Consider the following 42,561-nt stretch of genomic DNA (forward strand, 5'->3'; position numbering starts at 1 on the left):
TTTCGTCCTCGAAATCGCCTTCGCCGGCAAGCCGGCTCCTACAGAGATAGGTGTCTTAGAGAAGTTTGTGTTCCATCGCGTATTTCACCAGCTCCGCCAGTGAGGTGATGTTGAGTTTCTGCATCAACCGCGCCTTGTGGGTGCTGATGGTTTTGCTGCTCAATGCCAGTTGCTGGGCGATGTCGTTGACGTTGGCGCCCTGGGCCAGGCGTTCGAACACGGAAAACTCACGTTCCGAGAGCAATGAGTGCAACGGCCGCGAATCGGTCAGGCCGACTTCGAAGACCATCCGGTCGGCCAGGTCCGGGTCGATGTAGCGCCCTCCCGCGGCTACCCGGCGGATGGCTGTCAGCAACAGGGCCGGATCACTGTCCTTGGTGGCATAGCCCGCCGCACCAACCTTCAAGGCCCGCGCGGCCATCTGCGCCTCGTCGTGCATCGACAACACCAGGATCACCGGCGGATTGTTCAAGGCACGAATCCGCGGAATTGCCTCGAGGCCGTTGATCCCCGGCATGGAGATATCCAGCAGCACCACTTCGCAGGGCACGTGCCGCAAGGTCTCGAGCAACTGTTCGCCATTGCTCGCCTCCCCCACCACAAGCAAGTCCTTGGCCAGGCCGATCAATTGCTTGATGCCTTCACGCACGATGGTGTGGTCTTCGGCTACCAGTACACGGATCACTTACCTCTCCTCATCCAGGGGTACTCGCACGATCAGGGTCGTGCCCTCACCCGGCTCACTCTCAAGGGACAGCTGCCCGCCCATGATCAACACCCGCTCGCGCATGCCCACCACCCCAAAGGATGTCGGCCTGCCGCTCGAGGCGACAAATCCTACGCCATCATCGCTGACGGTCAGGCACAGGTCGTCACCCTCAATCGCCAAAGTCAGTTCGACAGTATGCGCCTGGGCGTGACGCATGACATTGGTCAAGGCCTCCTGAAGGATACGAAACAGGCCGATGGCCTTGGCATCACTGAGCACCGGCAAGTTTTCCGGCACCTGTACCAGACACGGAATCTGCGTACGCGCCTCGAAGCGACGTGCCTGCCACTCGATGGCCGAAGCAATCCCGGCGTCCAGAATCGGCGGTCGCAAAGCCGTCGCTACATCGCGTACCAGCTGGAACAGTTGGGCGATCAAACGCTTCATGCTGTTCAACCGCTCGTTCAACCCGGGATCGAGTTGTGCATAAGCCAGCTCGCACATGGACGTTTCCAGCTTGAGCACCGTCAACATCTGGCCCAGTTCATCGTGGACTTCCCGGGCAATACGGGCCTTTTCCTCTTCGCGCACGCTCTCCAGGTGCGCGGACAATTCCCGCAATTGCCCACGGGAGCTGGCCAGTTCCAGCTCGATGCGCTTGCTCTCGCTGATGTCCCAGACAATCCCATCCCAGACGTAGGCGCCATCCTCGAGTTGCCGGGTGATCGCCTTGATTTCAGCCCAACGCTGCTCGCCCTGTCGCGTCAGGATTCGCCCTTGCCAGGACCAGTCGCTGTCGGTGTCCAGCGCATGATCCTGGGTCTGGTGATAGCTCGCCTTGTCGTCCGGATGCACCAGGCTGCGCAGGCCTTTGTCACGATGGGCCAGGGTGGCCGGCGAGTAACCCACCAGGCTCTCGCTGCCTTCACTGATGTAGGCAAAGTCGATCTGGCCCGTCACCGGCGCCCGCTCCAGGCGAAAGACCAGGCCAGGCACATTCGCCGCGATCCCTTGCAAGCGCGCTTCACTTTCCTGCAGCGCCGCCAAGGCGCGACGCCTTTCGGTGACATCGGTCAGGTAGACCACCAGGTACTCGCCATCGCGAAAGCGCAGGAAGCTCAATGAGACATCCGCCGGCAGCACGCTGCCATCGGCCCTCAGGCAATGGGTTTCGAAACTTTGCGGCGCGTCGTCGCTGGCCCTGGCGCGCTTCCACAGGTTCAACCAGCGATCCATGTGCAGGCCGGGTTCGAACTCGATCAATGGCCGCTCGATGATCCCACCAGGCGGATAGCCCAGCATGGTTTCGGCGGCGCGGTTGGCGTAGCGCACGTGACTGTCCCAGTTCACCCACATAATGCCGACGGTACTCTGGTCGATGGAAAACTGCGTGAGGCGCAGGGCTTCTTCGCTGGCGGCGCGCAGGGCAATGTCAGCCTGCGCCGCCGCCAGGCGTTGCTCCAGGCTGTGCTGCTGGCGCCGTTGCCAGAACACGATGGCCATGGCGCTGAGCGCCACTACCAGCATCAGCAGGCAGAGGTTTTGCCAGAACCCCGGGGATTCGCTGAGCCGAGGATACTTGGGTTGCAGCCATTGGTTGTGCAGCGCCTCCAGATCCTTGGCCGGGATCGCCCGCAGCGCGCTTTCGACAATACCGGCCAACTCTGGCAGGTCGCGCCGCGTGGCCACCCGCAGCAGCTGTGGCAAGCCGATATCCCCGACCACCACCAACCCGGCGAACTCCGGCTCGACGGACAGGCGCCCCAATTGCGCCTCGTCGACCACCGCGTAGGCCGCTTGCTGGCTCAGCAACAGCTGCAACGCCTGGCGTTCGACCGGCACCCCCTGCAGGTTCAAATGCGGGTAGTTGCCGCGCAGGTAATCGGCGGTGGCACTGGGCATGCGTACGGCGACGCGGGTTTGGCTGTCGAGTTTCTCCAGTTCCACCGCACCGGTGCTTTTCTGGTCGCTGACCACCAGTTGCGGCACCCGCATGTACGGATCGGAAAACTGCCAGAGGCGCAGACCGCCCGGGGTCTGGGTCAACCCCGGGGCGATGTCGATTTCGCCTGCGCGGGCGGCCGCTTCCAGTTGCTCCAGGTCAGGAAAGTTGCGCCAGCTCAGTTCCACCTTGAGCGACTTGGCGAGCCACTTCATCAGCTCGACATTGACCCCGGACAAGCGCTGCAAGCGGCGGTCGTACTGGGCGTAGGGCGCTTGCAACACCAACCCCACCCGCAGATCGCCCTGCTGCGCCAGCCATTGCTGCTGGCCTGCCGACAACGGCGCGACATGCGCCGGTGGCGCGGCGGCCGCCCAGCCCATCAAGGGCAACCACAAACAGCCGATAACCCACAGGCAGCGAAAAAGCATCATCGATCTCTCACACACTGACAAATACTGACCAACCCATTAGGCTGCCGGGATAACTTCTGGCCTGGAATATCCGATGCTCCCTGTCTACCGCCTGGCACTGCCAGCATTGTGCCTGTCGCTGATCCTGCCATGGGCTTTTTCCGCGGCAGCTGCCGCAGAGGCAAAACCCGCCGAAGAAAAACCACTCGAACGCCAACCATTGCCTGAGCGTAGTCAGGAAGAAGCCGCTGCACTCGAGCGAAAAATTCCGCTTCAAGAACAGCAACAACTGCAAGCGGGCAGCGATACATTCCTGGCCCTGTGGAAGCCGGCCAACTCCGCTGACCCCAAAGGCGCGGTGATTATCATCCCTGGCGCAGGCGAAACCGTTGACTGGCCGCAAGCAATCGGTCCGCTGCGTCGCCAATTGCCGGATGCGCAATGGAGCAGCCTGAGTATCACCCTGCCAGATTTGCAAAGTGATGCCATTGCGCCACGCGTGATGGAAGCCGCTCCAGCCCCCAAGGCCCCGGACGTCGGCAGCAAAGACTCGACCACCGCGGCCCCGATTGAACAGGCGGCGGGCGGCGAAGCCGAGGTGGCGGACAAGGCCGTCGCCGAAACCGCCGACGAGCAAAGCAAGGCTGACGCCGAGCGAATCTTCGCCCGAATCGACGCGGCCATCGCTTTTGCCGAACAGCAAAGCGTCCGCAGCATCGTCTTGCTGGGGCATGGCACGGGTGCCTATTGGGCCGCGCGGTATCTGAGCGAGAAGCAGACGGCGCAAGTCGAGCGCTTCGCCATGGTCGCCGCGCAGACGCCGGTCAAAGTGACACCAGAACTGGACGAACTCGCGCCAACCCTAAAGCTGCCCACCGTCGACCTCTTCTACATGGACAAGCCGCTGGATCGCAACGCGGCGCTGGCTCGCTTGCAGGCTAGCAAGCGCGTGAAGACTTCGGCCTTCAGCCAGGTCTCGCTCAAGGCTTTGCCGGGCAATAACAAGGCACAACAGGAGCAATTGGTGCGTCGGGTGCGGGGCTGGTTGAATCCGCAAAATGCGGCGGACTGATTGACCGGGTCGCTGCTAGCGAAAATCCCGCCGCTGACGAATCAACGTATAGGCATTATGCAGCTCGCGCGTCTTGTCGGTGGCCTCGCGAACCTGCGACGCGGTTGCACCACTGCCGGCAATCTTGTCCGGGTGATGGCGACTGAGCAGGCGTCGATAGGCACGCTTGATCTGGGCGGGCTCACTGGTCGCGGACACCCCCAGCAACCGCAAGGCGTCCTGATAGCTTGTAATGACACTGCTGACCGGCGGTCGATGCTGCGGCTCGTAATCGGTTGCCAGCCCCTTGACCTGTGGCGCGCTCCACCCCAGCCAACTGCCCCACTGGAACAGCAGTTCACGCTCGCGGGTACCGGCATGACCATCGGCCCAAACCATCCGCCAGCAAGCGCGCAAGACCCCTTCTGCGGCAAAAGGCTGAGACCTCAGCCGGAGCAGATGACCCCGCAACCGGTCACTGCCCGCCTTGCCCCTATTGAACGCGGCAATCGCCCGTCGCTGTGCCGATTCGGACATTTCCAGGGCACGCATCTCCGCGCGGGCCTGCTGGATATGCCCCTCCACTACCCTTCCATCACACTTGGCCAGGCGCCCCAGTAATACAAACAGCAACTCGTCGTTGCGCAGGACCGGTCGCCCCCCGAGCTTTTCCCGCAGATGCGCCCAACTTTGCAGGGCCAGGTGCCTGTCCAGCACCTGCCCCATCAAGGCCCCAAGCATGGCCCCGGGAATACTGGCGATGGCAAAGCCCGCTCCGGCTCCGATCAGAGTCCCTGGCCACAGCATGTCAGCGGCTCGCTTCGATCAGGGATTCAGCTTCCGCCAGGCGCTCGTGGGTGCCGACATCGACCCAAAGACCTTTCAGACGTTCGCCGGTCACTTGCCCTTCAGCCATGGCCTTGCGCAACAATGGCGCAAGCTTGAACGCCCCTGCCGAGCAGCCATCGAACAGCTGTGGATGCAGCACGGCGATACCGCTGTAGGTCAGGGTGGCGGCGTCCGGCTGACCGTCCCGGACCTGGTCACCGGTCAGGCTGAAGTCGCCGGCGAGGTGATGGGGTGGGTTGTCGGCCAGCACCAGGTGCGCCAGCCCGGCGATGGGTTGATGCAGCACGCTGAAGTCATAGTCGGTCCAGATATCCCCGTTGACGACAAGGAAAGCCTCGTCACCCAACAACGGCAACGCGCGGAAGATTCCGCCACCGGTTTCCAGGGGTTCGCCTTCGGCGGAGTAGCGAATGCTGACACCGTAGCGCGATCCATCGCCGAGATAGTCTTCGATCTGCTGACCGAGCCAGGCATGATTGATCACAATCTCGGTAAACCCGGCAGCGGCCAACGCTCGCAGGTGGTACTCGATCAGCGGCACGCCACCGGCGCGGACCAGCGGCTTGGGCGTGGTCAGGGTCAAGGGACGCATGCGCTCGCCCTTGCCTGCCGCCAGAATCATTGCCTTCATGCCGGCACTCCAGCACGCAGGCTGGCCAGCAGAACATCCAGTTCAGCCAGCTCAGGACGCCGCGCGATCACTGCATCTATATAAGCAAAGAAGCGTGGCACATCAGCCAGGTAACGCGGCTTGCCATCCCGGTGGCAAATGCGCGCGAAGATACCGATCACTTTCAGGTGACGCTGCACCCCCATCAGGTCGCTGGCGCGCAAAAAGTCTTCAAAGTCAGGCTGCACCGGAATATCCAGCGCAGCCGCTTGCTGCCAGTAATTTTCCAGCCAGCCGCGCACGCGCTCCTCGGGCCAACTGAGGAAGGCATCCTTGAACAGGCAGGTCACGTCGTAGGTGACAGGACCGTAGACGGCGTCCTGAAAGTCCAGCACACCGGGATTGGGTTCGCTGAGCATCAGGTTGCGCGGCATGTAGTCGCGGTGCACCAGGACTTTCGGCTGGGCCAATGCACTGTCGATCAACAGATCGCTGACCTGCTGCCAGAGCACTTGCTGCGCCGCATCGAACTCGATGCCCAACTCATGCTTGACGTACCACTCGGGGAACAACTCCAGCTCGCGGCGCAACAACGCCACGTCGTAACTCGGCAATGGCGCAACCATCGGCAACTGCTGGAACGCCAGGAGCGCTTGCAGGGCATCCTTGAACAAATCGTCGGCGTTTTCGCTGTCGATCACATCCAGGTACGTCTTCGTGCCCAGGTCATTGAGCAAAAGAAATCCGCGTTCAAGGTCTTCGGCGTAGATTTTCGGCACATTTATTCCGGATTTCGCCAGCAGAAAAGCGATATCCACGAAAGGCTTGCAGTTTTCCTGGGGCGGTGGCGCATCCATCACGATCAGGCTTCTGCCTGCGCCTTCCCAACGGAAATAGCGCCGAAAACTCGCGTCGCTGCTGGCCGCAGTCAACGTGGCCGGGGGGACGGCACCCCATCCCTGTTGCGCAAAAAGGATTGCCAGCTGTTCATCGAGCCAAACTTTCAGGTGTTGCAAACGTAGATCTTGGTCAGGCATTGCAAGGGTCTCCGACGGCGCTAGCCGTCAAGCGGGTCATGCTTTATTATCCAGCATCTTTTTCAGACCATCGAGAGGCGTGCGGCCCACACCGCGGGCAGATGGCACGCAGGAAGCCCGGACTATTAAGATGGCATTGAAATCCCCCGCGTTTCGTAAAAAATTTCCGTTGTTGATGACCGGCAGTTTGCTGGCTCTGCAACCCTTGGCCACCCCTTTCGTGGTCGCCGCGGAACAGTATGACTGCTCGGCCTCCGCTTCGGGAGCCTGGAGTTGTGCGCCAAAATCGCCGGCGGCTGCATTGCCACCTCGTCCGGTCCACGACGGCAGCGCAGTCAGCGCCACCGGCGAGACACCCGCCGAAACGGGTACCAGCGAAGACACGGGGGCCAAACCTGCACTGGTCACCGAATCCAAAGGCCGTGGCCTGAAGTCGCGTAGCGCAGACTACAGCCACCTCGACTGGGTTCCGCGCGAGCAGCTCACTGCAGCACAATTGGCCGAAACCGGTCCTTATTGCTCTGGTTCCTATATCGAACCGACTCGTCCTGGCATGAATGACAAGACGAATAAAAGTGACGCCCCAACCTTTATCGGCGCCAAAGCCTCCCGCTACAAGCAGGATGAGCAAGTCGCCACCCTGGCCGGTGACGTGGTCATGCGCCAGGGCAGCATGCAGGTCGAGGCCGACGAAGCCAACCTTTACCAGGCTGAGAGCCGCGGTGAGCTGAGCGGCAACGTGCGCATTCGCGACAACGGCGCACTGATCGTGGGCGACCACGCGGATGTGCAACTCGATACCGGTGAAGCCAAGGTCGACAACGCCGAATACGTGATGCACAAGTCGCGTATCCGCGGTAACGCGCTGTACGCCAAGCGTGCCGAGAACGCGATCATCCGCCTCAAGGATGGTACGTACACCACGTGCGAGCCGAACAGCAACGCCTGGCAGCTCAAGGGCAACAACATCACCCTGAACCCGGCCACCGGCTTCGGTACCGCGACCAACGTGACACTGCGGGTCAAGGACATTCCGGTCCTGTACACGCCGTATATCTACTTCCCGATCGACGACCGTCGTCAATCCGGCTTCCTGCCGCCGACCATCGGCACAGGCACCGATACCGGCTTCCTGCTGGTCACGCCGTATTACTTCAACCTGGCACCGAACTACGATGCCACGTTGTACCCGCGCTACATGAGCGATCGCGGCCTGTTGATGGAAGGCGAATTCCGCTACCTGACCAAGTCCAGCGAAGGTCAGTTCGGCGCCGCATACCTCAATGACGAGAACGACGATCGCAAGCTGCAGACCGATTACGAAAAAACCCGCTACATGTACAACTGGCAGCACAAGGGTGGTCTTGATTCGCGTGTGCTGACAGAAGTCGACTACACCAAGATCAGCGATCCTTATTACTTCCAGGATCTGCAGACTGACCAGATCGGTGTGAAAAGCGCCGACTACGTGAACCAGCAAGGTGTCGTCAGCTACCGTGGCGACAGCTACACCGCTCGCGTGAATGCCCAGGCTTATCAACTGGCGACCGTGTCGAACATCACGCCGTACGACCGCTTGCCGCAGATCACCTTCAACGGTGCGCTGCCGGATCGTCCAGGCGGCCTGAATTTCACCTATGACACCGAGCTCGTACGGTTTGACCGGGACTTGAAGAACGGCAACTTCACCGATGAAGATGGCAACGTAGAGCCGCGCCTCGACACCAACGTTCAGGGTCTGGCCCGCGCCAATGGCGATCGCCTCAACCTTGCGCCAGCGGTCAGCTATCCGATGGAGGCAAGCTATGGCTTCCTCACGCCAAAACTCAAGTACCAGTACACGCAATACCAACTGGATCTCGACAGCATCGGCAAAAGCCAGGTTGCCGCGCAGACTGCAGAACAGGACCGCCTCAACGGCACGTTCGACAGCAACCAGAACCGTGGCGTGCCAATCGCCAGCATCGACAGCGGCCTGTATTTCGATCGCAAGACCAACTGGTTCGGCAAAGACTATAACCAGACCCTTGAGCCACGCCTGTTCTACCTCTACGTACCCGAGAAGGACCAGGAAGACATTCCGGTATTCGACACCAGCGAATACACCTTCAGCTATGGGTCGCTGTTTCGCGACAACCGCTTCTCTGGCTCTGACCGTGTCGGCGACGAGAACAAACTGTCCCTGGGCGTGACCAGTCGCTGGATCGAAGAAAACGGCTTCGAGCGCCAACGCATCAGCGTCGGCCAGGCTTTATACTTCAAGGATCGCGAAGTCCAATTGCCGGGTATCGATGCAAAAACCCGCGAAGACGCGCACTCTGACGTTTCTCCTTATGCGCTGGAGTACGAATACCGCTGGAACCGCGACTGGCGCACTACTGCCGATTACAACTGGGACCCGGACAGCCGCAGCCCTCGTTCGGGCAGCGCGATGTTCCACTACCAGCCTGAAGACAACCCGAACAAGGTCATCAACGCCGGCTATCGCTATCGCAATGACCAGGTTCGTTATGACCAGAACTCCGGTACGTGGCAGGTCGGCGGTGGTGACTATGGCACCCCGGGCACTCCTGGCTACGTGAAGGACTACTACAAGATCGAACAGCACGACTTCTCGGTGATCTGGCCGGTCGTGCCGCAATGGAACGTCATCAGCCGCTGGCAGTACGACTACAACCGCAACCGTACCCTGGAAGCCTTTGGTGGCTTCGAGTACGACAACTGCTGCTGGAAACTGCGCCTGATCAACCGTTACTGGGTCGATTATGACGAAACCAGTCAAGACGCTCCGGAAAACGAAAAAGGCGACCATGGCGTCTTCCTCCAAATTGTTCTGAAGGGACTCGGCGGCCTCACTGGCTCCAAAGTAGAGAGTTTCCTCGACAAAGGCATCCAAGGTTATCGTGAACGTGAAGACCAAGCTTTCTGATTGTCTGCGCCCGCTTTTGCTGGGCGCGCTGTTCCTGGGTACCGCGGCCAACGCCGCGGTACAGTCCATCGATAAAGTGGTGGCCATTGTCGACAACGACGTGGTCATGCAGAGCCAACTGGACCAACGGGTCCACGAAGTCCAGCAAACCATCGCCAAGCGCGGCTCCGCCGTGCCACCGGCCAGCGTACTGGAGCAACAGGTGCTTGAGCGCCTGATCGTCGAGAACCTGCAACTGCAGATCGGCGAACGTTCCGGCATCCGTATTACCGATGAAGAACTGAACCAGGCTGTCGGCACCATTGCCCAGCGCAATAACATGTCGATCGAGCAATTCCGCGCTGCCCTGACTCATGACGGTCTGTCCTACGATGACGCGCGTGACCAGATCCGACGTGAAATGGTCATCAGCCGTGTGCGCCAGCGCCGGGTGGCCGAGCGAATCCAGGTGTCCGAGCAGGAAGTGAAGAACTTCCTCGCTTCAGACCTGGGCAAAATGCAGCTGTCCCAAGAGTTCCGCCTGTCCAACATCATGATTGCCACGCCGGAAAGCGCCAATTCCGAGGCCATTCAGGCTGCAGCCAAACAGGCTGACGCGGTGTACCAGCAGCTCAAGCAAGGCGCTGACTTCGCTCAATTGGCCCTCGCCAAATCCGCCAGCGAAACCGCACTGGAAGGCGGCGACATGGGCTGGCGTAAAGCCGCACAGTTGCCACCTCCGTTCGATCAGCTGCTGAGCACCATGGCGGTTGGCGACATCACTCAGCCAATGCGCACGCCAGGTGGCTTCATCATCCTGAAGATCACCGGCAAACGTGGTGGTGAAGCCCAGGTACGCGACGAAGTGCATGTCCGCCACATCCTGGTCAAACCAAGCCCGATTCGTGACGAAGCTAAAACCAAGGCCTTGGCCGAGTCGCTCTACAGCCGCATCGAATCGGGTGAAGACTTCGGCGAACTGGCGAAAAGCTACTCGGAAGATCCGGGTTCCGCGCTCAATGGCGGCGACTTGAACTGGATCGACCCGAGCGTACTGGTTCCAGAGTTCCGCGAAGTGATGGCCAAGACCCCGCAAGGTCAGCTGTCCAAGCCGTTCCAGACTCAATACGGCTGGCACGTCCTGGAAGTCCTTGGCCGTCGCGCCACAGACAGCACCAACCAGGCTCGCGAGCAACAAGCGATGACCGTACTGCGTAACCGCAAATACGATGAAGAGCTGCAAACCTGGCTGCGTCAGATCCGTGACGAAGCGTACGTGGAAATCAAACTCCCTGGCGCCGACCAGGCAGCGCAGTGAAACCCCAACGTTTCGCGCTGACACCCGGCGAACCAGCCGGCATAGGTCCCGACCTGTGCCTGCTGCTCGCCTCGCACGCCCAGCCACACCCCCTGATTGCCATCACCAGCCGCGACCTGCTCCTTGAGCGGGCCGCGCAGCTGGGTGTGGCTGTCGATGTGCTGCCCGTCACGCCGAACAACTGGCCGGATGCTCCCGCTCCCGCCAACAGCCTGTATGTCTGGGATACACCGCTCAACGCCAAGGTCGTCGCCGGGCAACTGGACAAGGCCAACGCCGCTTTCGTCCTGGAAACCCTGACCCGAGCGGGCCAAGGCTGCCTGGATGGGCATTTTGCCGGCATGATCACCGCCCCGGTGCACAAAGGCGTGATCAATGAATCCGGTATCGCCTTTTCCGGGCACACGGAATTCCTCGCTGACCTGACCCATACCGCGCAAGTGGTGATGATGCTCGCCACTCGCGGGCTGCGCGTGGCGCTGGTCACTACTCACCTGCCTCTGCGCGAGATTGCCGATGCGATCACACCTGAGCGGCTGGAGCGGGTCACGCGAATCCTGCACACCGACCTGCAACAAAAATTCGGCATTGCCCGGCCACGAATCCTGGTGTGCGGGCTCAACCCCCATGCCGGTGAAGGCGGACATCTGGGCCATGAAGAAATCGATATCATCGAACCCACGTTAGAGCGCTTGCGCGGCGAAGGCATGGACCTGCGCGGCCCCTTGCCCGCCGACACTCTGTTTACCCCCAAATATCTGGAGCACTGCGATGCAGTGCTGGCGATGTACCACGACCAGGGCCTGCCTGTGCTGAAATACAAAGGCTTCGGCGCAGCAGTCAATGTGACCCTCGGCTTGCCGATCATCCGCACATCGGTCGACCACGGCACCGCCCTGGACCTGGCCGGCAGCGGCAAGATCGACACCGGCAGCCTGCAAGTCGCCCTGGAAACCGCCTACCAGATGGCCGAGACCCGTTTATGACCGAGCAATACCAACACAAGGCGCGCAAGCGCTTTGGCCAGAACTTCCTGCACGATGCTGGCGTTATCGACCGCATCCTGCGCTCCATTCATGCCAAGGCCGAAGACCGTCTCCTGGAAATCGGCCCTGGCCAGGGCGCATTGACCCAAGGCCTGCTCAGCAGCGGCGCCCAGCTCGACGTGGTGGAACTGGACAAGGACCTGATCCCGATCCTCAACCAGCAATTCGCCGGCAAGAGCAACTTCAACCTGCATCAGGGTGATGCGTTGAAGTTCGATTTCACCAGCCTGAATGCCGCACCTGGCAGCCTGCGCGTGGTCGGTAACCTGCCCTACAACATCTCCACGCCGCTGATTTTCCACCTGCTGCACAACGCGCACCTGATTCGCGACATGCACTTCATGCTGCAAAAGGAAGTGGTCGAGCGCCTGGCGGCAGGGCCTGGTGGCGGTGACTGGGGCCGGCTGTCGATCATGGTCCAGTACCACTGCCGGGTCGAACACCTGTTCAACGTAGGGCCTGGTGCGTTCAATCCGCCACCCAAAGTCGACTCGGCCATCGTGCGCCTGGTGCCCCACGCGGTGCTGCCGCACCCGGCCAAGGACCACCGTTTGCTGGAGCGTGTCGTGCGCGAGGCATTCAACCAGCGCCGCAAAACCCTGCGCAACACACTCAAGCTGTTGCTGAGCAACGCCGAAATCGAAGCCGCTGGCGTCGATGGCAGCTTGCGGCCCGAACAGCTCGATCTGGCGGCCTTCGTACGCCTTGCCGATAAGCTAAGCGAACAAGTCCTACAGAAAGCCGCGGACGTCTGACAGAACTGAAGCGTTATCGGGTAGGACACCAGCGTTTATGTCTGGTTTACTATCCGATACCTGGCCTAGACTGATCATCAGTCATGCCCCGCGTTCCGCTTCGTTTTTAAGGCCCTTTGCATGTCCGATCCTCGTTATCAGGTCGACGTCAGCGTCGTCACCCGCTATCTGGCAGAACAGTCGCAACCCGAGCAAGAGCGTTTTGCCTTCGCGTATACCATCACCGTGCAAAATAACGGCTCGCTAGCGGCCAAACTGTTGTCTCGGCATTGGGTCATCACCGATGGCGACGGGCATGTCGAGGAAGTTCGCGGTGCGGGCGTGGTTGGCCAGCAACCGCTGATCGAGCCGGGCGAAAGCCATACCTACAGCAGCGGCACCGTCATGACATCCAAGGTCGGTACCATGCAGGGTACCTACGAGATGCGCGCCGATGACGGCAAACATTTCGATGCCATCATCGCCCCGTTCCGCCTGGCGGTGCCCGGAGCCTTGCACTGATGGCAACCTATGCCGTTGGCGACCTGCAAGGCTGCCTCGACGCATTGCAATGCCTGCTCAAGAAGGTCGCCTTCGACCCGGCAAGCGATCGCCTGTGGCTGGTGGGCGACCTGGTCAACCGCGGTCCGCAGTCGCTGGAAACCTTGCGCTTCCTCTATAGCATCCGCGAATCGCTGGTGTGCGTGCTCGGTAACCATGACCTGCACTTGCTGGCGGCCGGGAAGAACATCGAGCGCCTGAAGAAAGCCGACACCCTTCGCGAGATTATCGAAGCCCCGGACAGCGCCGAGTTGATGGAATGGCTGCGCCAGCAAAAACTCATGCACTACGACGAACAGCGCAACGTTGCGATGGTGCATGCCGGCATTCCACCGCAATGGTCGCTGCGCAAAGCGCTGAAATACGCTGCCGAAGTCGAGACCGCCCTGCGCGACGACAACCTGCTGCCACCCTACCTCGATGGCATGTACGGGAACGATCCGGCGAAATGGGACAGCGACCTCAAGGGCGTGACGCGCCTACGGGTGATTACCAACTATTTCACGCGCATGCGCTTTTGTACGGCCGAGGGCAAGCTTGACCTCAAGAGCAAGGAAGGCCTCGACACGGCACCGGCAGGCTACAAACCGTGGTTCCAGCACAAGGAGCGCAAGACCAGGGACCTGAAGATCATCTTCGGCCACTGGGCAGCGCTGGAAGGCAAGGTCCAGGAGCCGAACATCTCGGCCCTCGACACCGGCTGCGTCTGGGGCGGTGCCCTGACCCTGATGAATGTCGACACGGGCGAACGCCTGTCCTGCAAATGCGACGAACATGGCCATGCCGCCGCGCCGCCAGTCGCTCCACAGATTTCCGAACCATCGTCAGCCAGCGCCCCGCGCTAGACTGCGCTTTCAGCCGAGCCACAGGAGCCCGCCATGAGCGAATTCAAACGTATCCCCCCGGAACAGGCCCAGGCCCTGCGCGAACAAGGCGCAGTGGTGGTCGACGTCCGCGATCCCGCGACCTTTGCCGCCCTGCACATCAGCGGCTCCAGGCACCTGGACAACCACTCCCTGCACGCCTTCATCCAGGGCGCCGACCTGGACGCGCCAACCGTGGTGGTCTGCTATCACGGCAACTCCAGCCAGGGCGCCGCTGCCTACCTGATCAGCCAGGGTTTCTCCGACGTCTACAGCATGGATGGCGGTTTTGAGCTGTGGCGTACGACTTACCCTACGGAAACGGCGCAAGGCACCAGCGAATAATTTTTTTGTCATGTGCAAGCCCCAGCCACCGCGGGCTTGCGCGGTGGCAGACGAACGGTCAGCCACAACTAATTACGTATCTCGCCTTTACCTCCCGAATTCCCAACTATCCTTAAGCGCAGGCCATCCAAAACAGGGGAGAGCCGGTACACCGGCGCACGGGTCATCGGGAGTAGCTTTCGGGGTAGTCAGCTCCGAAAGAGTTCTGGGGGGTAAACAGCAACTGCCTGTTCGGTTGCTGCCAGCATCGACTGAGTGATCCGGCGTCGGCTCCACGTATCGAGCGAGGTGACGTCATGAGTATCTTTAGCCACTTCCAACAACGTTTCGAGTCCACACGCCAGGAAGAACTCTCGCTGCAAGAGTATCTGGAGTTGTGCAAAAAGGACCGTAGCGCCTACGTTTCCGCCGCCGAGCGTCTTTTGCTGGCCATCGGCGAACCGGAACTCCTCGACACCTCGACCAACTCGAGGCTGTCGCGAATCTTCTCCAACAAGGTGATCCGCCGCTATCCGGCCTTTGAAGACTTCCACGGGATGGAAGAATGCATCGACCAGATCGTGTCGTATTTCCGCCATGCCGCCCAAGGCCTGGAAGAGAAGAAACAGATCCTTTATCTGCTCGGCCCCGTTGGCGGTGGTAAATCGTCCCTGGCCGAAAAACTCAAGCAACTGATGGAAAGAGTGCCCTTCTACGCGATCAAGGGCTCGCCGGTATTCGAATCGCCCCTGGGTCTGTTCAACGCCACTGAAGATGGCGCGATCCTCGAGGAAGATTTCGGCATCCCGCGACGCTACCTCAACACCATCATGTCGCCATGGGCCACCAAACGCCTGGCCGAATTCGGCGGCGACATCAGCCAGTTCCGCGTGGTCAAACTCTACCCGTCGATCCTCAACCAGATCGCCGTGGCCAAAACCGAGCCGGGCGATGAAAACAACCAGGACATCTCGGCACTGGTGGGCAAGGTCGATATCCGCAAACTGGAAGAATTCCCACAGAACGACGCCGATGCCTACAGCTATTCGGGCGCACTGTGCCGGGCCAACCAGGGCCTGATGGAATTCGTCGAAATGTTCAAGGCGCCGATCAAGGTCCTGCACCCATTGCTGACCGCGACCCAGGAAGGCAACTACAACAGTACAGAAGGTCTCGGTGCGATTCCGTTCACCGGGATCCTGCTGGCCCACTCCAACGAATCGGAATGGCACACCTTCCGCAACAACAAGAACAACGAGGCGTTCATCGACCGGATCTACATCGTCAAAGTGCCGTACTGCCTGCGGGTCAGTGACGAGGTGAAGATCTACGACAAGTTGCTGTTCAACAGCTCGCTGGCCAAAGCCCATTGCGCGCCCGACACTTTGAAAATGCTCGCCCAGTTCACTGTGCTTTCACGTCTGAAGGAACCGGAAAACTCCAACATCTACTCCAAGATGCGGGTGTACGACGGCGAAAACCTCAAGGACACCGATCCGAAGGCCAAGTCGATCCAGGAGTATCGCGACAACGCCGGTGTCGACGAAGGCATGAACGGCCTGTCGACCCGCTTCGCGTTCAAGATCCTGTCCAAGGTCTTCAACTTCGATCCTCACGAAATCGCCGCCAACCCGGTGCACCTGCTGTACGTGCTCGAGCAACAGATCGAGCAGGAACAGTTCCAGGCCGAAACCCGTGAACGCTACCTGCGCTTCCTCAAGGAGTACCTGGCACCGCGTTACATCGAATTCATCGGCAAGGAGATCCAGACCGCCTACCTCGAGTCCTACAGCGAGTACGGACAGAACATCTTCGATCGCTACGTGCTGTACGCAGACTTCTGGATCCAGGATCAGGAGTATCGCGACCCGGAAACCGGCGAAATCCTCAACCGTGTTGCGCTGAACGAAGAACTGGAGAAAATCGAAAAACCGGCCGGCATCAGCAATCCGAAGGATTTCCGCAACGAAATCGTCAACTTTGTGCTGCGCGCCCGTGCCAACAACAACGGCAAGAATCCGACCTGGCTCAGCTACGAAAAACTGCGGGTGGTCATCGAGAAGAAAATGTTCTCCAACACCGAGGACCTCCTGCCAGTCATCAGCTTCAACGCCAAGGCCAGCAAAGAGGACCAGCAGAAACACAACGACTTCGTCACTCGAATGGTCGAGCGCGGTTACACAGACAAACAGGTACGGCTGCTGTCCGAGTGGTACCTGAGGGTCAGAAAGTCCCAGTAAGGGAGCTGCAAGCGGCACGCGACACCGCCCCACCGAAAACGCGTTGTTGGCGTAAATGTGGCCATATGTCGCGCGCCGCTTGTTTCTGAAGCTTCTGTCTTGCAGCTTGAAGCTTATGACTCGAAGCTCCCCGGAGGGCCTATGAGCTATGTGATCGACCGACGTCTCAATGGCAAGAACAAGAGCACGGTGAACCGCCAGCGGTTTCTGCGGCGTTACCGTGATCACATCAAAAAGGCTGTCGAAGAGGCGGTCAGCCGGCGTTCCATTACCGATATGGAACACGGCGAGCAAATCAGCATCCCGGGGCGCGACATCGACGAACCGGTGCTTCACCACGGACGCGGCGGCAAACAGACCGTCGTGCACCCGGGCAACAAGGAATTCACCAGCGGCGAACACATTGCCCGGCCACCTGGGGGTGGCGGCGGCAGAGGACCTGGCAAGGCCGGCAACTCGGGCGAAGGGATGGACGAGTTCGTCTTCCAGATCACCCAGGAAGAATTCCTCGAGTTCATGTTCGAAGACCTTGAACTGCCGAACCTGGTCAAGCGCAACCTGACTGGCACCGACACCTTCAAGACCGTGCGCGCGGGGATCAGCAACGAGGGCAACCCCTCGCGGATCAACATCATCCGAACCCTGCGCTCAGCCCACGCACGGCGAATCGCCCTGTCCGGCAGCAGCCGGGCGAAACTGCGCGAAGCCAAAGAGGAACTGCTGCGACTCAAGCAGGAAGAACCGGACAACTTCGGCGATATCCAGGAACTTGAGGCAGAAATCGAAAAACTCAGCGCGCGTATTCACCGCGTACCCTTTCTCGACACCTTCGACCTCAAATACAACCTGCTGATCAAACAACCCAACCCCAGCTCGAAGGCGGTGATGTTCTGCCTCATGGACGTTTCCGGTTCGATGACCCAGGCGACCAAGGACATCGCCAAGCGCTTCTTCATCCTGCTGTACCTGTTTCTCAAGCGTAACTACGACAAGATCGACGTGGTGTTCATCCGCCACCACACCAGTGCCCGCGAAGTGGACGAGGAGGAGTTCTTCTACTCCCGAGAAACCGGCGGCACCATCGTGTCCAGCGCCTTGAAGTTGATGCAGGAAATCATGGCCGAGCGCTATCCGGCCAACGAGTGGAACATCTACGCTGCCCAGGCCTCCGACGGCGACAACTGGAACGACGATTCGCCTATTTGCCGCGACATCCTGATCAACCAGATCATGCCATTCGTGCAGTACTACACTTACGTTGAGATTACCCCACGGGAACATCAGGCCCTGTGGTTCGAGTACGAGCGCATCGCTGAAGCCTTTTCCGACACTTTTGCCCAGCAACAACTGGTCTCGGCCGGGGATATCTATCCGGTCTTCCGTGAACTCTTCCAGCGCAGGTTAGTGACATGACCGCCAAAGAGCAGAAGCGCCAACCCATATCCACCGGATCGGAATGGACGTTCGAGCTGATCCAGGCCTACGACCGTGAAATCAGTCGTATTGCAGCTCGCTACGCGCTCGATACGTACCCTAACCAGATCGAAGTGATCACCGCTGAACAGATGATGGACGCCTACGCCTCCGTCGGTATGCCGCTGGGGTATCACCACTGGTCCTACGGCAAACATTTTCTCAGCACCGAAAAGTCCTACACACGCGGTCAGATGGGGCTGGCCTACGAAATCGTGATCAACTCCGACCCGTGCATCGCCTACCTCATGGAGGAAAACACCATCTGCATGCAGGCGCTGGTGGTGGCGCATGCGTGCTACGGGCACAACAGCTTCTTCAAGGGCAATTACCTGTTCCGCACCTGGACCGATGCCAGCTCGATCATCGATTACCTGGTGTTCGCCAAGCAGTACATCATGCAGTGCGAAGAGCGCCATGGCATCGATGCGGTCGAAGACTTGCTCGACTCCTGCCACGCATTGATGAACTACGGTGTTGATCGCTACAAACGTCCCTACCCTATTTCTGCCGAGGAAGAACGACGCCGGCAAAAGGACCGGGAAGAACACCTGCAGAAGCAGATCAACGATCTGTGGCGCACCATTCCCAAAGGCGCAGACAAGTACAGCGACAAGGACAACGCGCGCTTCCCCGCCGAACCGCAGGAGAACATCCTGTACTTCATCGAAAAACATGCGCCGCTGCTGGAGCCCTGGCAGCGGGAAATCGTGCGGATCGTACGCAAGATCGCCCAGTATTTTTATCCTCAACGCCAGACCCAGGTCATGAACGAAGGCTGGGCCACATTCTGGCACTACACCCTGATGAACGACCTGTACGACGAAGGCCTGGTGACCGACGGCTTCATGATGGAGTTCCTGACGTCCCACACCAGCGTGGTCTTCCAGCCTGGCTTCGACAGCCCCTATTACAGCGGTATCAACCCCTACGCCCTGGGCTTTGCCATGTACCGCGACATACGGCGCATGTGCGAAGAACCTACTGAAGAGGATTACCGCTGGTTCCCGGACATTGCCGGCACCGACTGGCTGGCAGCCATCAAGTTCGCCATGAGCAGCTTCAAGGATGAGAGTTTCATCCTGCAGTACCTTTCACCCAAAGTGATCCGCGACCTCAAGCTGTTCAGCATTCTCGATGACGACCAGAAAGACGATCTACTGGTACCGGCCATTCATGACGAAGGCGGTTATCGCATCATCCGTGAAACCCTGGCCGCCCAATACAACCTGGGCAATCGCGAACCCAACGTGCAGATCTACAGCATCGACAGACGCGGCGACCGCTCTCTGACCCTGCGCCACCAGCAACACGACCGTAAACCGCTGGGAGAGTCCACCGAGGAAGTGCTCAAGCACCTGCATCGCCTCTGGGGCTTTGATATTCACCTGGAAACCCTGCAGGGTGACCAGATCATGAAAACCCACCATGTGCCACCGAGGGGCGAACACGCCGAAGGCGATTACGGCCGGCTGGACCTGGCTGTCATCCATTTGTGATGCCGTTTATGCCTCCGAACGCTCGAAGCAAGGGTTATCCTGTCGAGCTAACGGAGGTTTTTCATGCAGATTTATAAAGTTGGCGGCGCGGTACGCGATCGCCTGCTCGGCATAGCTGTCACCGATATCGACCGGGTGGTGGTTGGCGCGACCACTGAAGAGATGCTCGCCCAGGGTTATCGGCCTGTAGGCGCTGACTTTCCGGTGTTTCTTCATCCGAAAACCGGCGAGGAATATGCCCTCGCCCGCACCGAACGCAAAAGCGGACGCGGTTATGGCGGGTTCACGTTCCACGCCAGCCCAGACGTGACCCTCGAAGAAGACCTGATACGCCGCGACCTGACGATCAACGCGATGGCCGAAGACGATCAGCAGAACCTGACCGACCCCTACCACGGCCAGCGCGATCTCGAGGCCCGTGTACTGCGCCACGTTTCCCCCGCGTTTGCCGAAGATCCGCTCAGGGTCTTGCGCGTTGCTCGCTTCGCCGCACGCTACGCCGAACTCGGCTTCACTGTCGCTCCCGAAACCCTCGATCTGATGCGCCAGCTCAGTGAGTCAGGCGAACTCCAGGCACTGACGGCTGAGCGCAGCTGGAAAGAAATCTCCCGCGCCCTGATGGAAAATCAGCCACAGGTGTTTATCGAGGTATTGCGCGCGTGTGGCGCGCTCGAAGTGCTGATGCCGGAAGTCGACGCACTGTTCGGCGTCCCGCAACCGGCAGCCCACCACCCGGAAATCGACACCGGCGCCCACACCCTGAGCGTGCTGCAGCAAGCGGCACAGCACAAACAACCGCTGACCGTGCGCTGGGCCTGCCTGCTGCATGACCTGGGTAAGGGGCTGACGCCAGAGGAGCAGTGGCCGCGTCACATTGCCCATGAGTCCAAAGGACTGAAGTTGATCAAAGCGGTCAACGAACGCTTCAAGGCACCGAGGGATTGCCAGGAGCTGGCGTTGCTGGTGGGCGAGTACCACACCCACGGTCATCGCGCACTGGAACTGAAACCATCGACCTTGCTGGAGCTACTGCAGAGCTTCGACGTTTACCGTCGGCCGCAGCGGTTCGAGGAATTCATCGCCGCTTGTGAGATGGATGCGCGAGGGCGGAAGGGGCTGGAGCAGAGAAGTTATCCACAGGCCGATTACCTGCGCGGGGCGGCGACGGTGGCGCGTAGCGTGGCGGTTCAGCCGTTGCTGGAGCAGGGATTCAAAGGGCCTGAGCTGGGCGAGGCAATCAAGCGTGAACGGCTCAAGGCGTTGAAAGCTTATAAGGAACAAGCCTAAGCAAGATCACAAGATCGCAGCCTGCGGCAGCTCCTACACAGGAATATGCGTTTCCATGTAGGAGCTGCCGCAGGCTGCGATCTTTTGCTTTAAAGCAAATCGGACGGGGTTAATGGCTGCCCACGCCACTCAAATGCCACCGGCGCAAGCACTTGATCAATCTGCGCTTCGGCCCACAACGCGGCGAAACTTTTACCTACACCCGGGTGCACGCGATCCGGCGCAATCAGCGACAACGGCCACAATACAAAGGCATTTTTAAGAATTTCCGCCCTCGGCAGTACCAGGCCATCGAAGTTGCCCACCAGGTCACCGAACAGCAACACGTCGATATCCAGAGGCAAACCTCGGCGATCAGGCGCGTAACGCCCATTATCGGCCTCAATGAACTTTAACCGGCGATCCAGCTCCATCAGCGGCAAGTCGGTACAGGCCGACACCACGAAATTGAAGAACGGCCCGCTCTTGATCCCCACTGGCTGGCTTTCGAAGACCGCCGAGCAACGCATATCCACCAAAAAACCCGCCAGTGCTTCCAGGCCGGCCTGCAAATGGGTTTCGCGCTCGATATTGCTGCCGAGCCCGAGATATACCTGAGTCAGCGACATCCGCGCTCGATCTCCACGCCCACGCCACCGGTAGCGGCAGGAACCGCGCCTGGCTTGGTCAGTTTGAGGCGCATCCAGGTGATCTTGAATTCGCTCATCAGCACTTCAACCAGCCGCTCGGCAAAGGTCTCGACCAGCTGGAACTGCGCCTGCTCGGCAAAGGCCTGGATGCGCGACGAAACGCTCGCGTAATCCAGCGCCAGGGTCAGGTCATCGCCAGCGGCGGCCGGACGATTATCCCAGGCGAAACTCAGGTCAAGCCGCAAGCACTGTCGGATGCCTCGCTCCCAGTCATAGGCACCGATCACGGTGTCGACTTCCAGGCCCTCGATAAACACTCTGTCCAAGCACTTTTCTCCGCTACACGACAAGGGCGCAATGCGCCGTTAGAATCAGGGCGTCCTCGCCCGGAATAGTTAGCATGTTTTGGTTACTGGCGACCCTCGCCTACCTGCTCGGCTCTCTGTCCTTCGCCATTTTGCTCAGCCGCCTGACCGGTACCCCCGATCCGCGAATGAGTGGCTCGGGCAATGCCGGCGCCACCAACATGTTGCGCCTGGCCGGCAAGAAACTCGCCATTCTGACCCTGCTCGGCGACCTCTGCAAAGGCCTGTTGCCCGTACTGATCGCCAGCCTCGCAGGCCTGTCACTGCAGGATCAGGCCTGGATCGGCGTTTGCGCCGTTATCGGTCACCTGTTCCCGCTGTACTTCCGCTTTCGCGGTGGCAAGGGTGTCGCCACCGCTGCCGGCATGCTGCTGGGGCTGTACCCGCCAGCAGCCTTGATGGCGGTCTGCGCCTGGCTGCTGACGTTCTACCTGACCCGTACCAGCTCGCTGGCCGCCTTGATCGCCACGCCCCTGACCCTGCCACTGCTGGCCTGGCAAGAACCGGCAGCGCTGCTGCCCATGTGCGCCCTGTCCGCAATGATCGTCTGGCGCCACCGGGGCAATCTACGCGACCTGTTTGCCGGGCGCGAACGGCATTTTTAGCAGCCAGCCATGAGCGCCGCTCATCACAGGGGCGACAACTGCTCCATCGGCCACCGCGCCTGCACACTGATCGCCAGGCTTTCCTGCTGGCCAGCCTGCAGGCGCTGGCAACCGGCAAACGCAATCATGGCGCCGTTATCGGTGCAGAACTGCGGACGGGCGTAAAAAACATCGCCCTTCAGGTCGCCGAGCATTTTTTCCAGGGAGGAGCGAAGCGCCTTGTTGGCACTGACGCCTCCAGCGATCACCAGGCGCTTCATGCCAGCCGCTTTCAGGGCGCGCTTGCACTTGATGGTCAAAGTCTCCACCACGGCCTGCTGGAACGCCAGCGAGATGTCGCAACGGGCTTGCTCACCGTCGTCTCCGGCACTCACACACTGCTGCCAGGTGTTCAGGGCGAAGGTTTTCAAGCCGCTGAAGCTGAAGTCCAGCCCAGGGCGGTCGCACATCGGACGCGGGAAAACGAAACGTCCTGCAACGCCCTGCTCGGCCAGCCGAGCGATTTCCGGGCCACCCGGATAATTGAGCCCCATCATCTTCGCGGTCTTGTCGAAGGCCTCGCCTGCGGCGTCATCCAAGGTTTCGCCCAGCAGCGTGTACTGACCGATTCCGTCGACCTGAACCAACTGTGTATGACCACCCGACACCAACAAAGCGACGAACGGAAATTCCGGCGGCTGAGACTCCAGCATCGGCGCCAGCAAATGGCCTTCCATGTGGTGCACGCCCAGCGCTGGAATGCCCCAGGCAAAGGCCAGCGCCTGGGCACAGGAAGCACCCACCAGCAATGCACCGACCAGGCCGGGGCCCGCGGTATAAGCGATGGCGTCGATCTCGGTCGGCACGCAGTCGGCTTCGGCCAACACCTGACGAATCAAGGGCAGCATGCGCTTGACGTGGTCACGCGAGGCCAGCTCCGGCACTACGCCACCATAGGCGCGGTGCAGGTCGATCTGGCTGAACAGCGCGTCGGCCAACAGACCGCGTTCACTGTCGTAAAGCGCGACACCGGTTTCGTCGCAAGAGGTTTCTAATCCCAGTACTAGCATGGGTTTGCGCCTTGTTTAGGCTGAATTCGAAGGCGCGCATAATAGTCGCCGCGTGATGCCCCGACCAGCGGTTTTCGATCAGAGGCTTTGCATTCCGTGCGATGAGGGGTTAACATCCGCAACCCTTAAAAACCGACGTCTTCAAGTGCTCTTTTGCCGCGAGGATGTTGACCCCGGTAATGAATGAAGGTAGCTCTGGATGCCAGCCGTCAAAGTAAAAGAGAACGAACCCTTCGACGTAGCTCTGCGTCGTTTCAAGCGCTCCTGCGAAAAAGCCGGTGTACTGGCTGAAGTTCGTAGCCGCGAATTTTACGAGAAGCCAACTTCTGAGCGTAAGCGCAAAGCAGCAGCCGCTGTTAAGCGTCACGCCAAGAAAGTTCAGCGCGAACAGCGCCGCGCCGTTCGCCTGTACTAATACACAGACGATCGTAGCAAGCTTCTGCCAAGCCCGGCTTCACGCCGGGCTAATGGCATTTGCGTAAAACGCTTGATGCTTCACCGTCGAAGCCGCAGACGCGACCGAGACAAATCTGCTTCACTGCGTCAGACCTGGCTCTTTTGCCAGCGGTGCACGTCTTTTCTGACGAGCCTTTCAAGGCTACTGACGAGCACACCCACTGATTCCTCTCACGACGATCAGCCCAAGGCACCTGTTTGCGTGCCGAAAAAGAGCTATCCGAGACCCTTGACGGGCGCAGCCGGATTCAGCGCAACACTTTCAAACAGTCGAATACTGATGAGTAGTAACGTCAGTGGATTTTCGGCAGATACACTTCCCGACAGCGATTATGCAGGCGATACCGGTCGAGCAGCACATTTTGCGTGCCTCAAGCAATGACCCGCGCTCAGCTACCCTTCGCTTCGGTTCCTTTTCAGCGCAGACGACGAGAACGCCATGGCCGGGCTGATTCCCCAGAGCTTCATTGACGACCTTCTGAACCGCACCGACATCGTCGACGTGGTCAGCTCGCGCCTGCAACTGAAAAAGGCCGGCAAGAACCATACGGCCTGTTGCCCGTTCCACAAAGAGAAAACACCCTCTTTCAGCGTGAGCCCCGACAAGCAGTTCTATTACTGTTTCGGCTGCGGCGCTGGCGGTAACGCCCTGGGTTTCATCATGGACCACGACAACCTGGACTTCCCCCAGGCTGTCGAAGAACTGGCCAAGGCCGCCGGGATGGAAATCCCCCGGGAAGAAAGCGGGCGCCCGCACAAGCCGCGCCAGCCCACCGATTCGCCGCTGTACCCGTTGCTTACGGCCGCCGCCGACTTCTATCGCCAGGCCCTGAAAAGCCATCCGGCGCGCAAAGCCGCAGTGGACTACCTGAAAGGTCGCGGGCTGACCGGTGAAATCGCCCGGGACTTCGGCCTCGGTTTTGCGCCACCTGGCTGGGACAACCTGTTCAAGCACTTGAGCAGCGACACCCTGCAACAAAAAGCCATGATCGATGCCGGCCTGCTGATCGAAAACGCCGAAACCGGCAAACGCTACGACCGCTTTCGTGATCGCGTGATGTTCCCGATCCGCGACAGTCGCGGGCGCATCATCGCGTTTGGCGGCCGGGTGCTGGGCGACGACAAGCCCAAGTACCTCAACTCGCCGGAAACCCCGGTCTTCCATAAAGGCCAGGAACTCTACGGCCTGTACGAAGCGCGCAAGAACAACCGCAACCTCGACGAAATCATCGTCGTCGAGGGCTACATGGACGTCATCGCCCTCGCCCAGCAAGGCTTGCGCAATGCCGTCGCGACCCTGGGCACCGCCACCAGCGAAGAGCACATGAAACGGCTGTTTCGCGTCGTGCCCAGCGTGCTGTTCTGCTTCGACGGCGACCAGGCCGGCCGCAACGCCGCCTGGCGAGCCCTCGAAGCCACGCTGTCGAGCCTGCAGGATGGCCGTCGCGCGCGATTCCTGTTCCTGCCCGAAGGCGAAGACCCGGACACCCTGGTCCGCTCCGAAGGCACCGACGCCTTCCGCGCACGCATCAACCAGCACGCGCAGCCATTGGCCGATTATTTTTTCCAGCAACTGACGGAAGAAGCCGACCCGCGCTCACTCGAAGGCAAGGCCCACATGGCCACCCTGGCAGCACCGCTGATCGACAAAGTGCCAGGGGCCAACCTGCGCATCCTGATGCGCCAGCGCCTCAGCGAAATCACCGGCCTGAGCGGGGAAGCCGTCAGTCAGCTGGTGCAAAGCGCTCCGCAAGAAGCGCCACCGGCCTACGATCCGGGCATCGATTACGACGCGATGCCCGACTACAGCGACTATCATCAGCCGCAATCGCAGGAAATGTACGTACCGCAGCAGGAATGGACGCCGAAGAAACCCGGCGCAGGCGGCAAGAAATGGGACAAGAAGCCGTGGGACAAGAACGGCAAGCGGGGTGGTGATCGCGATCAACCCCGCGCGCCCAGGGTGCCGGCGGCCGTAGAGCCTCCGACGCTCGCCGCGTTGCGCACGCTGCTCCACCACCCGCAACTGGCCGAAAAAGTCGAGGATGCCGGGCATTTTGCCGCCGAGGACCACACCAACACGCAACTGCTGGTGGCGCTGCTCGAAGCCGTACAGAAGAATCCCAAGCTAAACTCATTTCAGTTGATTGCGCGCTGGCACGGCACGGAGCAAGGACGTTTGCTCAAGGCGCTGGCGGAAAAGGAATGGCTGATTGACGGAGATAACCTTGAACAACAGTTTTTCGACACCATTACTAGCTTGTCAGCCCGCCAACGCGAGCGAAATCTGGAACAACTGCTCAGGAAAGCCCGACAAAGCGAGCTGAGCACAGAAGAGAAAAACCAACTGCGCGACCTATTAAGTCGCAATGTTTCCGCATCAAGCCCGACCTCAACTGGCGCGTGAGGTCATAGCTCAGGTATAATCCTCGGCTTGTTTTTTGCCCGCCAAGACCTTCAGTGGATAGGGTGTTATGTCCGGAAAAGCGCAACAGCAGTCTCGTATCAAAGAGTTGATCACACTTGGTCGTGAGCAGGGTTACCTGACTTACGCGGAGGTCAACGACCACCTGCCGGAGGATATTTCAGATCCGGAACAGGTGGAAGACATCATCCGCATGATCAACGACATGGGGATCAACGTATTCGAGGTTGCGCCAGATAAGGATTCCCTTATGCTGGCCGACGCCGATACCGACGAAGCCGCGGCCGAAGAGGCAGCTGCTGCGTTGGCAGCGGTCGAGACCGACATTGGTCGCACTACCGACCCGGTGCGCATGTACATGCGCGAAATGGGTACGGTCGAGCTCCTCACTCGTGAAGGCGAAATCGAAATCGCCAAACGTATTGAAGAGGGCATCCGTGAAGTGATGAGCGCAATCGCGCACTTCCCTGGCACGGTTGATCATATTCTCTCCGAATACACTCGCGTCACCACCGAAGGTGGCCGCTTGTCCGACGTCCTGAGCGGTTATATCGACCCGGACGATGGTATTGCGCCGCCTGCGGCGGAAGTACCGCCGCCGATCGACGCCAAGGCCGCGAAAGCGGATGACGATGCCGAAGACGATGACGCCGAAGCTTCCGATGACGAAGAAGAAGCCGAAAGCGGTCCGGATCCGATCATCGCCGCCCAGCGTTTTGGCGCTGTCGCCGATCAGATGGAAATCACCCGCAAGGCGCTGAAAAAGCACGGTCGCCACAACAAGCTGGCAATTGCCGAGCTGTTGGCACTGGCCGAACTGTTCATGCCGATCAAACTGGTTCCGAAGCAATTCGAAGGCCTGGTCGAGCGTGTGCGCAGTGCCCTGGATCGTCTGCGTCAGCAAGAGCGTGCAATCATGCAGCTCTGCGTTCGTGATGCGCGCATGCCGCGTGCCGACTTCCTGCGCCAGTTCCCGGGCAACGAAGTCGACGAAAGCTGGTCTGACGCACTGGCCAAAGGCAAGAGCAAATACGCCGAAGCCATTGGTCGCCTGCAGCCGGACATCATTCGTTGCCAGCAGAAGCTGACCGCGCTGGAAACCGAAACCGGTTTGACGATCGCCGAGATCAAGGACATCAACCGTCGCATGTCGATCGGTGAGGCCAAGGCCCGCCGCGCGAAGAAAGAGATGGTCGAAGCGAACTTGCGTCTGGTGATCTCCATCGCCAAGAAGTACACCAACCGTGGCCTGCAATTCCTCGATCTGATCCAGGAAGGCAACATCGGCCTGATGAAAGCGGTAGACAAGTTCGAATACCGTCGCGGCTACAAGTTCTCGACTTATGCCACCTGGTGGATCCGTCAGGCGATCACTCGCTCGATCGCCGACCAGGCCCGCACCATCCGTATTCCGGTGCACATGATCGAGACGATCAACAAGCTCAACCGCATTTCCCGCCAGATGCTGCAGGAAATGGGTCGCGAACCGACCCCGGAAGAGCTGGGCGAACGCATGGAAATGCCTGAGGACAAGATCCGCAAGGTATTGAAGATCGCTAAAGAGCCGATCTCCATGGAAACCCCGATCGGTGATGACGAAGACTCCCATCTGGGTGACTTCATCGAAGACTCGACGATGCAGTCGCCAATCGATGTCGCGACCGTTGAGAGCCTCAAGGAAGCGACTCGCGAAGTTCTGTCCGGCCTCACTGCCCGTGAAGCCAAGGTACTGCGCATGCGCTTCGGAATCGACATGAATACCGACCACACCCTCGAGGAGGTTGGTAAGCAGTTCGACGTGACCCGTGAACGGATTCGTCAGATCGAAGCCAAGGCGCTGCGCAAGCTGCGCCATCCGACGAGAAGCGAGCACTTGCGCTCCTTCCTCGACGAGTGACACCAGAACCCCCGGCCCAGGCCGGGGGTTTTGTTTTGTGCAGATTAAATCCCCCGCACCACCCCACCCGCCGTTTTGCCCGTCTACACTCGAAACATTCCCCGAGCCATAACGAGACCGTTATGCCCAGACTGCCGACCGTGTTTTTTTTGCTGTCGCTGATTTCCTGGACCGCAACGGCTGGCGCGCTGACTCTAACCGACGAAGAACGTAGCTGGCTTGCGGCCCACCCGGACCTGCGCCTGGGTGTCGATGCGTCCTGGCCCCCCTTTGAGTTTCGCGACGACCAGGGGCGTTACCAGGGCCTTGCGGCAGATTATATCGACCTGATTCGCGAGCGACTGGCCATCAAGCTCACACCCATCGAGCCCGTGAGCTGGACGGTCGTGCTGGACCAGGCCAAACAAGGCAAGCTGGACCTTTTGCCGGGCATCATGTCGACCCCGGAACGCCAGGCCTACCTGTCATTCACCCGCCCCTACCTGGATTTCCCGATCGTCATCCTGGCGCATGTCGGAGGCGCCCAGCCGCGTAAACTCAAAGACCTGTACGGGCTGAAAATCGCCGTGGTGGAAAACTACGCGCCCCACGAACTGTTGCGTACCCACAATCCCGATCTGAACCTGGTGGCGATGCCCAACGTCAGTTCAGCCTTGCAGGCGCTGGCCACCGATGAAGTGGACGCCGTGGTAGGCGATCTCGCCTCCAGCATCTGGAGTTTGCGCCAGCTCAAGCTCGACGGGCTGTATGTCAGCGGCGAAACCCCCTACCGCTATCAGTTGGCCATGGGCGTACCACGGGACAACAAGATGTTGGTCGGCATCCTGGATAAAGTCCTGGCCGACATGTCGCCTGCTGAAATCAGCTCGATCCAGGAGCAATGGGTGGGCAACGTTCTCGATCACCGAACATTCTGGTCCGATCTGCTGATCTACGGCCTGCCTGGGCTACTGCTGCTGATCCTCGTGCTGGCTGGAGTGATCCGCGTCAACCGTCGCTTGAGTTCGGAAATCGCCCGCAGGGTCGATCTGGAGCAGGAACTGCGCAGCAGCGAATACCATTACCGCGGGCTGGTGGAGAGTCTGTCGGCCATCGCCTGGGAAGCGCGGATGAGCGACTTCACCTACAGCTATGTGTCGCCCCACGCCGAAGACCTGCTCGGTTACCCTCTGTCCCACTGGTTGATCCCCGGCTTCTGGCGCAACATCATCCACCCCGCCGACCTCACCCGCGCGCAGAGCTTCTGCGACCACGAAGTGCTGGCCGGGCGAGACCACAGCCTCGATTACCGGGTCATCACCGCTGACGGGCGTTGCTTGTGGGTCCGCGACATCGTCAGCCTGATCGAACACGGTCATGAGCCGGTGATGCGCGGCCTGATGATCGACATCAGCGAGACCAAGCGCACCGAAGAAGCACTGCGCCAGTCTGAACAGAAGTTCGCTTCGGTATTCCAGCAATGCCCGGACATCCTCGTGATCGCACGCCTCAGCGACGGCTGCCTGCTGGAGGTCAACGAGGCGTTCGAAGAACAGATCGGCCTCAGAGCCGAGGACGTTATCGGCCAGACCGCCACCAACCTCAACATCTGGGGTATCCCGGGCGTCGGGCCCGGGCTGCTGCAGCGCTTGCAGGCCGGCAGCATCCGCAACCTGGAGATGCCCTTTCGCCGCAGCAATGGCCAAGTGTTCACCGGCCTGATCTCTGCCGAACCGTTCGACCTCGACACGACCCCGGCGCTGGTGGTCGTGGTGCGCGACATCACCCAGCTCAAGGAAACCCAGCAACAACTGCAAACCTCCGAAGAGAAATTCGCCAAGGCGTTCCACGCCTCGCCGGACGGCCTGTTGCTGTCCCGGCAAAGCGATGGCCTGCTGATCGAGGTCAACGAGGGCTTCAGCCGCATTACCGGCTTCAACAGCGCAATGTCCGTGGATCGCTCGGCTCTGGACCTGGGGATCTGGGTCAACCTCAACGAACGTAAACAAATGCTCGACCTGTTGCACCGGGACGGTTTCGTCCGAGACTTCAGCTGCCATATCCGCCGCAGCGACGGGCAGATCCGCCTCTGCGAGGTCTCCAGTCGTCCGCTGCCAATCGGTGACGATGACTGCATGCTGACCATTGCCCGGGACATCACCGAGCGCCACCTGATGCAGGAAAAACTGCAACAGGCCGCCACGGTATTCGAGAGCACCGCAGAAGGCGTGCTGATCACCGATACCCAGCAGCACATCAGCGCAGTCAACCGTGCCTTTAGCGAAATCACCGGCTACAGCGAAAGCGAAGCACTGGGCCATACACCGCGCCTGCTTGCCTCGGGCCTGCATGACAGCGCGTTCTACGCCGCCATGTGGCATCAACTGACCGCCGAAGGTCATTGGCAAGGCGAGATTTCCAACCGACGCAAGAATGGCGAACTCTATCCGAGCTGGCTGACCATCAGCGCCGTGCGCAATCGCGAAAATTTCATCACCCACTTCGTGGCCGTGTTCGCCGACATTTCCAGCCTCAAACACGCCCAGGCCAAACTCGACTACCAGGCTCACCACGATCCGCTGACCGGCCTGCCCAACCGCACGCTGTTCGAGAGCCGTTTACTCAACGCCCTCAATCACCAGAAGGAAAACGGCGGCCAGGGGGCGGTGCTGTTCCTCGATCTGGACCGCTTCAAGCACATCAACGACAGCCTCGGTCACCCGGTCGGCGATCTGTTGCTCAAGGGCATTGCCGTGCGCCTCAAAGACCAGTTGCGCGACATCGACACCGTCGCGCGCCTGGGCGGCGACGAATTCATCATCCTGCTCCCCGGCCTGCAGCAAGCCAGCGACGCCGACAACATCGCCACCAAGCTGCTCAACTGCTTTACCGCGCCGTTCCAGGCAGGCGAGCATGAGTTCTTCATCAGCTCCAGCATCGGCACCAGCCTGTACCCCAAGGACGGCTGCGACGTGGCCACGCTGATCAAGAATGCCGATGCGGCGATGTACCGCTCCAAGGCCAAGGGCCGCAACCGTGTCGAAAGCTATACCTTCGACCTCACCGCCCAGGCCAGCGAGCGCGTGGCGCTGGAGCACGAACTGCGCCGCGCCATCGAGCGCAATGAACTGCACCTGTGCTACCAACCCAAGATCAGCCTCGAGGACTATCGCCTGGTGGGCGCCGAAGCGCTGATTCGCTGGCGTCATCCGACCTTTGGCGACGTACCGCCCGAACATTTCATTTCGCTTGCCGAAGAAAACGGCATGATCCTGCAGATCGGCGATTGGGTTCTCGAGACCGCATGCCGGCAGATGTTTGAATGGAACCAGATGTACGAAGGCCTCGGCCCGCTGTCGGTCAACCTCGCCGGTGCCCAGCTGCGCCAACCAAACCTGCTGGGGCGCATCGAGCAGTTGCTCAAGGACAACCGCCTCAACCCCGGCTACCTGCAACTGGAAATCACCGAAAACTTCATCATGAGCCAGGCCGAAGAAGCGCTGGCGGTGCTGCACCAACTCAAGCACCTGGGCGTGCAACTGGCGATCGACGACTTCGGCACCGGCTACTCCTCGCTGAGCTACCTCAAGCGCCTGCCGCTGGACATTCTCAAGATCGACCAATCCTTCGTCCGCGGCCTGCCGGATGACCCCCACGACGCCGCGATCGTGCGCGCCATCATCGCCCTCGGCCGCAGTATGCAATTCACGGTCATCGCCGAGGGCGTCGAAACCCAGGCGCAGCAGCAATTCCTGGCCGCCGAAGGCTGTGAGCAGATCCAGGGCTACATCGTCAGCCTGCCCCTGCCCCCCGACGAATTTGCCGCAACGTTCCTTCGTACAGTAGTTTCAGATTTTTCGGATAGCACAGCCGCGAAACCATCGCTATAATCCGCGACCAATGGGGCCTATAGCTCAGTTGGTCAGAGCAGAGGACTCATAATCCTTTGGTCCACGGTTCAAGTCCGTGTGGGCCCACCAAACAAGAAAGCCGCGCAATGCGCGGCTTTTGCGTATCTGAAGGGTTCGAATCAGTCGCCATTGTCTAATCGCTCAGTTGGCAAAGTTCTCGATCTTTACCTGACCTTCCGGGAAGGTGGCAATGATTTCCAACTCGCCACCCATTGCGCGGATGTAGTTGCGCAAAGTACTGATGTACATGTCTGTACGCCGCTCCATCTTGGATATCGCCGCCTGGTTGACATGAAGTGTTTTGGCCAGCGAGTCCTGACTCAACGCTTGCGCCTGGCGCAACTCGTGCAATGGCATTTGAGCTCGCAGCTTCTGATGCAAAGCCTCGACACGCGATTGAGACTCTGGAGCTCGACGCGCCACCAAATCAGCAAATTTTTTAGCCATTTTCATAGCCCTCTTTCTTCAATGTTTCCAAGTGCTCGTCGAAGAAACGCTCGGCTAGCGGCACATGGTCCGTATACCAACGCTCCAGGCCGGTTTTATCACCCCCGATCAGCAGAATCGCGCAGCGCCGTCCCGAACGCGTACAGCACACGGTACGGCCTGCCAGCGTGTTGGACCCTAACGCAGGCCTATTCAAATATGTAACACGGGTATCGCCTGCACCGCCCGCAGCCGCTCTAGCATCTGCCCCGTCAACACGACCTCAAACGTATCCGCCGCCCGCCCCCACTGCTCGACGATAACCATGCCGCCCACCAAGGCCGCTGCCAGTTCGGTAATGGTCCCGGACAGTTCTTCCACGATGTCTTGAGTCCGCTGCCACGCGCGATCCGTCAGAATTTTAAGTTCAGCGGTTATGCGCTCGGACGCCGCCGGATCGGTCTCGGGATAAAGCAAATTGCGCAGTAAGTGCTGCAGCTCCCTGATCTTTGCGTAATCCTGCTCCGCCCCCTGCTCTCCCTTGAGGATGGCTGTGGCTTTCGACTTGTCGACGCGTTGCCCGGCTGAAGATTTTGCAGGCAGTGTCTGCGCCATTGCGCCAGCCAGAAGGACGATCATCCGGGCCTCCAGATGTTGCTTCATGGCCTCGATCGAAGAAATCGCCCGCACCAGGCTAACGGACGCCCCGCCGTGATGCCGTAAGTCCATGGTCACTGTCAGGCTCACGCCGCCCGTGGCAAAACCCAAGGCACGGGCGACGACGTAGTGGCCCATTTCGTGATGGGCAATCTCCCAGGCACGAGCCCGTACAGCAGGAGGCATTTTCTTCGACATGACCTGTCCCTCGTGTCACGACCACAATTGAGCTGTCATACATCACAGACCAAATGCAGACTCCGGGTCAATCATCAAAACCTGAATCGAACCAGGGTGCGCCAGAGGTTTTTCCACACCGAGCGTTTGTGTTTCTTCCAGTTGCGTTCCCACCATTCATCTTCATTCACCGCGCGCGCCTCGATGTCGCTGCCTGTCACCGCCGCTGCGTGCTGGCGAAACAGCATGGGAAATACACAATGTTGTTTGATCTGCCGTTTAAACAGGACATCGACTGGTACTCCGACGTAAGGAGTTTGGGCCAGCACCCTGCAGCCTTCGCGGGAGAGGATGTAGGCGTGCAGTGCCACCACGTTGCCGCGGGCAATGAACGGGAACCATGTCAGCCACGTACGACCCATGCTGTACCCCAGGTGCAACGCCTCAAACCTGTTACGGCGAATGAACCGGTTCACCCAACGCACCTGTATCGGATGAAGCCCATAGGGCTTGGCATCGTCCTCGAATATCAACACCCGTTGCCAACCTTCGGCCAGGACTTTTCTGGCCAGTGCCTGATGTGATTCGTAACAGCCTCGGATCGGTTCGCTGTTGCGCTGGGCAATGAAGAACTCGATCGGGTTTGAAACGAGCGTTGCGACGGTGCTTCGGAACAGTTGCCGCCGGTCATGGCGCTCACTCAAGGATATGCAGTACACCTGATCAACATCGAACGAGACCTTTTCCATTCGCCCCTGGCACCTTAAGACCTCTCCGCGACCCGACGTCACGGAAAGAATCAATGATCGGCAAGGGGGTCCTGCCACGTATGTCAGACACGTCCTGAAATGGCGTTGGCTTTTCTGATCGATATCGCCCACGGTCAGCAGGATGTTGGCGTCGCGAGCGCTGCGGGGGATGTGCCTGTAACATGCCTGCACATTGATCCAAGCCGCTGGAGACCGCCTTGCCCGACATTCGCCCGCCCGTTCTCGACGAAATCGACCGTCAGCTGATTGCGGCCCTGCAGATCAACGCCCGCGAAAGCGTGGCCATGCTCGCCCGACAACTGGGCATCGCGCGCACCACCGTCACGTCGCGCCTGGCGCGGCTGGAAAAGGCCAAGGTCATCACCGGCTACGGCGTGCGGCTCGGCCAGCGCGTGGTGGATGGCGGGCTGCAGGCGTATGTGGGGATTACCGTGCAGCCGCGTTCCGGCAAGGAGGTGTTGCGGCGCCTGAGTGCGATGGCCCAGGTGCAGCAGTTGTGTGCGGTGAGTGGAGAATTTGATTATGTGGCCTGGTTGCGCAGCGATTCGCCGGAGCAGCTGGATGAGTTGCTGGATCAGATTGGCAGTGTGGATGGGGTGGAGAAGACGACGACGTCGATCATCTTGAGCAGCAAGATTGATCGGGGGCAGCCGGTTTAAGATTTTTCCTGTGGTTATGGCTGTCTGGCTGGCCTGCAAAGAACCTGTAGGAGCTGGCTTGCCAGCGAAGGCGTCCGGACCATCAACACAAGATTCAAAGGCCTCATCGCTGGCAAGCCAGCTCCTACAGTGGTCAGTGTGCGCAGTTATCTCGTCATACTGATCAGAAATCTGGCAAAACGACGACACTTTGCGTCTTATTAACGTGTTCGGTGCTCTCTAGAATGGCTGGCATCTTTTCCTATACTCAGATGCGCATTCCGCGTCGGGTCGCCAGCAAGGTCAGCCATGAACAAGAACAATCGCCATCCTGCAGACGGTAAAAAACCGATCACCATTTTCGGTCCGGACTTTCCTTTCGCCTTCGACGACTGGATCGAACACCCGGCCGGCCTGGGCAGCATTCCCGAGCACCATCACGGTGCCGAAGTGGCGATTGTCGGCGCCGGTATCGCCGGGCTGGTGGCCGCATACGAGTTGATGAAGCTGGGTCTCAAGCCCGTGGTCTATGAGGCCTCGAAGCTGGGCGGGCGCCTGCGCTCCCAGGCGTTCAATGGCACCGACGGCATCGTCGCCGAGTTGGGCGGCATGCGCTTCCCGGTATCGTCCACCGCGTTCTATCACTATGTCGACAAGCTGAACCTTGAAACCAAACCCTTCCCCAACCCGCTGACACCGGCCTCCGGCAGCACCGTCATCGACCTGGAAGGCAAGACCCATTACGCACAGAAACTGGCGGATCTTCCTGCACTGTTCCAGGAAGTCGCCGACGCCTGGGCCGATGCCCTGGAAGCGGGCTCGCAGTTCGCCGATATCCAGCAGGCCATCCGCGACCGCGACGTGCCGCGTCTCAAGGAGCTGTGGAACACCCTCGTGCCGTTGTGGGACGACCGCACCTTCTACGATTTCGTGGCCACCTCCGAAGCCTTCGCCAAGCTGTCGTTCCATCACCGTGAAGTGTTCGGCCAGGTCGGTTTCGGTACCGGTGGTTGGGACTCGGACTTCCCCAACTCGATGCTGGAAATCTTCCGCGTGGTGATGACCAACTGCGACGATCACCAGCATCTGGTGGTCGGCGGCGTCGAACAGGTACCGCAGGGCATCTGGCGCCATGTCCCGGAACGCTGTGTGCACTGGCCCCAGGGTACCAGCCTCAAGTCGTTGCACAGCGGCGCGCCACGTTCCGGCGTGAAGAAGATCGCCCACGCGCCGGACGGCCGTTTTGCGGTCACCGACAACAACGGCGACACCCGCGAATACGCTGCGGTGCTGACCACCTGCCAGAGCTGGCTGCTGACCACCCAGATCGAATGCGACGAAACCCTGTTCTCGCAGAAGATGTGGATGGCCCTGGACCGCACCCGTTACATGCAGTCGTCGAAAACCTTCGTGATGGTCGACCGCCCGTTCTGGAAGGACAAGGATCCGGAAACCGGCCGCGACCTGATGAGCATGACCCTGACCGATCGCCTGACCCGCGGCACCTACCTGTTCGACAACGGCGACGACAAGCCCGGGGTGATTTGCCTGTCGTATTCGTGGATGAGCGACGCGTTGAAAATGCTCCCGCATCCGGTGGAAAAACGCGTGAAGCTGGCGTTGGATGCGCTGAAAAAGATCTACCCGAAAGTCGACATCGCCGCGCGCATCATCGGTGATCCGATCACCGTGTCCTGGGAAGCCGACCCGCATTTCCTCGGCGCCTTCAAGGGTGCCCTGCCCGGCCACTATCGCTACAACCAGCGCATGTACGCGCATTTCATGCAGGACGACATGCCGGCCGAACAGCGCGGGATTTTCATCGCCGGCGACGACGTTTCGTGGACCCCGGCCTGGGTCGAAGGCGCGGTACAGACCTCGCTCAATGCGGTGTGGGGCATCATGAAACACTTCGGCGGTGCAACTCACGCCGAGAATCCGGGTCCAGGAGATGTGTTCAACGAAATCGGCCCGATCGCCCTGCCCGAGTAAGAGGAATCCGAAATGCGCGTAGCCCTTTACCAATGTCCACCGTTGCCCCTGGATGTCGCCGGCAACCTTCAGCGCCTGCATCAGCTGGCGCTGGAGGCAAAGGGCGCCGACTTGCTGGTACTGCCGGAGATGTTCCTGACCGGCTACAACATCGGCGTCGATGCCGTCAGCGTGCTGGCGGAGGTATACAACGGTGAATCGGCGCAACAGATCGCGCGCATTGCCAAGACCGCCGGGATAGCCATCCTGTATGGCTATCCCGAACGCTGCGAAGACGGACAAATCTACAATGCCGTGCGACTGATCGACGCCAATGGCGAGCGCCTGTGCAATTACCGCAAGACGCACCTGTTCGGTGACCTCGACCGTTCGATGTTCAGCGCCGGCTCGGACGACTTCCCCATCGTTGAACTCAATGGCTGGAAGCTCGGCTTCCTGATCTGCTACGACCTCGAGTTCCCGGAAAATACCCGCCGCCTGGCCCTGGCCGGCGCCGAACTGATCCTGGTACCGACGGCCAACATGATCCCGTTCGACTTCATCGCTGACGTTACCGTCCGCGCCCGGGCCTACGAGAATCAGTGCTACGTGGCTTATGCCAACTATTGCGGGAGCGAAGGCGATATCCACTACTGTGGCCAAAGCAGCATCGCGGCACCGGATGGCAGCCGCATCGCCCAGGCGGGACTCGATGAGGCGCTGATTGTCGGTGAGCTGGACCGCCAGTTGATGCTCGACTCCCGCGCAGCCAACCGCTACCTGATCGATCGCCGTCCCGAGCTTTACGGCGCGCTGAACAAGCGCTGAGCCACCGTTATCCGCTAGCATTGGCACTTCTCTGTCCTGGAAGTGCTCATGCCTGCGCTGAATCCCCCTCGCCCCCACACTGAAACCCTGGCCAAAGGCTTGCGGGTGACGCTGCGTCATGCCCCGGATTTGAAGCGCTGCGCGGCGGCGTTGCGGGTTGCCGCCGGCAGCCATGATGTGCCGTTGGCCTGGCCGGGCCTGGCGCACTTTCTCGAACACCTGCTGTTTCTCGGCACCGAGCGTTTTGCCGCCGACCAAGGGTTGATGGCCTTCGTCCAGCGCCACGGCGGCCAGGTGAATGCGCAAACTTGCGAGCGCAGCACCGATTACTTTTTCGAGTTGCCACCCCAGGCGTTTGCCCAAGGCCTGGAGCGGTTGGCGGACATGCTCGCCCATCCGCGCATGAAGCTGGATGACCAGCACCGGGAACGGGAAGTGCTGCACGCGGAGTTCATCGCCTGGTCCCAGGATGCCGCGGCGCAGCAGCAACTGGCACTGATGGACGGGCTTAGCGACGCTCATCCGTTGCGCGGTTTTCATGCGGGCAACCGCGACAGCCTGCTGGTGCCGAAACCCGAGTTCCAGCAGGCCTTGCAGGATTTTTACCAGCGCTATTACCAAACCGGACAAATGACCTTGAGCCTTGCCGGCCCCCAGAGCCTTGATGAATTGAGGCTGTTGGCCGAAGCGTTCGGCAACGTCATTGCCAACGGCGAGAAGGTCCCGCAACAAGCCCCGACGCCGCTGATGGCAGGCGCGAGCAATAGTTATCAACAGGTCGGCGAGCATCGACTGGACCTGCTGTTTGCCCTTGAAGCACTACCCGCCTCATCCGCCGAAGCGCTGGGCTTTCTGTGCCATTGGCTGAACACCGCGAAACCCGGTGGGCTGCTGGCTGAACTGCGCAAACAGGGCCAAGTTGAAAACCTCAAGGCGCGCGCCCTGTACCAATTCGCCGGACAAGCCTTGCTGCACATTGAGTTCACCCTGCCCGCCAATGCTATGGCGAGCGAGATTGGCGAGCAATTGCGGGACTGGCTGAGCTTTTTCGCCCAACAGGACTGGCGCGGGTTACGCGAGGAATACGCGGCGCTGCGCCAGCGCCAGACAAGTAGTGCCTTGCAACTGGCTCGTCAGGACATCGAAGAGCGCGAAGTAGACTTATCCGAAGTCGGTGTTGCCGCCCTCAAGGTCATTCTGGAAAAAATCGGCGCTGTGGATAACTTCAACGGCCCGTGGCAACTCCCCGCGCCCAATCCGTTCCTGCGCACCGAAGCTGCGCCTCCAGGGGCCGGCTTGATTCGCGGACAAACCAGCGCCCACCGGGGCCTGCGCACCTTTGCCCAAGACCGCTCACGCAGCCGCCGCGAACGTTCGCCGATGCAGTTCAGCCAGGCGCTACCGGAAAACGGCGCTGAAGCTGCGCTGTACCTGCGCTGGCGCCTGGACGCGGCCCCCGGCACCAGCCTTCAATCGCGCCTGGAAAACACCCTGCAAGCGCTGCGTGAAGACGCAAGTGAAGCCGGCGTGGATTTTTCCTTCGCTGCGTCGGGCAATCAATGGCTGTTGAAAATGACCGGCCTGCAAGCGCGAATGCCGTCCATACTCGAACACGCGCTGAACCTGCTGACCCAGCCTGATGCAGGGCTGTCACCGCCATCACCGGCCCGCCCCGCCTTGATGCCGATTCGACAGCTACTCAAGGTGCTGCCCGATCACTGCCTTGAGCCATCGGTTGAATCGAACAACTTGGCACAACTGTGGTCGAGCGCTCGCTGGACTGGCCTGGCGAGCGGTTTTTCTGCGCAGACTCAGGCGGCCATGGGCCTGGCTTTGAGCCGCGTGCCGGGCACAGCGGATACGCAACAGGCACCGGCACCGTCAATCCATTCGCAGCACCTGTGGAGCAGCGTGACGACCCACTCCAGCGAACACGCGCTGTTACTGTTCTGTCCGACAGCCACCCAGGATCTGGCTGACGAAGCCGCCTGGCGGTTGCTCGCCCATCTCTGTCAGACGCCGTTCTATCAGCGCCTGCGGGTGGAATTGCAATTGGGCTACGCGGTGTTCAGTGCCCTGCGACAGATCCACGGGCAGACCGGGCTGCTGCTGGGTGTGCAATCGCCGAATGTGGCCGCCGCGGAGCTCTTGCAACATATCGAACAATTCCTGAACGGGTTGCCGGCGCTGATCCAGGCCCTCGACGAAAGCGCCTTCATCAGCCAGCGCCAGACCCTGGCCGATCAGTTTTCCAGCGCCGCCCTGCCAACAAGCCAAGCCGCCGAATTGCTCTGGCAGGGTAAATTGGCCGGCCGCCCGTCGGATTATCTGACGCAGTTACCCCTGGCCATACTCCTGACCGACCGCGGCGCACTGCTGGCCGCGATCCAGCGCCTGAGCCGGGCCGAAGGCGGCTGGCGCTGCCTGGCGAACAACCCTGCACCCGGCGCGCCCTGGCAAGCGACAAAATGATCATTACCCAGACGGTAAGGAGCTTTTTCAAAGTTTCACGGGCAATCCCTGTGAAATTTTGAGTAACATAGCAGCCTAACTATTTGGAACATCTCTGACTGGAGGTGGACTATACATATAGATAGCGCTGTCCAACCTTACCTGAAGGAGTTCAACTGATGGCCTGGACCAAACCGGCTTACACCGACCTGCGTATCGGCTTCGAAGTCACCATGTACTTCGCAAGCCGTTGATCTCTGCCCTGGCAGAATGCAGCACAACGCCTCGGTTATCCGAGGCGTTTTATTTTCAGCGTTGAAATGATGGAGCGCCCATGTTTGTCCAGATCCTAGGTTCCGCCGCTGGCGGTGGTTTTCCCCAGTGGAACTGCAATTGCGAGAACTGCGCAGGTTTTCGCAACGGCAGCCTGCGGGCCCAGGCGCGCACCCAATCGTCCATCGCGATTTCCGATGACGGCGTGAACTGGGTGCTGTGCAACACTTCCCCGGACATCCGTGCCCAGCTGCAAAGCTTCGCGCCCATGCAACCGGGGCGTGCCCTGCGTGATACCGGAATCAGCGCGATCATCCTGATGGACAGCCAGATCGACCACACCACCGGCCTGCTCATGTTGCGTGAAGGTTGCCCGCATCAGGTCTGGTGCACCGACATGGTCCACGAAGACCTGAGCACCGGTTTCCCGCTGTTCAACATGTTGACCCACTGGAACGGTGGCCTGAGCTGGAACCGCATCGAGCTCGACCAGAGCTTCAGCGTTCCGGCCTGCCCGAACCTGCGTTTCACCCCGCTGCCCCTGCGCAGCGCTGCGCCGCCCTACTCGCCGCATCGCTTCGACCCGCATCCGGGCGACAACATCGGCCTGATCGTCGAAGACCTCAATACCGGAGGCAAACTGTTCTATGCACCGGGCCTGGGCAAAGTCGACGCGCCGCTGCTGGAGATCATGGCCGCCAGCGATTGCCTGCTGGTGGACGGCACGCTATGGGACGACGACGAAATGCAGCGCCGTGGTGTCGGCACCCGTACCGGCCGGGAGATGGGCCACTTGGCGCAGAACGGCCCTGGCGGCATGCTCGAAGTGCTGGAGCAGCTGCCAACGCAGCGCAAGGTACTTATCCACATCAACAACACCAACCCGATTCTCGATGAGGATTCACCGCAGCGGGCGGAGCTGGATCGGCGTGAAGTTGAAGTGGCGTATGACGGCATGAGTATTGTGCTGTAACTGACGGCCCCTTCGCTGGCAAGCCAGCTCCTACAGTGACCGCGTACCCCTGTAGGAGCTGGCTTGCCAGCGAAAGGGCCAGACCAGCCACCAAAGAATCCACCGGCTGTACTCCGGAGACCCGCAATGACCGACACCCCGATGTCCCCCGCCGAATTCGAAGCCGCCCTGCGCGCCAAGGGCGCCTATTACCACATCTATCACCCGTATCACGTGGCGATGTACGAAGGCCGGGCGACCCGCGAGCAGATCCAGGGCTGGGTCGCCAACCGTTTTTACTATCAGGTGAACATCCCGCTGAAGGACGCGGCAATCCTGGCCAACTGCCCGGACCGCGAGATCCGTCGCGAGTGGATTCAACGCCTGCTGGACCACGACGGCGCCCCCGGCGAAGACGGCGGCATCGAAGCCTGGCTGCGCCTGGGCCAGGCCGTCGGCCTCGACCCGGACCAACTGCGCTCCCAGGAACTGGTGCTGCCCGGCGTGCGCTTTGCCGTCGACGCCTACGTCAACTTCGCCCGCCGGGCCAGTTGGCAGGAGGCCGCCAGCAGCTCGCTGACGGAACTGTTCGCGCCGCAGATCCATCAGTCGCGCCTGGACAGCTGGCCGCAGCATTACCCGTGGATCGACCCCGCCGGCTACGAATATTTCCGCACGCGCCTGGGTCAGGCGCGGCGCGATGTCGAGCACGGCTTGGCCATCACCCTCGAGCACTACAAGACCCGGGAAGGCCAGGAACGCATGCTGGAAATTCTCCAGTTCAAACTGGACATTCTTTGGAGCATGCTCGATGCCATGAGCATGGCCTACGAACTCAATCGCCCGCCGTATCACAGCGTGACCGGGGAACGGGTCTGGCATAAAGGAATCACCCTATGAGCTTCGATCGCAGCAAGACCCCGACCTGGCGCCCTGGCTACCGATTCCAGTACGAACCGGCACAGAAAGGCCATGTGCTGCTGTATCCCGAAGGCATGATCAAGCTCAATGAAAGCGCCGCGCTGATCGGCGGCTTGATCGACGGCGAGCGTGACGTCGCCGCGATTATCAATGAGCTCGACACGCAATTCCCGGGCGTGCCCGAACTCGCGGACGACATCGAGCAATTCATGGAGGTTGCCCGTGCGCAGCACTGGATCGAACTTGCCTGATTCATCCAGGCAAGTGCCGCCCACACCCGAGATCGGCCTGCCCCTGTGGCTGCTGGCCGAGCTGAG

The 42,561-nt window shown here is 60.3% G+C and carries 36 protein-coding genes, 1 tRNA gene and 1 pseudogene; 26 read left to right on the top strand and 12 right to left on the bottom strand.

Annotated features, from left to right (window positions below; translation table 11 throughout):
• Nucleotides 1-55 precede the first annotated feature (55 nt).
• Both NPS56_RS28345 and NPS56_RS28350 read right to left on the bottom strand, forming a co-directional pair.
• Nucleotides 56-685 carry a response regulator gene (locus tag NPS56_RS28345; protein WP_274077714.1) on the bottom strand — a complete coding sequence of 210 codons (630 nt, stop codon included), beginning with the start codon at nucleotides 683-685 and terminating at the stop codon, nucleotides 56-58.
• The gene (locus tag NPS56_RS28350; RefSeq protein WP_274077715.1) at nucleotides 686-3,085 is read right to left on the bottom strand and encodes a PAS domain-containing sensor histidine kinase; all 2,400 of its coding nucleotides are present in this window, start codon (nucleotides 3,083-3,085) and stop codon (nucleotides 686-688) included.
• A gap of 73 nt (nucleotides 3,086-3,158) precedes the next feature.
• Between NPS56_RS28350 and NPS56_RS28355 the strand changes: the two genes are divergently transcribed.
• The gene (locus NPS56_RS28355; RefSeq protein WP_274077716.1) at nucleotides 3,159-4,136 is read left to right on the top strand and encodes an alpha/beta hydrolase family protein; all 978 of its coding nucleotides are present in this window, start codon (nucleotides 3,159-3,161) and stop codon (nucleotides 4,134-4,136) included.
• 15 nt (nucleotides 4,137-4,151) lie between these two features.
• Here NPS56_RS28355 and NPS56_RS28360 read toward each other — a convergent pair whose 3' ends face one another.
• The 3 genes from NPS56_RS28360 to NPS56_RS28370 are packed head-to-tail and all read right to left on the bottom strand — an operon-like array spanning nucleotide 4,152 to nucleotide 6,611.
• Nucleotides 4,152-4,922, bottom strand: coding sequence for a DnaJ domain-containing protein (locus NPS56_RS28360; protein ID WP_274077717.1), 771 nt, complete (start codon nucleotides 4,920-4,922; stop codon nucleotides 4,152-4,154).
• A gap of 1 nt (nucleotide 4,923) precedes the next feature.
• Nucleotides 4,924-5,595 (bottom strand): N-acetylmuramate alpha-1-phosphate uridylyltransferase MurU, encoded by a 672-nt coding sequence (gene murU / locus NPS56_RS28365; RefSeq protein WP_274077718.1) that lies wholly within the window; start codon nucleotides 5,593-5,595, stop codon nucleotides 4,924-4,926.
• Nucleotides 5,592-6,611 carry an aminoglycoside phosphotransferase family protein gene (locus NPS56_RS28370; protein WP_274077719.1) on the bottom strand — a complete coding sequence of 340 codons (1,020 nt, stop codon included), beginning with the start codon at nucleotides 6,609-6,611 and terminating at the stop codon, nucleotides 5,592-5,594. The genes murU and NPS56_RS28370 overlap by 4 nt, the downstream gene beginning before the upstream one ends.
• A 130-nt stretch (nucleotides 6,612-6,741) precedes the next feature.
• Here NPS56_RS28370 and NPS56_RS28375 point away from each other — a divergent pair, with 130 nt between their 5' ends.
• The 11 genes from NPS56_RS28375 (at nucleotide 6,742) to NPS56_RS28425 (ending at nucleotide 20,864) form a co-directional block, all read left to right on the top strand.
• Nucleotides 6,742-9,540 (top strand): LPS-assembly protein LptD, encoded by a 2,799-nt coding sequence (locus NPS56_RS28375; protein WP_274077720.1) that lies wholly within the window; start codon nucleotides 6,742-6,744, stop codon nucleotides 9,538-9,540.
• The gene (gene surA, locus NPS56_RS28380; RefSeq protein ID WP_274077721.1) at nucleotides 9,515-10,837 is read left to right on the top strand and encodes a peptidylprolyl isomerase SurA; all 1,323 of its coding nucleotides are present in this window, start codon (nucleotides 9,515-9,517) and stop codon (nucleotides 10,835-10,837) included. Before NPS56_RS28375 ends, surA begins: the two co-directional genes overlap by 26 nt.
• Entirely contained in the window at nucleotides 10,834-11,823 is a 990-nt protein-coding gene (gene pdxA / locus NPS56_RS28385; protein WP_274077722.1) for a 4-hydroxythreonine-4-phosphate dehydrogenase PdxA, read from the top strand. Before surA ends, pdxA begins: the two co-directional genes overlap by 4 nt.
• On the top strand, nucleotides 11,820-12,638 hold the full coding sequence (rsmA, locus tag NPS56_RS28390; protein WP_274077723.1) for a 16S rRNA (adenine(1518)-N(6)/adenine(1519)-N(6))-dimethyltransferase RsmA: 819 nt from the start codon (nucleotides 11,820-11,822) through the stop codon (nucleotides 12,636-12,638). The genes pdxA and rsmA overlap by 4 nt, the downstream gene beginning before the upstream one ends.
• 120 nt (nucleotides 12,639-12,758) lie before the next feature.
• The gene (apaG, locus tag NPS56_RS28395; protein ID WP_274077724.1) at nucleotides 12,759-13,139 is read left to right on the top strand and encodes a Co2+/Mg2+ efflux protein ApaG; all 381 of its coding nucleotides are present in this window, start codon (nucleotides 12,759-12,761) and stop codon (nucleotides 13,137-13,139) included.
• Complete coding sequence (locus tag NPS56_RS28400) at nucleotides 13,139-14,023, top strand: symmetrical bis(5'-nucleosyl)-tetraphosphatase (protein ID WP_274077725.1); 885 nt, start codon at nucleotides 13,139-13,141, stop codon at nucleotides 14,021-14,023. The genes apaG and NPS56_RS28400 overlap by 1 nt, the downstream gene beginning before the upstream one ends.
• A gap of 33 nt (nucleotides 14,024-14,056) precedes the next feature.
• A complete protein-coding gene (glpE, locus tag NPS56_RS28405; protein ID WP_274077726.1) occupies nucleotides 14,057-14,386 on the top strand; it encodes a thiosulfate sulfurtransferase GlpE in 330 nt (109 codons plus the stop codon).
• A 296-nt stretch (nucleotides 14,387-14,682) separates the two neighbouring features.
• A complete protein-coding gene (locus NPS56_RS28410) occupies nucleotides 14,683-16,605 on the top strand; it encodes a PrkA family serine protein kinase (protein WP_008061555.1) in 1,923 nt (640 codons plus the stop codon).
• Between the two features lie 141 nt (nucleotides 16,606-16,746).
• Nucleotides 16,747-18,018 (top strand): YeaH/YhbH family protein, encoded by a 1,272-nt coding sequence (locus NPS56_RS28415; RefSeq protein WP_008061553.1) that lies wholly within the window; start codon nucleotides 16,747-16,749, stop codon nucleotides 18,016-18,018.
• On the top strand, nucleotides 18,015-19,577 hold the full coding sequence (locus NPS56_RS28420; protein WP_274077727.1) for a SpoVR family protein: 1,563 nt from the start codon (nucleotides 18,015-18,017) through the stop codon (nucleotides 19,575-19,577). The genes NPS56_RS28415 and NPS56_RS28420 overlap by 4 nt, the downstream gene beginning before the upstream one ends.
• A 63-nt stretch (nucleotides 19,578-19,640) precedes the next feature.
• Entirely contained in the window at nucleotides 19,641-20,864 is a 1,224-nt protein-coding gene (locus NPS56_RS28425; RefSeq protein WP_274077728.1) for a multifunctional CCA addition/repair protein, read from the top strand.
• 89 nt (nucleotides 20,865-20,953) lie between these two features.
• On the opposite strand, the gene folK is transcribed toward NPS56_RS28425, so the two are convergent.
• Nucleotides 20,954-21,472 (bottom strand): 2-amino-4-hydroxy-6-hydroxymethyldihydropteridine diphosphokinase, encoded by a 519-nt coding sequence (gene folK / locus NPS56_RS28430; RefSeq protein ID WP_274077729.1) that lies wholly within the window; start codon nucleotides 21,470-21,472, stop codon nucleotides 20,954-20,956.
• The gene (folB, locus tag NPS56_RS28435; RefSeq protein ID WP_008051601.1) at nucleotides 21,463-21,819 is read right to left on the bottom strand and encodes a dihydroneopterin aldolase; all 357 of its coding nucleotides are present in this window, start codon (nucleotides 21,817-21,819) and stop codon (nucleotides 21,463-21,465) included. Before folB ends, folK begins: the two co-directional genes overlap by 10 nt.
• 74 nt (nucleotides 21,820-21,893) lie before the next feature.
• Between folB and plsY the strand changes: the two genes are divergently transcribed.
• Nucleotides 21,894-22,463 (top strand): glycerol-3-phosphate 1-O-acyltransferase PlsY, encoded by a 570-nt coding sequence (gene plsY, locus NPS56_RS28440; protein WP_274077730.1) that lies wholly within the window; start codon nucleotides 21,894-21,896, stop codon nucleotides 22,461-22,463.
• Nucleotides 22,464-22,486: 23 nt separating this feature from the next.
• Here plsY and tsaD read toward each other — a convergent pair whose 3' ends face one another.
• Nucleotides 22,487-23,512, bottom strand: a complete 1,026-nt coding sequence (tsaD, locus tag NPS56_RS28445; protein WP_274077731.1) for a tRNA (adenosine(37)-N6)-threonylcarbamoyltransferase complex transferase subunit TsaD — start codon at nucleotides 23,510-23,512, stop codon at nucleotides 22,487-22,489.
• Nucleotides 23,513-23,711: 199 nt separating this feature from the next.
• On the opposite strand from tsaD, the gene rpsU reads away from it, so the two are divergent.
• The 5 genes from rpsU to NPS56_RS28470 all read left to right on the top strand — a co-directional run bounded on the left by rpsU (nucleotide 23,712) and on the right by NPS56_RS28470 (nucleotide 32,249).
• Entirely contained in the window at nucleotides 23,712-23,927 is a 216-nt protein-coding gene (rpsU, locus tag NPS56_RS28450) for a 30S ribosomal protein S21 (protein WP_002551877.1), read from the top strand.
• 480 nt (nucleotides 23,928-24,407) lie between these two features.
• The gene (gene dnaG / locus NPS56_RS28455) at nucleotides 24,408-26,375 is read left to right on the top strand and encodes a DNA primase (protein WP_274077732.1); all 1,968 of its coding nucleotides are present in this window, start codon (nucleotides 24,408-24,410) and stop codon (nucleotides 26,373-26,375) included.
• 67 nt (nucleotides 26,376-26,442) lie between these two features.
• Nucleotides 26,443-28,290, top strand: a complete 1,848-nt coding sequence (gene rpoD, locus NPS56_RS28460; RefSeq protein ID WP_274077733.1) for an RNA polymerase sigma factor RpoD — start codon at nucleotides 26,443-26,445, stop codon at nucleotides 28,288-28,290.
• A gap of 122 nt (nucleotides 28,291-28,412) precedes the next feature.
• Nucleotides 28,413-32,159, top strand: a complete 3,747-nt coding sequence (locus NPS56_RS28465; protein WP_274077734.1) for a bifunctional diguanylate cyclase/phosphodiesterase — start codon at nucleotides 28,413-28,415, stop codon at nucleotides 32,157-32,159.
• A 13-nt stretch (nucleotides 32,160-32,172) separates the two neighbouring features.
• A tRNA-Ile gene (locus NPS56_RS28470) sits at nucleotides 32,173-32,249 on the top strand.
• Between the two features lie 72 nt (nucleotides 32,250-32,321).
• Here NPS56_RS28470 and NPS56_RS28475 read toward each other — a convergent pair.
• From NPS56_RS28475 to NPS56_RS28490, 4 genes and pseudogenes are all read right to left on the bottom strand, one after another.
• Nucleotides 32,322-32,627, bottom strand: a complete 306-nt coding sequence (locus NPS56_RS28475; protein ID WP_274077744.1) for an XRE family transcriptional regulator — start codon at nucleotides 32,625-32,627, stop codon at nucleotides 32,322-32,324.
• Nucleotides 32,620-32,809 (bottom strand): annotated as a pseudogene (locus tag NPS56_RS28480) (type II toxin-antitoxin system RelE/ParE family toxin); the annotation flags it as partial. The pseudogene NPS56_RS28480 and the gene NPS56_RS28475, both read right to left, overlap by 8 nt.
• Nucleotides 32,810-32,819: 10 nt before the next feature.
• Nucleotides 32,820-33,461 (bottom strand): site-2 protease family protein, encoded by a 642-nt coding sequence (locus tag NPS56_RS28485; protein WP_274077735.1) that lies wholly within the window; start codon nucleotides 33,459-33,461, stop codon nucleotides 32,820-32,822.
• 74 nt (nucleotides 33,462-33,535) lie between these two features.
• Nucleotides 33,536-34,189, bottom strand: a complete 654-nt coding sequence (locus NPS56_RS28490; RefSeq protein ID WP_274077736.1) for a hypothetical protein — start codon at nucleotides 34,187-34,189, stop codon at nucleotides 33,536-33,538.
• A 218-nt stretch (nucleotides 34,190-34,407) separates the two neighbouring features.
• Between NPS56_RS28490 and NPS56_RS28495 the strand changes: the two genes are divergently transcribed.
• The 8 genes from NPS56_RS28495 to pqqD all read left to right on the top strand — a co-directional run bounded on the left by NPS56_RS28495 (nucleotide 34,408) and on the right by pqqD (nucleotide 42,495).
• Complete coding sequence (locus tag NPS56_RS28495; RefSeq protein WP_274077737.1) at nucleotides 34,408-34,869, top strand: Lrp/AsnC family transcriptional regulator; 462 nt, start codon at nucleotides 34,408-34,410, stop codon at nucleotides 34,867-34,869.
• Nucleotides 34,870-35,157: 288 nt separating this feature from the next.
• Nucleotides 35,158-36,840, top strand: coding sequence for a flavin monoamine oxidase family protein (locus tag NPS56_RS28500; protein WP_274077738.1), 1,683 nt, complete (start codon nucleotides 35,158-35,160; stop codon nucleotides 36,838-36,840).
• Nucleotides 36,841-36,852: 12 nt separating this feature from the next.
• Complete coding sequence (locus tag NPS56_RS28505) at nucleotides 36,853-37,647, top strand: carbon-nitrogen hydrolase family protein (protein WP_274077739.1); 795 nt, start codon at nucleotides 36,853-36,855, stop codon at nucleotides 37,645-37,647.
• A gap of 48 nt (nucleotides 37,648-37,695) precedes the next feature.
• Nucleotides 37,696-40,119 (top strand): pyrroloquinoline quinone biosynthesis protein PqqF, encoded by a 2,424-nt coding sequence (gene pqqF, locus NPS56_RS28510; protein ID WP_274077740.1) that lies wholly within the window; start codon nucleotides 37,696-37,698, stop codon nucleotides 40,117-40,119.
• Between the two features lie 158 nt (nucleotides 40,120-40,277).
• Nucleotides 40,278-40,352, top strand: coding sequence for a pyrroloquinoline quinone precursor peptide PqqA (gene pqqA, locus NPS56_RS28515; RefSeq protein ID WP_003444522.1), 75 nt, complete (start codon nucleotides 40,278-40,280; stop codon nucleotides 40,350-40,352).
• Nucleotides 40,353-40,432: 80 nt separating this feature from the next.
• Nucleotides 40,433-41,344, top strand: a complete 912-nt coding sequence (gene pqqB / locus NPS56_RS28520; protein WP_274077741.1) for a pyrroloquinoline quinone biosynthesis protein PqqB — start codon at nucleotides 40,433-40,435, stop codon at nucleotides 41,342-41,344.
• 126 nt (nucleotides 41,345-41,470) lie between these two features.
• A complete protein-coding gene (pqqC, locus tag NPS56_RS28525) occupies nucleotides 41,471-42,223 on the top strand; it encodes a pyrroloquinoline-quinone synthase PqqC (protein WP_274077742.1) in 753 nt (250 codons plus the stop codon).
• The gene (pqqD, locus tag NPS56_RS28530; RefSeq protein ID WP_274077743.1) at nucleotides 42,220-42,495 is read left to right on the top strand and encodes a pyrroloquinoline quinone biosynthesis peptide chaperone PqqD; all 276 of its coding nucleotides are present in this window, start codon (nucleotides 42,220-42,222) and stop codon (nucleotides 42,493-42,495) included. The genes pqqC and pqqD overlap by 4 nt, the downstream gene beginning before the upstream one ends.
• The last annotated feature ends 66 nt before the right edge of the window (nucleotides 42,496-42,561 follow it).

The organism is Pseudomonas putida, assembly GCF_028682635.1.
Classification (GTDB): domain Bacteria; phylum Pseudomonadota; class Gammaproteobacteria; order Pseudomonadales; family Pseudomonadaceae; genus Aquipseudomonas; species Aquipseudomonas putida_AE.

Bases quoted from the DNA above. Each gene is read 5' to 3' on its own strand.
- NPS56_RS28350 (WP_274077715.1), bottom strand. From the start codon at position 3,085: ATGATGCTTTTTCGCTGCCTGTGGGTTATCGGCTGTTTGTGGTTGCCC.
- NPS56_RS28355 (WP_274077716.1), top strand. From the start codon at position 3,159: ATGCTCCCTGTCTACCGCCTGGCACTGCCAGCATTGTGCCTGTCGCTG.
- NPS56_RS28360 (WP_274077717.1), bottom strand. From the start codon at position 4,922: ATGCTGTGGCCAGGGACTCTGATCGGAGCCGGAGCGGGCTTTGCCATC.
- murU (WP_274077718.1), bottom strand. From the start codon at position 5,595: ATGAAGGCAATGATTCTGGCGGCAGGCAAGGGCGAGCGCATGCGTCCC.
- NPS56_RS28370 (WP_274077719.1), bottom strand. From the start codon at position 6,611: ATGCCTGACCAAGATCTACGTTTGCAACACCTGAAAGTTTGGCTCGAT.
- NPS56_RS28375 (WP_274077720.1), top strand. From the start codon at position 6,742: ATGGCATTGAAATCCCCCGCGTTTCGTAAAAAATTTCCGTTGTTGATG.
- rsmA (WP_274077723.1), top strand. From the start codon at position 11,820: ATGACCGAGCAATACCAACACAAGGCGCGCAAGCGCTTTGGCCAGAAC.
- apaG (WP_274077724.1), top strand. From the start codon at position 12,759: ATGTCCGATCCTCGTTATCAGGTCGACGTCAGCGTCGTCACCCGCTAT.
- NPS56_RS28400 (WP_274077725.1), top strand. From the start codon at position 13,139: ATGGCAACCTATGCCGTTGGCGACCTGCAAGGCTGCCTCGACGCATTG.
- glpE (WP_274077726.1), top strand. From the start codon at position 14,057: ATGAGCGAATTCAAACGTATCCCCCCGGAACAGGCCCAGGCCCTGCGC.
- NPS56_RS28410 (WP_008061555.1), top strand. From the start codon at position 14,683: ATGAGTATCTTTAGCCACTTCCAACAACGTTTCGAGTCCACACGCCAG.
- NPS56_RS28415 (WP_008061553.1), top strand. From the start codon at position 16,747: ATGAGCTATGTGATCGACCGACGTCTCAATGGCAAGAACAAGAGCACG.
- NPS56_RS28420 (WP_274077727.1), top strand. From the start codon at position 18,015: ATGACCGCCAAAGAGCAGAAGCGCCAACCCATATCCACCGGATCGGAA.
- NPS56_RS28425 (WP_274077728.1), top strand. From the start codon at position 19,641: ATGCAGATTTATAAAGTTGGCGGCGCGGTACGCGATCGCCTGCTCGGC.
- folK (WP_274077729.1), bottom strand. From the start codon at position 21,472: ATGTCGCTGACTCAGGTATATCTCGGGCTCGGCAGCAATATCGAGCGC.
- plsY (WP_274077730.1), top strand. From the start codon at position 21,894: ATGTTTTGGTTACTGGCGACCCTCGCCTACCTGCTCGGCTCTCTGTCC.
- tsaD (WP_274077731.1), bottom strand. From the start codon at position 23,512: ATGCTAGTACTGGGATTAGAAACCTCTTGCGACGAAACCGGTGTCGCG.
- rpsU (WP_002551877.1), top strand. From the start codon at position 23,712: ATGCCAGCCGTCAAAGTAAAAGAGAACGAACCCTTCGACGTAGCTCTG.
- dnaG (WP_274077732.1), top strand. From the start codon at position 24,408: ATGGCCGGGCTGATTCCCCAGAGCTTCATTGACGACCTTCTGAACCGC.
- rpoD (WP_274077733.1), top strand. From the start codon at position 26,443: ATGTCCGGAAAAGCGCAACAGCAGTCTCGTATCAAAGAGTTGATCACA.
- NPS56_RS28465 (WP_274077734.1), top strand. From the start codon at position 28,413: ATGCCCAGACTGCCGACCGTGTTTTTTTTGCTGTCGCTGATTTCCTGG.
- NPS56_RS28475 (WP_274077744.1), bottom strand. From the start codon at position 32,627: ATGGCTAAAAAATTTGCTGATTTGGTGGCGCGTCGAGCTCCAGAGTCT.
- NPS56_RS28485 (WP_274077735.1), bottom strand. From the start codon at position 33,461: ATGTCGAAGAAAATGCCTCCTGCTGTACGGGCTCGTGCCTGGGAGATT.
- NPS56_RS28490 (WP_274077736.1), bottom strand. From the start codon at position 34,189: ATGGAAAAGGTCTCGTTCGATGTTGATCAGGTGTACTGCATATCCTTG.
- NPS56_RS28500 (WP_274077738.1), top strand. From the start codon at position 35,158: ATGAACAAGAACAATCGCCATCCTGCAGACGGTAAAAAACCGATCACC.
- NPS56_RS28505 (WP_274077739.1), top strand. From the start codon at position 36,853: ATGCGCGTAGCCCTTTACCAATGTCCACCGTTGCCCCTGGATGTCGCC.
- pqqF (WP_274077740.1), top strand. From the start codon at position 37,696: ATGCCTGCGCTGAATCCCCCTCGCCCCCACACTGAAACCCTGGCCAAA.
- pqqB (WP_274077741.1), top strand. From the start codon at position 40,433: ATGTTTGTCCAGATCCTAGGTTCCGCCGCTGGCGGTGGTTTTCCCCAG.
- pqqC (WP_274077742.1), top strand. From the start codon at position 41,471: ATGACCGACACCCCGATGTCCCCCGCCGAATTCGAAGCCGCCCTGCGC.
- pqqD (WP_274077743.1), top strand. From the start codon at position 42,220: ATGAGCTTCGATCGCAGCAAGACCCCGACCTGGCGCCCTGGCTACCGA.